We start from the raw sequence: 56,631 nt of genomic DNA, 5'->3' as shown, positions 1-56,631 counted from the left end.
ATGCAAGAAGGCGATCAAATTGTTGCGATTGATGGCGTAAAAATGAATGACTGGTACGATGTGGTGCAAGTTGTTCAAGCATCGCCAGAAAAATTACTGAAAGTAGATGTGCTGCGTAACAATCAAGTGCAACAACTGGAAGTAATGCCGCAAGGTAAACGTGACAATATGGGCAATGTTTCGGGTGTATTGGGTGTGCAAAGTGATCCTGGAAAAATTGTCATTCCAGAAGATTATAAGCAAACGATTCAATATAGCCCGAGTGAAGCTTTATTGATGGCAGTAGATAAAACAGGTCAGCTGTCTAGCATGATTCTGAACTCTATTGTCAAAATGGTACGTGGTTTAATTGGTTTAGATAATTTATCTGGCCCAATTACCATTGCTAAAGTCGCAGGACAAAGTGCGGAAATGGGGTGGCAAACTTTTATTTCCTTTATGGCACTCATGAGCGTAAGCTTAGGAATTCTAAATTTATTGCCAATTCCAATGTTGGATGGCGGGCATTTAGTTTATTATTTTATCGAGCTGATTCGTGGAAAACCTGTTTCTGAACAAATACAATTAGTTGGTTTAAAAATTGGTATGGTACTGCTTGGAAGTATGATGCTCCTTGCATTATTTAATGACATTATGCGTTTATAACAACGTAGATACGAAATAAATTTAACATTGGAAAAGACTGGCATGCAGCACACACATTTATTTATGCCCTTGGCACTCGTCAGTGCAATGGCGGCAACACAACAAGTATATGCAGCAGATGAATTCATTGTACGAGATATAAAAATAGATGGTCTTGTTCGTTTAACGCCAGCCAATGTCTATGGAATGATTCCAGTCAATAGTGGTGATCGTGTCAATGAGGCCGTTTTAGCCAATGCGATTCGCTCACTGTATGCCACCGGTTTGTTTGATGATATTCAGGCTACGCGTGAAGCAGATACGCTGGTTTTTAAAGTGGTTGAACGTCCAATCATTTCTAAAGTTGAATTTAAGGGCAATAAACTGATTCCAAAAGAAGCATTGGAAGATGGTTTAAAGAAAATGGGCGTGGCTGAAGGTGAAGTGCTGAAAAAATCTGCACTACAAACTTTAGAGTCTGAGCTTGAACAGCAATATATGCAGCAAGGTCGTTATGATGCTGATGTACGCGTCATCACCACGGCACGTCCAAATAACCGTGTAGATTTAACCGTGGAGTTTGTTGAAGGTAAAGCCGCTAAAGTGGTGGATATCAACATCATTGGCAATACGGTTTTCAAAGAAAGTGAAATTAAGCAGGCTTTTGCGGTAAAAGAAAGTAGCTGGAGTTCAATTGTTACCCGTAATGACCGCTATGCACGTGAAAAAATGGCGGCAAGTCTTGAAGCATTACGTGCTCTATACCTCAATAAAGGTTACATCAACTTCAATATTACCAATTCAAGTTTGAACTTGAGTGAAGACAAAAAGCATATTTTTGTTGAAGTTTCGGTGGATGAAGGCGAGCAATTCAAGTTTGGCGAAAGCAAGTTCTTGGGCGATGCTTTGTACAAACCAGAAGAACTTACAGCACTGCAAATTTATAAAGATGGTGAAACCTATTCACAAGAAAAAGTGAATGCGGTAAAACAATTGTTACTGCGTAAATATGGCAATGCAGGCTATTACTATGCCGAAGTGAATATTGTGCCACAAATTGATAAAGAAACGAAACTGGTCGATTTAAACTACTACATTAATCCAGGTCAGCAAGTTACAGTACGTCGTATTAACTTCTCAGGTAACAGTAAAACTGCCGATGAAGTGCTCCGTCGTGAAATGCGTCAAATGGAAGGCGCATTGGCAAGTAATGAAAAAATCGACTTATCTAAAGTCCGTTTAGAACGTACAGGTTTCTTTAAAACTGTTGATGTTAAGCCAGTGCGTATTCCCAACGTGCCTGACCAAATTGACTTAAATGTTAATGTAGAAGAACAGCACTCAGGTACCAGTACTTTGGCGGTAGGTTTCTCGCAAAGCGGTGGTGTGACATTCCAAGCAGGTTTAAGCCAAACCAACTTCTTGGGTACAGGTAACGCAGTTTCGATTGATTTATCACGTTCTGAAACACAAGACTATTATAACTTGAGTGTGACCGATCCATACTTCACGATTGATGGTGTGCGTCGTGGTTACAACATGTACTATCGTAAAACTAAACTAGATGATACCTATAACGTAAACAACTATGTGACAGATAGTTTCGGTGGTGGCATTAACTTCGGTTACCCAATTGATGAAAACCAAAGCATTAGTGCAGGTTTAAACATTGACCAGACTGAAGTTACAACGGGTAATCGAGTTTCAACGTATATTCGTGACTATTTATTGGAAAATGGTGGTAAAGAAATTGGTTCATCAAATTATTGTGTAGATAAGAATGATCCTTGTACAACAGAACTTAAAGCTGATCGTTTTTCTGGTGATTATTTAACTTACAATCTAAACTTGGGATGGTCGTATAACACCTTAAACCGTCCAATTTTCCCAACCAATGGTATGTCGCATCGTGTTAATGCTGAAATTGCTTTGCCTGGTAGTGATGTAGAATTCCAAAAAGTGACTTATGATGCACAGGCTTATTTCCCATTAGGCAAGGATTTTGTCTTACGTGGCTATGGTAAGTTAGGTTTTGGTAATGATTTACCGTTCTATAAGAACTTCTATGCAGGTGGCTACGGTTCGGTACGTGGTTATGACAACAGCACGCTTGGGCCTAAATATGACAGTGTTTATGCAGAACATAATTCATTGGAAAATTATGATTTGGAAGAAGTGGGCGGTAATGCTTTAGTCCAATTCGGTACAGAATTGGCGTTACCAGTGCCATTTAAAGGGGATTGGACACGTCAAGTCCGTCCAGTGATTTTTGCAGAAGGCGCACAAGTCTTTGATACTCAATGCGATATTTCTTCATCTGCTGACTTAAGAAAGTACTGTAAAGACAATTACGGCTTCGACTTTGGTGAAATGCGTTATAGCGTGGGTGTAGGCTTTACCTGGATTACCATGATTGGTCCATTGTCACTTAGCTATGCCTATCCATTGAATGATAAAGAAGGCGATGACACTAAAAATATCCAATTCGAAATTGGTCGTACTTTCTAAGTGCGACCCGTGTTGGATCGTTTAAACACAGGATGTAGCATATGAAAAAAACAATATTGAGTTTGGCATTGTTTGGTTTATCTACACTGGCTACAGTGACACATGCTGCAGGCTATGGTGTAGTAAGTTTAGAGCGTGTTGTCGAAAATAGCAGTTATCTCAAACAGCAAAATCTGGCTTTGCAACAGTCGGTCAAACCACAAACCACCAAGCTTGAGCAACTGACAAAAGAGTTAGAAACCATGCAGCAACGTGCGCAGCAGGCTACGAATTTATCAGACGCTGAAAAGCAAAGAATGAATACACAGTTTCAAGCGAAATTGAAAGAATTTAATAGTTTGCAACAAGCGGTACAAACCCGTGTCCAGTCAGAATTGCACAAAATTAACGATGGTTTTGAAACTCGTTTAAAGCAAGTTGCTGAACAATTGCGTAAAGAAAATGGTTTAGATGTGGTTTTGAATAAAAACTCAGCACTTGCCTATGACCCGAAGTATGATTTAACTGATAAAATGATCCAAAAGGTCAACGCACTTAAATAATCAATGAGTTCCCAATATTATCGCTTAGAAGAAATTGCTGGTTTAGTTCAAGGTCAATGTATTGGACAAGCCGATTTACGTTTGCAAGGTTTGGCAAGCCTTGAGTCTGCTCAGGCGCATCAACTTGCATTCGTGAATGGTGATAAATATTTAGCGGAAGCACGTAGCTCCCAAGCGGGGGCTTTAATTGTGACCGCTTCACTACAAGCTGAGTTAGACAATCATTACAACTTTATTGTGGTTGAGAATCCGTATCTGGCTTTTGCAATTCTGACTCATGTATTTGAGCGTAAACATACGCAACGCGGTATAGAAAGTACAGCACAAATCCATCCTTCAGCCATCATTGCGGAGAGTGCTTATATTGGTCATTATGTGGTGATTGGTGAAAATTGCGTGGTTGGTGACAATACGATTGTGCAATCGCACTGTAAAATTGATGACTTTGTCGAAATTGGTCAACAGTGTTTTATTGATTCGCACGTGACCTTAACAGGCGAAGCTAAACTTGGCAATCGGGTGCGTATACATGCCAATACTGTAATTGGTGGTGAAGGCTTTGGTTTTGCGCCTTATCAAGGTAAATGGCACAGAATTGCGCAATTGGGTTCTGTGATTATTGGTAATGATGTTCGTATTGGCTCGAATTGCAGCGTAGATCGTGGTGCGCTAAATGATACAATTTTGGAAGATGGTGTCATTATTGATAACCTTGTGCAAATCGCACATAACGTCAAATTAGGTGCTCATACGGCCATTGCAGCAAAAACTGCCGTGGCTGGAAGTGTGACAATTGGCAAAAACTGTATCATTGGTGGTGGAAGTGCAATTTCAGGGCACTTAAATATTACCGATAATGTGACTTTGACAGGAATGTCAATGGTCACAAATAATATTTCTGAATCAGGAAAATATTCGTCAGGTATAGGCTTGTTTGAAAATCAAAAGTGGAAACGTACTGTTGTGCGCCTCAGACAATTAGCAGATGTGCCATTGACCCAATTGGTGAAAAGACTTGATGATATGCAATCTCAAATTGAGTCCCTTGAATCAACTTTTAAATTGCGTAAATAATTATGATGACTGAGTCGAATTCTAGCACCTTCACTAAACCTGAATTGCCAATGCACATTCAAACCATTCGTGAATATTTACCCCATCGCTATCCGTTTTTATTGGTAGACCGCATTGTAGAAGTCACTGATAACGGTATCGTGGGTTATAAAAACGTATCTATCAATGAAGAATTCTTGCAAGGACACTTCCCGAATTATCCGATCATGCCAGGTGTTTTAATCGTTGAAGCGATGGCACAAGTGTCGGGTATTTTAGGTTTTATCATGAATAATGAGAAACCGAGCGCAGGTTCTTTGTTCCTTTTTGCAGGCGCAGAAAAAGTTCGATTTAAAAAACAAGTCGTTGCAGGCGATCAACTTGTATTAAAATCTGAATTAGTTATGCAAAAACGAGGCATTTACAAATATAATTGTATCGCCACCGTTGAAGGCGTCGTCGCAGCAACCGCGGAAATTATGGTTTCGCATCAGAAAACAGAGCAAGCATGAGCAATAACCCACTCATTCACCCAACCGCTATTATTGACTCATCTGCAGTAATCGCTTCAGATGTCACGATTGGTCCATACTGTATTATTGGCCCAAATGTAACGATTGGTGAGGGTACAAAACTTCATTCGCATGTGGTGATTGGTGGTTACACCCGTATTGGTCAGCACAATGAAATTTTCCAGTTCGCCAGCGTAGGTGAGGTCTGTCAGGACTTAAAATATGCAGGTGAGGAAACTTGGCTAGAAATTGGTGATCACAACAAAATTCGTGAACACTGCAGTTTGCATCGTGGTACGGTGCAAGACAATAGCCTGACCAAAATTGGTAGTCACAACTTACTTATGGTCAATACACATATCGCACATGACTGTATGGTGGGTGATCACAATATTTTTGCCAATAACGTGGGTGTGGCAGGTCATGTGCATGTTGGGGATTATGTGGTTGTCGGTGGAAACTCTGGTATTCACCAATTCTGTAAAATTGACTCTTATAGCATGATTGGTGGTGCATCGCTTATTCTTAAAGATGTGCCTGCGTATGTCATGGTTTCTGGTAATCCTGCACATGCATTTGCAATGAATGTGGAAGGAATGCGTCGTAAAGGCTGGTCGAAGGATGTGATTCAAGGTCTTCGTGAAGCCTTTAAACTCATTTACAAATCTGGATTAACCACTGAGCAAGCCATTCAGCAAATTCGCAGTGATATTTTGCCAAATGTGGCAGAAGCGCAGCGTTTAATTGATTCTTTAGAACAATCTGAACGTGGTATTGTGCGTTAAGGTTTGAGTTTACCGAATACGGCAAGCTTCAGAATATTAAAAGACATCCTCGGATGTCTTTTTTTATTGGCTTATTTTAAAAATCTTGCTTCTTCAGACTTTGGATATTGGCTCAGAATTTTACTTTTGTATTGCGCTGCTAAAGTAGGTTTGTGATCTACATCTTGCGCTATGCTATATAAGCGATATAAGGCACTTGATGCTTTTGCAGATTGGGGATACTTTGTTGCTACAATTTCAAAATTCTTTTTGGCTTCGGTGTAATTGGTTGGCTCAATTGCTAAATTAAATTCAGCTAACCAAAAATACGCATTGCTGATATACACACTGTTTGGGTGGTTTTTAATAAAGTTTTGCATAGGTGCAATCGCTTTTTTGGCACCACCTTGTTTATAGGCATCCAATGCAACAGTATAGGCTGCTTTTTCCAGCTCAATATTGGTATTTAAACCTTGAGCTGTTGGACTCACATGCGTTGTATTTTGCACAGATTGCGTGGCATTCTTGTTTAACTGGTTGTTGCTGGCGCTGGGTGCAGTATCTTTTTGGTTATCCTCCTCAGCGGCAGGAGCAGATTCAGGGTCTATTTTTTGTTGGAGCAGTTCTAGACGTTGATCTAAATCGGTATAGCGATTTTGCAATTCATGTTTGAGCTGCGCAATTTCATTGTCTTGTTCTTCAATTTTGCCACGTAACTGGCGGATGTCATTTTCAAGTTGCTGGTTTTTTTGCATCAACTGCCAATTGATATTGGTGGGTACATTGGCAGTTGCCATATTACTCGTTGCAATCGCAGGGCTATTGGCATACCTAGCACTGCTTTGGCTGAGATTGTGGCTTTCAATTGGAATATTGGCAAATATAGGCGTTGAGCACAGTAGGGCAAGAGCACAAAGTGCATGCTTTTTTAGCATAATTGAACATCCATCTTAATCTTGTGTAGGTGAGTCCTTGTAAGCATATTGGACTCAACCTGTTGATTTGGTCATTTTCCACATTTAAAACGTCCACGCGTGGAATTGCAATAAGCTTTTACAAACTTATCATCAATCTCAGCGCAATATGGGTAAATCTAGGATTTAAATCTCGAAATAATTTTATGATGGGTTAGTTAGACTAAATTTTAAATGACGTTATTCTATAAATGTCTTCAATTGTTTTTAAAATAATCAATTGGATAGCATTATAAAAGGAAATACAGAACAACGCTTGCAAGTTTGTTAAAAATCTCTATACTCTGTTTTTGCAATGGTAGCCCTGCTGGTTACTTCGCAATTGTACTCTACGAACCCCGTCAGGACCGGAAGGTAGCAGCGGTAGTGGAACTATGATGTGCCGAAGGCTTGCTGGTAGGGTTGCCACCAGTTTTGAAATAATAATTCTATTTATCTTCTACTTATTTTGATCTTATATCCACTATTTTAAAAATTCTGCTCTTTCCTACGAATTGCTTTCATAATCGCATCCATATCAAAGCCCCGATACTGTAAAAAACGAATTTGTTTGGCTTTAAGTTTTGGCTCGTTTGCGACTTCTGTGCCGAATTTTTTCACTTTCAGTTGATAGGCTTGTTCTGCCCAATCAGTTTCTTTAAGTTCTTCTGAAATTAAACTGCTATCCACTTTTTTGTTTTTAAGAGCCATTTTAATACGATTTGGCCCTTTACCTTGCCGCTTTTGGCTAGCCAGTAACATTTCTGCTAGGCGTTGATCACTCTGATAATTTTCACGTGCCAATTCATTGACTAACTCAATCACTTCATCACGGTTTTCTGCATATAAAGCCAGTTTTTCAATTAAGTCATTTTTAGAATATTCTTTACGCGTTAAGACAGCAAAGGCATAGCTGCGTAGACGAGAACCTGTTAGTCCTGGGCGTTTGTTTTGCTGTTCGTCTTGGTCTTCATTGTGATTGTGTTCTTGATCATCAATGGCTTCCGTATGAGCAGGGTATTGTTTATTAATGTTAGGCGCAGAATTTGAGGCAAAATGCAGGGCAGACGTTGTTTCGGAATATATCTGCTCAGTTCGGCTACATGATTGCTCATCTTCGCCAAATTGTTGTTTTAGCGCAGCGTAATCAATCAGTTTGGGGAATTTGTCTTCAGGCATGGTAATGCTTCCATATACAATAAAACGCTCCGTAGAGCGTTCTATTTAATTCAGTTTGTTGTGTTCATCTTAGCGCATGCTTTAAACATCAAGTAAGTCGAATTCTTCTTCGTCTTTATCTTCTACAGGTGCAGCTTGACCTGTCGTGAGTAGTTGTTCACGAATAATCGCTTCGATGCCTTTAGCAAGCTCTGGATGTTCTTCAAGATGGCGAATGGTGTTGTTTTTACCTTGACCAATTTTATCGCCCTGATAAGAATACCAAGCACCTGCTTTTTGCACGATATTTTGTTGAACGGCTAAATCGACCAGCTCACCTAAATGGTTAACACCTTTACCATAAAGAATCTGGAATAATGCTTCTTTAAATGGTGGTGCCATTTTGTTTTTCACAACTTTGACTTTGGTTTCAGAACCAATAATCTCGTCGCCTTCTTTCACTTGACCTACACGGCGGATATCTAAACGAACAGAAGCATAGAACTTCAATGCGTTACCACCTGTTGTAGTTTCTGGGCTACCAAACATTACACCAATTTTCATACGAATTTGGTTAATGAAGATCACCATACAGTTCGAGCGTTTGGCATTACCCGTGATTTTCCGCAAGGCTTGGCTCATTAAGCGTGCTTGTAAGCCCATGTGCGAGTCACCCATTTCGCCTTCAATTTCGGCACGAGGGGTTAAGGCTGCCACGGAGTCGACTACAATCATGTCAATTGCGCCAGAACGTACCAACATATCGGCAATTTCAAGGGCTTGTTCACCATTGTCTGGTTGCGATACCAAAAGATTGTCAATATCTACACCAAGTTTACGTGCATATTGAGGATCAAGCGCGTGTTCGGCATCAATAAAGGCACAGGTTCCACCAGCTTTCTGACATTCTGCAATGGCTTGCAAGGTCATTGTGGTTTTACCTGATGATTCAGGGCCGTAAATTTCAATGATACGACCTTTAGGTAAGCCACCAATACCCAATGCAATATCTAGGGTCAATGAACCTGTAGATACGGCTTCTACCGCTTGCACAGTGTTGTCGCCTAGACGCATGACAGTGTTCTTACCAAATTGTTTTTCAATTTGGCTAAGCGCCGCATTTAACGCCTTGCTTTTATTCTCATCCATCTTACAACCTCATTACGATGTCACGAAATAATATACTCAAGTGGATGCATTTACTTCAATCTTTTCCACATGCGATATAGTGACAGAATTTTTCCTGTAGTTCTATTTATATCATAGCCTTTGCGACAAACTATGACGCTCTATTTAATCATCATTATATGACCAAAATTGGTCAAATTGCTGATCATTTTCTTGTTTGAATTTGCTGATGTCACGACGGTCTTTTTTACTTGGTCGATGATCAGGTCGTGCTAGATTATGCAACTTTCTTTGGGTCGCAATCAATTCCCTGCGTGCAATACTCACTTCAGTTTCTTCATAAAGTTGCTGAGCGATGGGTGCCGGGCCACGTACACCCGATAATGCCTTGACCAATACGGTTTTTTTATCAAAACCCTGTTGAATGGTCAGTTCAGTTCCCACACGAATTTCTTTGGAAACTTTAACGCGCTCGCCATTGTGATGTACTTTGCCGCCTTCAATGGCAGCTTTTGCAATAGAGCGGGTCTTGAAAAAACGTGCAGCCCATAGCCATTTATCAATTCGAATCGTTTCAATGGCTTCGTGGGACGAAGTTTTAGGCATATTTTTGAGTGTCCTCAAATTGTTCTAAGACAGGAATTAAATCTGTTAATTGGTGCAACATAGGGTAATTACAAGTCTGACGCGCTGGTTTTGCTGAAGATGGCTGGGCAATACTATATAAGTGTCCAATCCCAAAGGCTTTAGCACCATTAAGCACCTTTTCGGTGTCATCAATAAAATAGCAATCTGCAGGATTAAACGCATGTTGTTGTTGCAATGTTTGCCAAAATTCAACGCGTTCTTTGGCATAACCAACGCTTTCAGAGCTAACAATCACTTCAAAGTATTTTGTCAAACCTGTATGTGCTAGTTTAAAGTCTAAACCTGCACAATCTGCATTGGTGGTGAGCCAAATACGATAGCCATTATTTTTTAAATATTCCAGTAACTCAATGGCTTGTGGACGCAAAGTGACTTGATCTTTATATTCAAGTTGCATGGCTAACATATCAACCCCGACTTTGGCTGTCCAAAAACGTGAGGAATACCATTCTAAAGTGTGGCTATGTTCTTGATAAAAAACGTATAAAATTTCTTTGCTGCGTGCTAAAGAGCAGGCATGTAATTCTGCATAGCGAATTGGCAATTGTTCATTCCAAATAAAATCATCATAAGCGAGATCTAACAACGTTCCGTCCATGTCAAACATGATGATATTTTTGCGCATTTAGACACCTTAAACCATAAAGCAATTGCCAAAAGGCAGAAAAAACAGACTCATTTAAACATGCTTGAGGCATAACTCAAAATACTGTCTTATTTTTAGCCAAATCATGTTAGGCTAAATAGATAAGTACTGTGTAGGTTTTTCATATAAACAACTGAGATGCGGCAGTTGTAGAAAGTTACTGTAGCGTTCACAAAAACATTTTTTTTGACATATTTCTGTATTTGTTTTTCTGTATAAGCATAGAATTGAAAGGTAAATTTTTTTAAATCAGGGAGCTAGTAATGGCTGAACAACAGTATTTAGATTTAAAACACTTAGATAAACAACTCGATGAGTTTGAGAAAAAGAAGAAGAAAATTAAGAAAATGCGTATCGGTTATAAATTATTTGCGCATTTAATGGGAGATGAGAAATTCGCCCATCATGTTTCAGAATCGGCATTAAATCCAGATAAACGCAGTTATCGTAAAGTGAAAATTAAAATTACCTCAGATGAGGGGGAGTTAACTTTTCTAGAAAAAGATTGATCGAATTTCGGTTTAAAATCTAAGTCGGTTTTTATTAAGTGTACAAACTTGTATACCTTTAAATTTAACCAGATTGATGCAGATCGGGTTTTTTTATGAATCAATGCTATGAATTTTTTGGAATGAATTGTAATTCTTTTAGAAAAAATTTGATCATCAATCATTTGTAAAACTTGGAATGAAAGCCCTTTCTCTTGCGCCATGTATGGTTCATCATGATGATTAATCCGCAAGTGGATAAGGCTGCTGAATGAGGGATTAAAAAATTATGAAAGAAGTCTATTACGGAGTAAGCATAGTTATTTCAGTTGTTTTAATCAAATGCATCAAGTTGTCATAATTTGCACTTAATCTATTCAGCAAGCTCAGTGAAATGAAATAGGATGTGATTAGTCTATTTTAGTATAAGTTCTGTATATAAATGCTGTAAAGTAAGATCAAATGTTACGCTTTGACTATCAAAAGATGCATGAATGTCACAGAGCGATCCCTGAGAATTGTCAATTTTTCATCATTAAGAAAATTTATAAGGAATTGTGATGTCCATTTTAGGAATTGCCATTACCACTATTTTGGGTTTATTGGGTATTGCTGCAATTATTTTTGGTTTTGTTGGTGGCGAAACTTATTTGGTTATTGTGGGAATTTTATTAATGGTCAGTGCTGCACTCACTTTTTCCATGTTCAAAAAAAGCTTATCTGATCCATTTAAGAATTAATTAACTTAGCACTGAATAAATAAAATTCATGTAAAAAATGAATTCCTTTGAAACTTAAAGTCTTGATTTAGCATATTAAGAGACTGAGTTTTTTGCTACGTATCAGCCGTAATTTTTATTACAATGTTTTTATGAAAGTAATGAAAAGTTAGACCTTTAGATACGGTCTAAAAAGGATAGTTATGTTTATAAAAACAACGGCGCCAACGCATACTTTAATTTTACAGTTGTTGTCAATCATGCAGCAGGCATGTGAAATTTTAAATCAGGAATTTCAAGATTACTGTTCAGGTGCTGCTTTTGATGTCGAAAAGAAAATTGATGATTCTCCTGTTACGCAAGCTGATTATCGGGTCAATTATTATTTAATGCAGGCTTTGGCAGAAATTTCAAATTTGCCTGTATTGTCAGAAGAAGGTGAACAAGATCAGCGCCACCAATGGCAGAAGTTTTGGTTGCTAGATCCTTTAGATGGCACCAAAGAGTTTTTACATCAACGTCCAGAATTTACCATTAATTTAAGTTTAATTTGTGGTGCGCTAACAACTTTTGCGGTGCTTGCTGTACCGGGCGAGCACACGATTTATTTTTGCCCAGAACAGGGTATGCCATTCAAATATGATATTTTAACTCAGCAATGGTATCTCTATCAGCCAGCACCAACGGTAACATCTTCAATTCTAAAAATTGGTTTAAGCCACAGCAGTCAAAAAAAGTCACACTATGCAGACTATTTAACAAGCTTGGCACAGTTGACCGATTTTGAAGAAATAAAAGCAGGGAGTGCGTATAAATTCTGCATGATTTTGGAAGATCGTGTCGATGTCTACCCACGTTTTCATCCGACCTCGGAATGGGACACTAGTGCAGGACAATGCTTGCTGGAACGAATTGGTGGTGGATTGGTCGATTTTCATGGGCGGCCATTTTTATACAATCAGCGCGATACATTGCTAAATGGTGGTTTTATCTCCTATAAAAATACACAGATGAAAAAGATTGCCTTACAAGCACTGGCACTTATGGCGAAGTCAGATTGAGCAAAGTGCTGAACATGGTATAGTGTCAAGTAACCAAGTAAAAAAATTTTGGCTAGATCATGGCATTAGAACTACTCCCTGCAAGTATGCTTAAAGCAATTGATTTATTGCCAGATGCTCAGACGCCTGTGACTTTATTTACCCGTCATTCTATTCGTGAAATTGTCGCGGGTCAGGGTTTGGCTGGCTATAATTTGCAGTTGACAGATCAAGGCCGTGATTTAGCCGAAGCATGGGGAGGCTACTTGGTTGGAAATACAGATCGAGTGATTCAACACTGTATTTCAAGTCCTATTCAGCGTTGTGTCGATACAGCTGCATTAATGATTCGTGGAGCGGATGGTATTACCCTTGAACCTAATACCCATCACATTGAAATTATAGAACAAGGATTGTTGGTTGAGCCTGGAAGCTTTGTACTTGATATCAAGCAGGCAGGTCCATATTTTCAGGAGCAGGGCGCGTTAGGCTTTATCAATAGTTTTGTAAACAAGGCCTTGCCTGGCATGAAACATCCGATTCATGGGGTGGTAGATGTTCTTGAGCTGATTTATAACACTCATCCGACCAACCCCTACGGACTCAGTTTGGCTGTAAGTCACGATACTATTCTGGCCGCAATTATTGCGGTAATTTCTGGACGCAAGGAAGTCACGCAAGCCGATTGGCCAGGCATGATGGAAGGTTTATTTGTTTGGTTTGAAGGCGATGAGTTTTTAGAATCTAAGTTAAAATGGATTTGGCGCGGTCAGATTCACACTTTAGATATTTCACAATTTCGTCAGAAAGTTTAAGTAGAACATTGAACGCATCAAGTGCATCAAGCCGAGAAGTTATTATCGACACGGAATATTTCGCAATAAAGCGATTGTATTCAACCTGCGGTAAAAATGCTCGTACTCATGGCTAAAAAAAGCTTTAAGTAAGTTGAAATGCCTAATTTTAAGTAACAGTTGGAAGCGCAAGCGAGTTAGCAGACACAAAAAAAGCCCTAACGGGCTTCTTTTGTTTAACACTTAGTTAGAAGCTAAAGCTTTAACTTGAGCGTTTAAACGGCTCTTATGACGAGCTGCTTTGTTCTTATGGATGATGCCTTTATCAGCCATACGGTCAATCACTGGAACAGCTTTTTTGTAAGCTTCAGATGCAACCGCATAATCGCCTGCAGCAATAGCAGCGATTGTGCGTTTTAAATAAGTACGAACCATAGAACGTAAGCTTGCGTTGTGTTTACGTGCTTTAACGTTTTGACGAGCACGTTTTCTAGCTTGAGCAGAGTTTGCCACTCGTACACTCCTTGAAATAGATTGGTCTGGGCGGGCTGCAATTACTTCCGAAAACCAACATCAGAAGAATTATCACCAGCCCGTAAACAAGTGCCATATTTTGATGAAACTAGACAGTTAAGTCAAGTCTTGACATGCTTTGACAACATTTTAGCTGCAGAAAAATCGGAAAGAAACAGGTAGATTAGCTTTAAGCCTCAGAGATTGTTTAAAAAATGATAAATTCTATTCAAAATGCAATTGTAATTGGTGCAAATGGTTTAGTTGGGCAGCAATTGGTTAAACGGCTGAATCAGCTATCTGAATGTAAAAACATCACCGTTGTTTTGCGCCGACCGTGTCCTGAATTGAATCACTTAGAAAAAGTCCACACGTTATTACTCGAAGACTTTTTATTGCTCAATGATGAAGATGTGAGTGGTTATAGCCATGCATTCAGTTGTTTAGGCACAACTTTAAAAAAGGCAGGCTCAAAAGAGGCATTTTATGCTGTGGATTATACCATCAATGCACATTTCGCCGAACTATTGCAGGCGAAGGGTACGCATTACATATTGGTCAGTGCTTTGGGTGCACAAGCTAAATCAGCCGTATTTTATAATCGTGTCAAAGGCGAGCTAGAACAATATATTGAAAGCTTAGATTTAGACAAAGTATCAATGTTGCGTCCATCTTTATTATTGGGTGAGCGCAATGAACAACGGCGTTTAGAAGATTTAGGGCAAAAGCTGTATCTTAAAATATCACGATTTATTCCCGATCATTTTAGATATAAGCCAGTAAGCGCTACACAAGTGGCTCATACTATGGTCGAGGCGGCGCAATCGCAAATTCATAAATTTCAAATTTATGATAATTTACAAATACAAAAAACCAAGTAAAAGGGGAACAACGTGTCTACAGTACCATTCGTAACTTGTGACTTATTAGATGACCATCCAAAACATGACCTTGAAGTGGTGATTCCATCTTTGGATGGTAAATTTTTCAAAAGTTACGGTGCACGTAAAACTTTTGGTGGTCAAATTGTGACTGTAAAGTGCTTTGAAGATAACTCGCGTGTAAAAGAGTTATTGGCAACCGATGGTACGGGCAAGGTTTTGGTAGTAGATGGTGGGGCATCTATGCGCTGTGCCTTGATGGGAGACTTGATTGCTGAATCTGCAGTGAAAAATCACTGGAATGGCGTGATTATTTACGGTTGTGTGCGCGATGTCGATGCAATTGCAGCACTTGATTTAGGCGTACATGCTTTGGCTTCAATTCCACAAAAAAGTAACCGCAAAGGCGTGGGTGAAGTAGATGTGAGTTTGCATTTCGGACAAGTCACTTTTAATTCTGGCGATTATGTCTATGCCGACAACAACGGTATTATTGTAGCAAAGGAAAAGCTGGTCGATTTATAAGCGGTTTGATGGCGCAGTCATCAAATTGCTAAGCACATCAAAAGGAAAACAAAATGGTGCATCATCAAATTAAAGTCATTCAGGCAATCGCATCTATGCTTACCGAGGGTGGGCGTGGCGTGAATGGGACTGCGTTTCCCAAGCAACCCGAAAAAGCCTTAAAGTTATATGAGTTTGAAGGTTCACCATTTTGCCGTCGTGTACGTGAAGTCATGACCTTGTTAAATTTGGATTATCAAGTTTATCCATGTCCCAAAGGCGGCACAAAATATCGTCCTTTAGTGAAACTACTCGGCGGTAAAACTCAGTTTCCATTTTTAATTGATGAAAATACAGGTGATCACCTCTATGAATCACAGCAGATCATTCATCATTTATTCAAACATTATGGTAAAAGTGGAAAAACGCCAAAAAAATATGCGCATTTTCCTAAAATTCCTTATGTGGCGCTTGCGGGCACATTATTGAATGGTGCACGTGGTGTGTGGATTAATCAGCAAATTGTAGAGCGCGCTGCACCTGAACAATTGATTGAACTGTGGGGTTTTGAGGCTAGTCCTTATACACGTGTAGTGCGTGGTGTATTGACTGAACTGGAGTTGCCATTCAAATTTCATAATGTAGCCAAAGAGCGTTGGCAAGATCAAGGCTTGGCAAAATTACGTTTAAAACCGGGTAAATATGTGCCACTGGCAGGTGGTAAGCGTGAGCAGGTATTAAAAGTCATGGGTGATAATATTCAAGTCCCATTTTTAATCGATCCAAATACCCAGACTCAGCTTTTTGAATCAGCTAAGATTGTGAAGTATTTACAGCAAACTTATGGCAAATAAGCGTTAAGTGGTTTTTGATTGTTATAAAAGCATCTTCAAGATGCTTTTTTGCATTTGGCAGGATGCAAAATATGCATCATTATAAATAGCCTAAGCAAAGTGGGGTTGAAACACTGACTTATAACATCAGGGGAGCATAAATCACCCTGATCAGTTGCATCTATTTTAGTGAAGCATTTAAACTCTGCAGCATTCACTTTGATTTCGCCAATTTATAGGTTCAAAATGTTCAGCAAACTTACAGGGTTGTTTAAAAATAAAGCCAATCTCGAAGAAATTGCCTATTTAGAAGCACATAAAATTCAATGGGATGCAGAACAAGGCTATATTGTCGATGGTATTGTGCTTAACAATGTTTTAGCAGCGCGTTTAAATTATTTATCCAACCGACGTATGCAAAAGTTTGATGATTTAGCGCAATTGTATTCTACTGCCATGATTATCAATGAAAAAATTGATCTTGAAATTGCGCAACAGCGTTTTAATACATTGCTTGGCAATACCGAAGAAAACCTACAGGAATTTAAAGCGATTGTAAAAAAATTGAATGATTATTATCGACAGTTTTTACGAGATCAAAAGTAAAGCGGAGCGTGTATCAAACTTTAAAGCACGCTGTTTTATAAAATGTTGCAATTAAAACGATGCAATTCAGGATGAAAAAATTACGCAAAACCGTCAATTCATCGTGCTAGTATAAGTCCCATGTTGTTAAGACCCTAAAGCTATATACATGTTCCAACACGAAATTTCCCAACTCAATTTAGCTCAACTGAAAGCTGGCGAAAAACGCTGGATTGGTAATCTACATGGTTCTGCCGCAGCATTATTATTTAAAGAAATTGGTCAGCAGAACCCGCATTTATTTGTGATTGTTGCGCGCAATCAACAACATTTGGCGCAGTTGGAAAGTGAATTAGAATTTTACGGGGTAAAACCGACCATTTTCCCCGATTGGGAAATTTTGCCTTATGACCGCTTATCACCACATCAAGACATTGTGTCGGAGCGTCTGGCGATTTTATCCAATATGCCACAGCAAGGCGTGTTATTGGTGTCGGCGACCACTTTAGCGCAACGTGTTGCACCAACCTCATGGGTGTTGGGTGAGCATTTTGATATTCGTGTTGGGCAAAAGTTTGCTTTGGAACAACAAAAACAGCGTTTAGTACAAGCAGGCTATCATCTGGTCGATTCTGTCTATGATCATGGCGAGTTCGCTGTGCGTGGCAGTATTATGGATATTTATGCTTCGGGACAAGAAGCACCCATCCGTATTGATTTATTTGATGATGAAGTTGAAACCTTAAAGTTTTTTGATCCAGAAACGCAGCGAACCACTGAAAGCTTGCAGAATTTTACGGTTTTACCTGCCAAAGAATTTCCTTTAAAAGAAGGTCGTGCGATTTTCCGTGACCGCTATGCAGAAAGTTTCCCAACAGCAAATCCGAAGAAAAACCCTGTATATCAGGATGTGCTAGAAGGCATTGCATCGCCTGGTTTAGAGTTTTATTCTCCCTTATTTTTCACTCAGGCTCAGCTTGAAGGCCAAAATACACTATTTTCATACTTACCAAAGCATTGCATTGTCATTACAGATAAGGCGATCGATGACGGTTTAACTCAATTTTGGAAAGATGTGCTGTATCGTTATGAGGACAGACGTCATAACATCGACCAACCAATTTTACCGCCTGAACAATTATTTCTACAACCGAATCAATTATTAGAACAACTGAATCAATTTGGACGTGTGATTGCATCCCCCGAAGCTTTTGAGCAAAAAGCAGGTGTGGTGAACTTAAGCACGCTTGCACCACCACGTTTAGCGGTTGATCCAAAACAAGAGCAACCCTTTCATGCCGTTAAGCAATATATTGATGCCGCCAATCATCCTGTTTTATTGGTGGCAGAAAGTGCAGGCCGCCGTGAAACATTAAAAGATGCATTACGTGCAGCTTTAGGTGAAATTCCACAAGTTGAGAGTTTTGAGGCCTTTCAGCAGTCTTTACAAGCTATTGCGATTACCCATGCACCTTTAGACCGCGGCTTGGTCATTCAAGACCAATTGAGTGTAATCTCAGAAAATCAGCTGTATGAACATCGCGTGGTGCAGCGCCGTCGTAAACGTCAGCAGGAAGTTTCAGAAGAGTTTTTAATTCGTAGTTTGACCGAGTTAAGCATAGGCGCACCTGTGGTACATATTGATTATGGTGTTGGTCGTTATGCAGGTTTAATTACTTTAAGCATTGATGAGCAAGAACATGAGTTTTTACAACTCGATTATGCCGATGCTGCAAAAGTGTATGTGCCTGTTACCAATTTGCATTTGATTAGCCGTTATAGCGGAGGTGACCCAGACCTTGCGCCTTTGCATAAATTAGGCACAGATGCGTGGAATAAAGCCAAACGCAAAGCTTTGGAACAAATTCATGATGTCGCAGCAGAATTACTGCATATTCAAGCACGCCGTCAATCTAAACCAGGTTTCGCTTTTGAATTGGATCATAGTCTTTATATGCAATTTGCCAGTGGCTTTGCTTATGAAGAAACCTTAGATCAAGCCAATGCAATTGAAGCGACCTTACATGATATGCAATTGGCAAAACCAATGGATCGTTTGGTCTGTGGTGATGTTGGTTTTGGTAAAACTGAAGTTGCCATGCGGGCTGCATTTGTCGCGGTACAGAACAACAAACAAGTTGCTGTATTGGTTCCAACAACATTGTTGGCACAACAGCATTATGAATCTTTTAAAGACCGTTTTGCCGACTGGCCTGTGCGTATTGAAGTCTTATCGCGTTTTGGTTCAAGCAAATCTCATCAAAAAACCATTGAAGATTTAGCTGAAGGCAAAGTCGATATTGTGATTGGGACGCACAAAATTCTGCAAGAAAATATTCAGTTCAAGCAGTTGGGTTTAATGATTGTCGATGAAGAACATCGTTTTGGTGTACGTGACAAAGAACGTATTAAAGCGTTGCGTGCCGATGTGGATATGCTGACTTTAACCGCAACGCCAATTCCACGTACCTTAAATATGGCATTTAGTGGTATGCGCGATTTATCTATTATTGCCACACCGCCTGCACGCCGTTTAGCGGTGAAAACCTTTGTACAGGAACATACTCGCGATACTGTGAAAGAAGCCATTCTACGTGAATTGTTACGTGGTGGTCAGGTGTATTACCTGCACAATGAAGTGGAAACTATTGAACGCAGTGCTGAAACCATTCGTGAATTGGTACCAGAAGCGCGCGTTGCAGTCGCACATGGGCAAATGCGAGAACGCGAATTAGAGCAAGTCATGCAGCAGTTTTATCATAAAGAATACAATGTCTTAGTTTGCTCGACCATTATTGAAACAGGAATTGACGTCCCAAATGCCAATACCATTTTAATTGAACGTGCAGATAAACTCGGATTAGCGCAGTTGCACCAACTACGTGGTCGTGTCGGGCGCTCGCATCACCAAGCTTATGCGTATTTGCTTGTACCATCTATTAAAGGCTTAAAAGGTGATGCTGAAAAACGCTTGGATGCCATTCAGCGTGCCTCAACTTTAGGGGCTGGTTTTATGTTAGCAACCGAAGACTTGGAAATTCGTGGTGCGGGAGAATTACTGGGTGAGCAACAAAGTGGGTCAATGCAAGCCATTGGTTATAGCTTGTATATTGAAATGCTAGAAAAAGCCACCAAAGCCATTCAAAAGGGTAAAACACCTAACTTCGATGCGCCATTGTCTTTAACTGCAGAAATCAACCTACACATGCCTGCTTTGATTCCAGATGATTATTTGGGCGATGTGCATCAGCGCTTATTATTCTACAAGCGCATTAGTAATACCGATACTCAAGAAAAGCTTGATCATATCCGTATGGAATTGATTGACCGTTTTGGTATTCCGCCACAAGCGGTGAAACAACTCTTTGCGGTGCATCAATTGCGTTTAAAAGCAGAGCAGTTGGGCATCACTAAAATTGATATTGGCACAAATGGTGGTCATATCGAATTTTCACCCGATACGCCTGTGCAAGCCATGAGCATCATTCAAATGATGCAAAAACAACCGACCTATTTCCGTATGGATGGTGGGCAGCGTTTAAAAGTAATGGTGATGTTGCAAGATGCTGAAAAGCGGATTCAATTTATTGCCGATCTATTAAACAACCTGCTTAAAACTTTGCACAGCTGAGTTGAAAAATGCAAATCTACCTAAATAACACATGAGTAAATTATGAAAAATTTCTAAGAAACCTCTGATTCTATGATGAAAATTATTTATGATGAATTTGGTTAAAATTGCACTTTATTTACATGGAAACATGATGGGAATGATACTCAGTGTACTGGGGATGTGATAGTATTAGTCATCATTACAATTTGCGTCATTTATAAAGATATGTTTAGTTTGCACCCACAACTTGCTCAAGATACTTTTTTTGTAGGCGACTTTCCTCTGTCAACATGTCGTTTAATGAATGATATGCAATTCCCTTGGTTAATTCTAATTCCACGTGTGCCAGGGGTTACAGAACTATACGAATTAAGTCAGGCAGACCAAGAACAATTTTTACGTGAATCCAGCTGGCTATCTAGCCAATTATCACGCGTATTTCGTGCCGATAAAATGAATGTGGCGGCTTTAGGTAATATGGTTCCACAATTGCATTTTCATCATGTCGTGCGTTATCAAAATGATGTAGCTTGGCCTAAACCTGTTTGGGGTACCCCAGCTGTACCATATAGCAATGAAGTTTTGGCTCACATGCGTCAAACCTTAATGCTTGCTCTGCGTGGGCAAGGCGATATGCCATTTGACTGGCGAATGGATTAATTGAATTAATTGCCACGCAGCATGCGTGGCTTTTTAATCCAAAAATCGAATTAGGCCGCGTTATTCATGTACAATTGGATGAAAAGAGATCCTCAACAATTCGAATTTCTGCATCGATTAGTCGGGTATGCAAGTTTATCCCTAATGATGGTGGTCTATCACTACACCTACGCCGATACCAATTATCAAATTTATCTTCCATTTTTTCTCACTTTTTTATTACTGATTATTCCTAAATTTTCCCGTTGGCTGCAATATAAATATAGTCGTCAAGTTAAGCGTAATATCCTGTTTATTATTGATACTGTAGTGGTTGCGGCATGTTTGTCTGCGGTACAACTGAATTTGGTACTTACTTTTGCTGCTTTATTTGCCCTGTTATATACCGCGATTTATATTAAAGTTTCTTCTTTTTGGGTGGCATTCGCTTCCTTATTGGGTGTCACAGTTTTTTATTTTTGTAATATTTTTATTTTTGGTTTTAACGAATATTTTCAACAAAGCAGTAGTGAGCTTACGATTTTAGCTTTTTTATGTATGATTTTTTATTTTGGAATGGGCAGTGCGTATCAAGCACGTCGTATTCGCTATACTATGGCAAAAAAAGATCATTACTATAGGCAAATGAATCGATATATAGAATTTGCCAATCAACTAAGTCGCTATGCACCTTTACAATTATGGCAATCCATTATGAAGGGCGAGTCGGAAGCGAAAATCGAATATAAACGAAAAAAATTGACAATTTTCTTTTCAGATATTCAAGGCTTTACTGAGCTTTCTGAAACACTGATTCCAGATGATTTAGCATTCTTACTCAATGATTATTTAAGCCACATGACCGAAATTGCCAAACAATATGAAGCGACGGTAGATAAATTCATGGGTGATGCGATTCTGATTTTCTTTGGCGATCCAAATTCGCAAGGCGTTGAGCAAGATGCTAAAACTTGTGTAGACATGGCAATCGCAATGCGTCAGCAAATGAAATTGTTACGCGAGCGTTGGGTCAAAATGGGTTATCCACCTTTACATATTCGTATGGGTATCAGTACAGGATATTGCCACGTTGGGAACTACGGTGCAGCACATCGTATGGCATATACCATTGTTGGACGTGATGCTAACTTAGCCGCACGTTTACAAAGTGCTGCAGAAGTCGATGAAATTTTACTTTCAGATGATACTTATAAACTGATTAAAAATGATTATTTGTGTGCGCCAAAAGCACCGATCTTTTTAAAGGGGATTCAAGGCCCTGTAAAAACTTGGCAAGTGATGGAAAAATATGCGGCCAGCAAGTCGGATTATCAGCGTTGGTTTGACTACGAGTATAAAGGCTTCCATTTGTTGCTAAATTTGGATGAAGTGCAGAATTTTGAATATCCTGAACTCATTACCGTATTAGAAAAAATGATTAAAAGAATTCAAACCCAGCAAAAATTGACCAACTCACAGGGGATTGTAAAACTCAATCTTGAGGATGAAGTTATTGAACATGCACCTGTTCAAGAAATTGCCAAAACGCATATTCCTGAAAAACACTAAAATTTCTTATCAGACTGATTTAGTTTAACTTTTAAATCCTCAAGCTTTTTAAAGCTGAAGTTGTGCAATAAAAAAACTGCGTAGTAACGCAGTTTTTTAGATTTAGAATCATTTTCTGATTAATGATTTTCTGAAGCATGGTTAATGGTGTACTTTGGAATTTCAACTTCCAAGTCTTCATTGACCACTTTCACCTGACAAGATAAGCGTGAATCAGGCTCTAAGCCCCAAGCACGGTCTAATAAATCTGCTTCCACGTCATCCATTTCTTCTAGGCTGTCAAAGCCTTTACGAACCACAACGTGACAGGTCGTGCATGCACAAGACATATCACAAGCATGTTCAATTTTAATGCCATTTTCAAGTAAGCTTTCGCATAAGTTGGCATTTTGTTCGACTTCAAACTCAGCACCTTCTGGGCAGAATTGCGCATGTGGAAGTACTTTAATACGTGGCATAATCTTTACCTTAAATTAGTTTGAGTTTGACCAGTCATCGAGTTTAGTGCCTTTGAGTGCTGCATCAATATGTTGATTCATGCGAAGCGCAGCAAAAGCATCACTGTGTATTTTAAGCTGTTCAACAGCATGTTCAATGGCTTTAATGTCTTGCCCAGTCAACTCGGCTTCTAACTGCGCTTTGGCATTATTTAAAGCTTGCAACTGTTCTGAGCTTAAAAGTTGTGCATCCACCTTTAAGGCTTGTTGTAAAGCTTCAAGTTCACGTTGTGCTTCAACTTTGGTTTCATGCAAATGGCGCAATAGCTTGTCTTCTTCTGCATATTTGAAACCATCTAGCAGCAAACGCTCGGTATCTGCTTCAGATAAACCATAAGATGGCTTGATATCGATATTCGCAGTTACACCAGAGGTGGTTTCTTTGGCTGAAACACTAAGTAAGCCATCTGCATCGACTTGAAAGGTAACTTCGATACGCGCCTGACCCGCAGTCATTGGTGGAATACCATGCAGCACAAAACGACCTAAGCTACGGCAATGTTCTACCAAATCACGTTCACCTTGTACCACATGAATGAGCATGGCAGTTTGACCGTCTTGATAAGTGGTAAATTCTTGGCGACGTGCTACAGGAATTGCAGTATTGCGTGAAATTAAACGTTCCACCAAACCGCCCATGGTTTCTAAACCTAAAGACAGTGGGGTAACATCTAAGAGTAATGAACCATCTTTACTGTTACCAATCAGTTGATTGGCGGTAATTGACGCGCCAATTGCAACCACTTCGTCTGGGTTAATCGTGCATAATGGTTCTTGATTAAACACTTCACGTACAGCTTTTTGTACAGCATAAGAACGTGTTGAACCACCGACTAAAACCACATTTTGAATGTCGTCTAGTTCAAGTTTGGCATCGCGCAATACGCGTTTGCAAACACTAATGGTTTTATCCAAAGCAACTTGAATAATACTTTCAAAGTTTGCACGGTCTAATTGCAGCGTATGTTCTAACAGTTTTAATTCAACATTTTCTGCATTGCTGAGCGCTTCTTTAGCTTTACGTGCAGACACAATAAAGTGTGCATATTCTGCATCATCCAAGCTTTCAATATTCAGCTGTTTTTTTGCCCATTTTACAATCAGACGATCTAAGTCGTCACCACCTAAAGCAGTGTGACCGCCTGTAGCTAAAACTTCAAAAACACCCTGAGAGAAACGTAAAATAGAAACGTCAAAAGTACCACCGCCCAAGTCGTAAATCACATAGTTACGGTCTTGTGCTAAGTTAGTGTCTTGATCTAAACCGTAAGCTACAGCAGCTGCTGTTGGTTCGTTCAATAAGCGTAATACGTTTAAACCTGCAAGCTCGGCAGCATCACGTGTAGCTTGACGTTGCGCTTCATCAAAATATGCAGGTACAGTAATCACGGCACCATTTACAGGGTTTTGTAAGCTGGCTTCTGCGCGGTCTTTGAGTTGTTTAAGCAATTCTGCAGAAATTTCAACAGGCGTTTTACGCCCTTGAGCTGTTTCAAACGCAGGCATTTGATTGTCTTCACCCACTAACGTGTATGGATGTTGAAATTTGATGTCAGCTTTAGAGCGACCCATAAAACGCTTGACTGAAACAATGGTGTTTTTAGGGTCTGTAGTAATAAATGGCGCAGCAGCATTGCCGTAATGTGTATTTTGCGCTGCATAATGGACGATAGAAGGCAGTAGCACGCGACCTTGCTCATCATGCAAGACTTTGGCTTTACCAGAAAGAACTGTGGCGACCAATGAATGAGTGGTGCCTAAGTCAATGCCAATTGCAATGCGATGTTCATGCGGTGCACTTGATTGACCTGGTTCTGCAATTTGCAAGAGCGCCATTATGTAAAATCCTTTGCCCGTTAAATATTAAAATACAAACTAAAATTAAAAATCATCGTCTAAATCAAAACTGTCATCATCTAGGAAACGATCTTCAGCTTTGTCTATGTCAGCCATGATTTTTGTGAAAAAGCGCAATTTACGCACAGTGTCACGTGCTTCTGCCCAATCTTCTTCGGCATAGTCAATTTTAAATTCACGGACTAAACCATCAACCCATTGTTGTACTTCAACTTTCAAAGACTGTAAGTCATCGGCACAACTGGCATCATCCAATTGCTCACGAATTTCCAAGGCGTCTTGTAAAAATTCAAAATCATGAATGGATTGATCGAGATGATAATCTTGCTTTTTCAATGAGAGTAAATATGCAGCACGACTATCTACAGCAGAAAGTTGTTTAAATGCCTGATTAATTTCACTAGATTTAATCAATGCCTGATCTTTGTCTTCGGCTTTGTCGGGGTGATATTGCTGCTGTAGCTTTAAAAATTCAGCTTTTAAAGTAGCAAAATCAATATCGAGTGCAACAGGAAGATTAAACAACTCAAAATGATTCATGGGAGATGGAATCCGCGATTAGTGTGCAAAATTGGCTGAATAAATACAATTAAAACAGTGTATTGTACACTGTTTTAAACTAAAAAGAGGGAAGCGGCTGTTATACCGTGAACGATTCACCGCAGCCACATTCACCTTTTTTATTGGGGTTGTTAAACTCGAAACCTTCGTTTAAACCATTTTTGACATAGTCCATTTCCATGCCATCAAGGTAAACTAGGCTTTTCGGATCAACGAAAACTTTAACACCAAACTGTTCAAACATTTGATCATGCGTATCGACTTCATCTACAAATTCGAGTACATAAGCCAAACCAGAACAGCCTGAAGTTTTCACACCAACGCGAATACCTTGACCCTTACCGCGATTCTTTAAGTAATTGCTGATATGAGTTGCAGCATTTTCAGTTAAATTGATCATGAAAACTCCGTTTATTTTTCCACAAAACTTAGTAAATTAAGCTTTGGTCTTTTTGCTGCGATAGTCTTCTACAGCAGCTTTAATAGCATCTTCTGCCAATACAGAACAGTGCACTTTCACAGGTGGGAGTGCAAGTTCGGTTGCAATATCAATATTTTTGATGGCTTGTGCTTCATCTAAAGTTTTACCTTTAAGCCATTCAGTAACCAAAGAACTTGAGGCAATGGCAGAACCACAACCATAAGTTTTGAAACGTGCTTCTTCAATTACGCCTTCGTCATTGACTTGAATTTGCAGACGCATTACATCGCCACATGCAGGTGCGCCCACCATACCTGTACCAACGTTTTCAGCATTTTTGTCTAAAACGCCAACATTACGAGGGTTTTCGTAATGATCAATTACTTTATCGCTATAAGCCATGTCGCTTCTCCAAACCTCGGGGTCAGCCTTAATATAAATATGGGGGTGAAATTACCTTTATCAATCTAATGGCTTCCTGTCAAAGCCATTAGATTTGGGATGAATTAGTGTTCAGTCCATTCTACTTTAGAAAGGTCAATCCCTTCTTTATACATATCCCAAAGCGGTGAAAGTTCACGTAACTTTTCAACAGCAGCTTTAGTCACAGTTAGGACATGATCAATATCTTCTTCAGTGGTGTATTTACCAAAACTGAAACGAATTGAGCTGTGTGCAAGTTCGTCTGAAAGACCTAGTGCACGTAATACATAAGATGGCTCTAAAGTCGCTGAAGTGCACGCAGAACCTGAAGATACCGCAGCATCTTTAAGAGACATCATTAAGGATTCACCTTCAACAAAGTTGAAGCTGACATTTAAGTAGTTAGCAACGTTTAGCGTTGGATGACCATTCAGGAATACTTGTTCCATGCTGTTCAAGCCATTCCAAAGTTTGTCACGTAATACACGTAAACGGGCTTGCTCAGAAGCCAAGTTTTTCCCTGCAAGTTCAAATGCTTCACCCATACCTACAATTTGGTGGGTTGCTAGTGTGCCTGAACGCATGCCACGCTCATGACCACCACCATGCATTTGTGCTTTCAAGCGTACACGTGGACTACGACGTACAAATAGCGCACCAACACCTTTAGGACCGTAGATTTTGTGTGCAGAGAAGCTCATTAAATCTACTTTTAAGGTGGATAAATCAATTTCTACTTTACCAGCAGCTTGGGCAGCATCGACATGGAAGAAGATTTTTTTAGCACGGGTGATTTCACCAATTGCAGCAACATCGGTAATCGTACCAATTTCGTTATTCACCATCATCAACGACACTAAAATGGTGTCTGGACGAATTGCCGCTTCGACCATTTCAGGTGTAATTAAACCTGTTTGTGGTTGTGGGTCTAAGTAGGTGATTTCAAAACCTTCAGATTCAAGCTCACGGCAGGTATCTAAAATGGCTTTGTGCTCAATTTTAGAAGTGATAATGTGTTTACCTTTAGACGCATAGAATTGTGCTACGCCTTTCAGTGCAAGGTTATCTGATTCTGTTGCACCAGAAGTCCATACGATTTCACGCGGGTCTGCTTTGATCAAGTTTGCAACTTGCTCACGAGCATATTCAACTTTTTCTTCTGCTTGCCAGCCATAAGCGTGCGAACGAGAAGCGGCATTACCGAAAGTCCCATCAAAAGTCAGGCACTCCATCATGCGTTCTGCAACTTGAGGATCTACAGGAGTGGTTGCTGCGTAGTCAAGATAAATTGGACGTTTCATGTCAAATACCTGTAACCGATAAAAGAGCTGAATCAAACGGTGCTGTGTTCTGGCGGATGGCAACAGTTTGTACGTTGTCACGCGCAACTAAGTCAGCAAGTGAGATTTTAGCGAGATAGTCGGCAATATGATGGGAGAGTTCCTGCCATAAGTCGTGAGTCAAGCACATTGCACCATTTTGACAGTTGCCTTTATGGTCGCAACGCGTTGCATCAACAGTTTCGTTTACGGCTTCAATGATTTCTAGCACAGTGATTTCATTTGCACTACGTGCTAAATGGTAGCCACCGTTAGCACCGCGAACACTAGACACTAAGCCGTGGCGCTTAAGTTTTGCGAATAACTGCTCAAGATAAGCAACAGAAATAGTTTGACGGGCTGCAATTTCAGCAAGCGTGATCGTTTGTTCAGTTGGCTGCAAAGCTAAATCAAGTAGAGCAGTCACTGCGTAGCGACCGCGAGTTGTTAAGCGCATGATTCGATACACATGATTAGACTAGATATGGGTATTCTATGAATCCCGACTAAAATAGTCAAGTATTTTATTGTGATATTGTGCGCGAGGATTTACGCTGTTTTTATTTTATATTTCAATGCGTTTAAACGACCCATAAATTATACACTAATAACGTAATTGATAATACCGTTATTACACCAAAGGCGATGTTAATGCGCTTTTGACGGCGTTCAATTCGACGAATGCGGTTTTTGTACTGTTTAAGCTCAACTTGTAAGGTGTTGATTTTAGAGCGTTGTTCATCAATTTTATCTAAAAGTGGGGCAATGCGCTTTTTAGAAGCGATCAACTCTTGTTCTTGAGGTGCTTCTTTCAGCCATTGTTTCCAGTCGGCTAAAACTTTGGGCGCACTAAAATGCAAAATCAGATCACGAAATTCATCTTTCAGAGTAATGTCACCATCTATACGCATGTGTTTAATACTGCGACGATTACCTAAAATAAAGATTTTGAATAAATCTATGAGGGTGGTGCGTACATCTAAATCGACAGCTTGTTCGGGTGCTTTGGTGTCAAAGAAGATGCCATTTGGATTGAATTCCACGTAAATATCGAAATAAGGAATATAGCTATTAATTTTAATGGTGACTTTATGGTTAACAAATTTTTTAGCCTGCAAAGCGACCACACGATCATGTTTCAGAATAAAGCTAAAAATTGTTTCTAACACAATCATGAGCATGGTCAGCAACAAATGTGGATTACTTTGTCTTTGTTGCGAATCACTCATAAAATCAAGTCCCTAAATCTAAAGTTGAATTCCTTGTTTTGCGCTTCATAGCGAATAAGTCTTATAGAAGCGCAGCGAATAATCATGCTTTGTAGAACAGTTTAGCAAAACGATCAAGTATTTAATTTGCTATTATGAAAGCATTTTGTAGGTTTATTACATTTATGTGCGCATAAAATAAGCAGGAGAGGTTCATGGAAAAAATGACGGATAGCGTAAAAGAGCATTTGGTTGAGCAAGAAATCACATTGAAAAATAAAGATAAATTACGTTCAGGACGTAAATCATCACTCGACTTTCGTAAATATACCAAGCAAATTTGGTTGGCGGGTTTAGGTGCATTTTCACGTGCAGAAGAAGAAGGCAATAAATTGTTTGACTCTCTGGTCAAAGTGGGTGAGGAATTAGAATCCAAAACTACAGAAATAGCCGATCAAACTGTTGAAAAGGTGTCTGAAAAAGCCAAAGAATCGGTGATTGATACTAAAGATAAAGTCGAACGTTTAATTGACCATAGTGTAAATCATTCTTTAAATAGAATTGGCTTAGTAACAGCAAAAGATCTTCAACATTTAGAGCATTTAGTATTACAATTACATGCCAAAGTTGATGCCTTGATTGAAGAAAATAAACAATTAAAAGAAGATGTTGCAAAAAGTAAACGTGTCTAGCCTAGATTTAGAAACATGCAGATGTGGATGAGAGGCGGGTTTTAGACTAATTGTCAATAGTATCTTATGCTCCATCGTTTTTTACCATTTATTTTGCATAAAAGCGTACAGGGAGTATTGCTTTTACCCTCAAAGCATTGCTATAAAGGCGTTACGGTAATTTAAATTAAATCTCTGGACCTTAAATAAACGATATTAAGAGGACGTAATCTTCATGAATAAATCAGAATTAATCGATGCAATTGCAGAGAAAGGGGGGTTGTCTAAGACTGATGCAGGTAAGGCCTTAGACGCAACAATTGCTTCTATTACTGAAGCGCTTAAAGCGGGTGATACTGTAACCCTCGTTGGTTTTGGTACATTTAATGTGAAAGAGCGTGCTGCTCGCACAGGTCGTAACCCACAAACAGGTGCTACACTTGAAATTAAAGCAAGCAAAGTACCAAGCTTTAAAGCGGGTAAAGGTTTAAAAGATTCAGTAGCATAATCTTTTAAAATGCCAAGAAAGCGCGCCAATTGGCGCGTTTTTTATTAATAATGTCAATAAAAGGCGTCAACGCATTCATTCGCTGAGGGTTTTCAGTTAAAATCTTCCGCAAATAAAATATTGGAATACTTATGGAATCTTTTCGTAAAGTTATTAAGGGTTGGTTGGGCAAAGTTTTGCTCGTTTTATTCTTGACCCCTTTAGCACTTGTAGGTATTGAAGGATATTTTAGTGGTGGTCAGTCTGAAGACACTGCACAAACCGTGAATGGTCAGCAAATTTCAAAACGAGAACTAGACAATCTGACCAACTCGCTGAAAGAACAATACTTGGCTTATACCAATGGTGACGAAACACTATTGAATCAAAATTATATTCAAAACAAAGCAAAAGATACTTTGGTTGCACGTACTTTGTTATTACAACAAGCAGAGAAATTAGGGGTTTCTTTGAGCGATGCGCAAATTGAACAAATGATTGCACAGCAACCGAATTTCCAACAAGATGGCAAGTTTTCTGAAAGCTTGTATGCGAACTATCTTCAATCTGTAGGCATGACCAATCAGGCGCTTGTGGCAAATTTACGTCAAGACCATGCGTTAAAAATGCTCAGTGCTAGCTTTACTGATTATGCTTTAGTTAGCCCATCTGATATTCAGCAAATTGCCAACTTACAAACCCAGCAACGTACTTTGCATTTATCTAGCATCAAGTTAGATAACTACAAGAAAAATATCACTACAAATGCGCAAGAAATTGCAGCCTATTACGAACAGCATGCGAATGACTTTAAACAGGTAGCCAGTGTTGATGTCGATTTTATTGTGGTGACTCCAGCGAATATTGCACCTGCAAATGCGACTGTCACTGAAGCAGAGTTACAACAGGCGTATCAAAAGTTTGTCGAAACTCAAAAAGGTGCTGCTGTACCTACAGTGAAACATATTTTAATCACCACGGATGCACGTGATGATGCCGCAGCAAAAAAACTTGCACAGCAAGCGGTTGCTGAAATTAAGCAAGGTACAAGATTTGCTGCATCTGCGCAAAAGTATTCGGACGATCCTGAGTCTAAAGCCAAAGGTGGTGTGGTTGCAGGTTATGAAATAGGTGTATTTGGTGATGCTTTTGATAAAGCCGTGGGTAGCTTAAAATCAGGAGAAGTATCACAGCCTATCAAAACTCAATATGGTTATCACGTAATTCAAACAGAAGGTGCTACGGTTCAGGTGCCTGCGTTTGAAACTCAAAAAGCACGTTTAACGGCGGAATTGCAAAAAACCAAAACTGAAAATGCGTATACCGATACCATCAACAGCTTAAATGAATTGGTGGTGAGTAGTGATGCTTTAGATGTGGTAGCGGAAGAAGTGAAAACAGCCAAAGTCGAATCTATCACTGGTTTAACTTTAGCGTCACAGCATCCTGTTTTAAGTCAGCCAACTGTTAAAGTTAAATTGTTTAATGATGATGTGAAAAATGGCGACCGTAACGCATCTAGTAATATTACTTTAGCGAATGGTGATGTGGTATGGGTTAAAGTGCGTAATTACCATGCTGCAGGTGTGCAAACTTTGGAAGAGGCAACACCACGCGTAAAAGCTAAATTGATTGAGAAAAAAGCCTTTGATGCAGCCAAAAAAGATATTCAAGCCACATTGGATGCCTTTAAAACTCAGCCTGCAGCGACCGTTTTGGCCAAAAACCAAATCCGTTTTGAAAATGCAGGCACATTCACCCGTGCAGATGGTTTGTTAAAGCGCGATATTGAACGTGCTGCTTTTAGTGTACTTGCACCTAAGCAAGGCATGTGGTCAGTGACTACAGCATCTTTACCGAATGAACTGGTTGTGGTTGCTGTATCGAATGTAAATGACACCACTTCGAATGCTTTAACGCCTGAACAGCTCAAAGAATTGGCGCAGTTATATCAACAACTTCGTGCTCAGCAAGAGTTGGATGACTACACTCAATATTTGAAGTCTCAAGCGAAAATCAAATAGTCATATTTATCATCAAAGAAAAAACCAGCAAATTTGCTGGTTTTTTTGTGCTTGTGAAAGCGTTGACTAAGAATATTTGTGGCTCATTCAGCGCGGATTTTTAATTCATAACCTGTGTATTTGCGAATGTTAATCACGCCAGTATCTAATATGAGATATTGTCCTTTAATACCTTGTAACTTACCGCGAATAATTGGGGTTTTATCCAAATTATGCGATTTGATCTTTTCAGGATATTGCTCTACAGGATAGACAAACTCACGTGGTGGCTCTTGATCTAACAATTCAACGGTTTCATTGAATTCTAAGTTTTGACTAAATTCATCACGAATAGTTTGAATTTTAGGTGCAAACTCTTCAATGAGCTGTTCGCGCACTTCAATTAAGTTCAAAGGTGCTGCTTCACCTTTAAGCAGTTTACGCCAGTCCGTTTTATCTGCCACTTGTGAACCAAACATGATTTCGAGTTGCCCAGATAAACGGCGTGAACCAACTTTCATAATTGGCAAGGCTTGGGTTGCACCTTGATCAAGCCAGCGTGTTGGCATTTGTCCTAGACGGGTAATTCCCACTTTTAAAGCGCTGGAGTTGGCTAAATAGACAATATGTGGTTGAAAGCAGACCTCATGTGCAAAACTATCTTCACGACAAGTCCCTAAATGATAATGACAGGTTTCAGGTTTCATAATGCACATATCACAAGATGCTTTAGTTTTAAAACACTTAAAGCAATGCCCTTGCGAATAGGATTTTGGGGTTTTTACGCCACAAGAAACACAATAAATCTTGCCAGTCCATTCCAGTTTAAGTTCTTGCCCAAGCTGAAAAGGCAGGTCAATTTCTGAACGGTCTAGAATAAATTTATATTCAACATTTGCCTTTTGTACCTGTTCATCAGTTACACTATGGTCCTTAAGACCTGCGTGCATTTTATGGCAAATGCCTTGTAGTTCCATAAGAATACTCTCTCAAAAATGAAGGAATGCAGTGATGGCTGAAATGCGTTTAATTCAAGCATTGATTGATGATTTATCTCAACAACAGCCAATTTCGACTGCATTGTGTATAGGGCAAAATATTGAAGCAAGCCCGAAGCATAACAATCAAGCGGCTGATGAGCAGCCAACTATCCAATGGCAGTATTTTAGCGCATTGGCATTTTTAAATCTGCCTTTTACCCAACGTTTTGATTTGGCAGTTGTATTTTTGGATGCTTCAGATTTTGCTTCGCAGACGTCGCAACACACCTCGCAAATTTTGGTGAAGCTACGTGACTTATTTGCAAAGCGTATTGTGGTGGTTGCTACGCGTCAAGATGAGAAATTGCTTAGAGCGCTTGGTTTTACGCAATTGATTGAACATCGCTTTGAGGAGCATCATTTATGCTTATGGCAATTTAATATTTTAACTTATAAGCACGTACCTGATTGGTTTAACTCAAAGTTTTGGGCAAATCCTGAAAATTGGGATAAATTCCGTTGGTAAGTGCAGGATTAAACTAACAAAAACATAATAATGTTAAATGCTTAACATAAATATAGGATATTGCAAAATTTAACAATTTCAAGCGCGCAATTCAGTCAAAACTTCGTATGCTGTCATAGAGCATGATGAGGAAAATAAAATGACCAATTTAAGCAATATTGTTGAAATATTGGCAAAGCAAGCATTGGGTGCAAATCAGCAATCTAATCAATCTCAGGGTGGATTGGGCGGTATTTTAGGCTCGGTTTTGGGGCAACTTGGTGGCAATAACCAACAATCTGCACAAGGCGGCTTGGGTGGTATTTTGGGTTCTGTATTAGGTCAGTTGGGTGGGCAACAACAGCGTTCTGCTACAGGTGCTTCAGGTACACAAAGTTTATTGATTGCAGTTTTGCCTTTGGTGTTGGCATGGATTCAAAAACAGGGTGGCTTGCAAGGCGCTTTGGATAAACTAAAAGGACAAGGCTTAACCAGTCAGGTGGATGACTGGGTGTCTACAGGCCCGGGTGAAAATGCGCAAGTGCAGCCTGATCAAGTACAAAACTTATTTGATGATGCGGATGTAGAACAGGTTGCACAGCAAACTCAGGCACCAAAGCAAGATATTTATAGTGCAATTTCTACAGTATTGCCGCAAATTATTGATTCATTGACACCCCAAGGTGAGCAAACCAGTAAACAAGAAGCCAACGACGATATTCAACAAGTCATGAATTTAGTGTCTGGGTTTTTAAAGCGTTAATGAAAGAAAGGCTTTGTTGTTAAAACTTGAGCTATAAAAAAACCAAGTCAGCAAATTTACTGGTTCGGTTTTTATTCAGATTTTTAAACATGCAATAAAAAACACGCCGAAGCGTGTTTTTTATGTTTTAAGTTCGGTTAAGACTTAGAAGTCGTAACGGAAACCTAAAGAAAGACCTAAAGCATCTTCGTCATTCACGCCACCAACGTTGTTTGAACGACCTTGTGACCATGGTGTTAAGTTTGATTTGGTGTCATTAAGCATAGTTGCAAGGTTTGCGTATACACGTACTGCTTTGTCTAAACGGTGCTCAACACCTACTGCCAATAATGTTGCATTTGCATCATCAGCATCTACGTCACGATGGAATACTTGACCACGTACATAAGTCTTCGGCGCAACTTTATAGTCTGCTGCTACGCCAAAGACTTGTGCATCTGGGTTTGCTTTATCATCATCATGTGTTAACAATTGATATAGCGCACCTAAATTAAACTCAGGTGTGATTTTGTATGCAGCGGCAATACGGAAGCCATCACGCTCACCACCTCTTGCTTCTTCTTCATAGCGCTCATACGCAGCAGCAAAATCAACCGGACCTTCTTTATAAGTTAAAGCTAAGTCGTAAGCTTTATCTTTTTTAGAGTCACCTTTTTCAGCAATTGTTGTTGTAGTGTCTGGTACTGTAATAACTTGTTCTTTACCGTTTGCATCTACAATACGGATTGTTTTTGTTGAGGTTTTAGTTACTTTAGAAGGATAACCAGCACTATTACCTTCATGTAAAGAAAGTGCAGCTAGAACATTAAAACCACCGCCAAATTTAGGGGTTTGATATTCAATTGTATTCGCATTACGCTCATCAAAACGTAAGTTACCAGCACGAGTTACGTTACGGATGTCACCAACTTGGGCACCAAAGAAGTTGACTGGACCACGTGCAGCTTTAAATGGGCTGTCAAAACGACCTACACGCGCTTGACCGAAGTCACCTTTTAAACCTACAAAAGTATCACGAGTAGCAAACTCTAAATCATCATTTGCAGAACCGCTAGCAAAGTTAATTTCTTGTTCAATTTGACCAAAAACAGTCATGCCATTTTCTAATTTTTGTTCAGCTTTGAAGCCTAAACGTGATGAGTTAGAAGAAAGACCAACTTCGTTGTAGTCTTTACCATCATCAAGATAGTCTAAAGATACGTGTGCACGACCATAAACTTTAACATCAGCAGCCATAGCTAGTGCTGGTGTAAATAAGGTTGCCCCAACTGCTAATGCGCAAAGCGTTTTTTTCATGTGTAGCTCCAATACAGACTATTGTTTTTTAGTCCTAAACATTGTTCAGAAGTAGAGTTGATCTACCGCTGTTCTCTATTGGTGCTAAGTATTCCTTACAAATGCGACAGTAATATTAAGGAGATATTTCAAAATTATTAAAAAGAACAAATTAGATCAAAAACTTACTTTTATTCGCATTTTTTTAGTGACTGAGTTTTTAAATTTAGAAAAAATATATGTAATGAATAACTTAATTGCAAAAAGATTGACATGCTATTGTCATAAACTGCTATAAAAAATGCAGGGTTAAAGCTTGAGATGAAAAAATGGAGCAGCTGCTCCATTCATTTTGTATGACATTTTTGAAATTTTTAAAGCGCTGCTTTAATTTTTTTTGCTTGGGCTTTAATTTTTTCTTGGTCGCCCATTTGTGCAGCATGTTTTCCAAGTTCGTGAACTGAAGTTGGAATTAAATGGAAATGTACATGAGGGACAGTTTGACCTGCACTTGCACCTGACAATTGCATTAATACAATACCATCTACACCCAAAGCTTGCTGCATAGCTTTCGCAATTTTTTGAACAATTTGAATAGTATAAGCTGCTGCATCTGCAGGTAAATCCAATAAAGTTACTGCAGGTGTCTTGGGAATCACGAGAGTGTGACCATCGGCTTGCGGCATGATGTCCATAAACGCAAGAACTTGGTCATCTTCATACACTTTAATTGCAGGAAGCTCGTCACGTAGAATTCTTGCAAAAATATTTTGATCATCGTAAGCCATTATGATTCCTTAAATTCAGCCTATGCTATTTTAGAACGGTTATTTACAGTTCAGTTCTTTTTGACGTGCTTTGATTGTGTCAAGACGTTGTTGTTCTTTTTCAGAGAACTTTGGCTTTGTTGTATAGCAGTTGTCATTACCAAAACGGGCTTTAGCTTCAGGATCTTTAAAACAGAAGCCTTTTGATGCGTAAATCACATCATGGTCATTTTTAAGTTTTTGACATTCTTGTTCAGATGCAAAAGCAGTTGAACTTGCCCCAATTAAAGTTGCAAGGCTTGCAAATACGGCAATGCTAAACTTGTTCATAAGAGTTTCCTCTATTTAATGATGATGTGACTAGTCACTTAATACACATTATTGGGATTATAGCTGTATATTCAATGGCGAGTTCTTACTCTAGGGTAATCTTACTCCATAATTCATACATTTTCACGACAGTGGAAAAGTCACTGTCTTTTTCTGAGTTTAAATTTGCTGCTTGAATTAGACTTTGGGTTAAAGCCAGTACAGGTGCAGGCAAAGCTGCTTCACGTACTAAATCTAATGCAATGCCTGTATCTTTAGCTAGTAAAGGTAAAGCAAAAGTATTTGGAAAAGCACGGTTCAGTACTCGCTGGGGCAAAATCATTTCCGTTACTGCACTTTTGCCGCTCGAAGCATTAATACATTGCAAGGCCTGATTTAAGTTTACGCCATGTGCTTTTAAGGCGGTAAAACCTTCAGCTGCAGCACATAAACTCACAGCCATTAACATATTGTTGACTGCTTTTACTGCAAAGCCTGCACCAGGTTCACCTACATGTTGAATCACTTTACCAAAAGACTGAATTGCAGGTAGCGCTTTTTCAAAAGCAGTTGCTTTACCACCAATCATAACTGTTAATGTTGCATTTTCTGCCCCAATGGTTTGCCCACTCACAGGTGCATCTAAAAAGTCGACCTGTTGTGCTTCAAGTTTTTGTACTAGTTTTTTAGCACTTTCGGGTACGCCACTGGTGCAATCGACCCAAACTGAACCTGCTTTATGTTGGACTTGTGCAATCAGGTTTTCAACTTCGGTACTGGTAGGCAAGCAAGAAAAAATAATATCAGCCTGTACCGCTTGGGCCAATTCAACCGCGTGAGTGCCATATTCTGCAGCATGTTGCTCGGCTTTGGCAAAGTTACGATTCCAAACATAGACCGTGTCAAAATGTTTGGGTAAATGTGCTGCCATGCGGTAGCCCATTGCGCCTAAGCCAATAAATGCAACAGATTGAATCATGTTCGTGCTCTCTTTATGCGATTTTGCTGGATCGTTGTTCTAACCATGTGGTCAATTTAGGCCAAAATTCATTAGCACTTTTTTGACTGGACATTAAACCTAAATGTCCCCCTGGAATGAGAGTAAACGTGACATCGCTACTACTTGTCAATTCACATAAAGGTTGGGCAGCTTCGGCCGTGACAATTTGATCGCTATCACCTGCACCAACCAAAAGTGAACAATTAATATTTTCAAGCTTAATGGTATGTTGATTCAGTTGAATAGCGCCTTGTTTGAGCGGATTTTGCAGCCACACATTTAACATCATGTCTTGATTAATGCCGCCCGGATAATCAATCATATTATTTAAAAAATTGGCTAAAGTGGCATTTTCATGCAAGGTTTGTAAGTCGTGCAGATTCGAGAGCATCTGTTTATTGCTTTCAAGCCATGCTCTAGGGTCTAAAATCTTAAAACCAATCGCATTGATTAAACCTGGTGTATGAATAAAATGCTTGGGAATTTTTCCTGAATAAAAGGCATGTTGCAGTTTCGGGTATTTAGAAATCAGCTTATTGGTCGATTGAAAGAGTTTACCAACCCGCCCAGAAGCATAACTATCTACGGGGCTACCCAAAACCATCAAGTTTTTAATATGTGCGGATTGTTGGTCTGCGGTATAAAGCATGGCAAAAACACCCGCCATACTCCAACCATGTAGTGAAATTTGTTCGACTTTGGCGTGTTGTAAAATGAGTTGAATACAATTAGGGATTGCATCCTGAATAAAAGCCATAAAATTTAAATGACAATGTTGATAGGTCAATTGTCCCCAATCAACCAAATACACATCAAAACCGCTATGCTGAAAATGTTTCACTAAAGAGCGATAAGGATATAAGTCATAAATCGACATGGTAATTGCTAAAGGCGCAACAAAAACCAGCGGCTCTTTATATTGCTTATCTGGCGAAGCGTAATAGCGAATCTGCGCATACTTATAACGTGCCACGATGTCGTATGGCGTGGTCTGAGATAATATCAAATCACGGCTTTTAAATAAGCGAGTGCTGAGGTTTTTAAGCTTTTTTCGGTGCAGATTAAATTTTCTTTGTAGCTGATTCATGAGGTGTTCCATCACACGTGGCGCCGATTTGAATGAAGTCTAAGCGATATTTATACATTTTACCTTGACCTTAAATGCGCTTGGCGCTCAAAATGTTGGCAATTATTTAACAAACAGGTCTTAGGACTAAGTTTAGGGCTGAGCAGTAAAGATGAGTCAACACGACGACATTGAATATCAATTAGATACTTTGGCAATTCGTACTGGACACAACCGTACAATTGAAGGCGAGCACAGTGAGCCAATTTTCCTGACTTCATCATTTGTTTGTGAAAATGCTGCCGATGCAGCTGCAAAATTCTCAGGTGAAATTGAAGGCAATACCTATTCACGTTATACCAATCCAACTGTACAGGCTTTTGAAAAACGCTTGGCAGTATTAGATGGTGCAGAACGTGCGGTTGCGACAAGTTCGGGTATGGCGGCCGTTCATGCGATCACTTTGGCTTATCTTAAAGCGGGTGATCATGTAGTCTGTTCACGTGCTGTATTTGGCTCGATCATTTCACTATTTGAAAAATATGTGATGAAGTTTGGTGTCGATGTCACTTTTGTTGATTTAGAAGATTTAGAGAGCTGGAAACAAGCCATTCGTCCTAACACACGTCTTTTATTTATTGAAACGCCATCGAATCCATTGGCACAAGTGGGCGATTTACAAGCTATTGCCGATATTGCCCATGCAAATAATGCATTATTTGCAGTCGATAACACTTTCTGCACTCCAGTTTTACAACAACCGATTAAATTTGGTGCAGACCTGATTATCTACTCATCGACCAAATATATTGATGGGCAGGGACGTGCTTTAGGTGGCGCTGTGGTAGGTAAAAACAAATTGGTTGAAGAAATCAATGGTGTGATTCGTACTTTGGGTAACTCATTAAGTCCATTTAACGCATGGATTTTCTTAAAAGGCTTAGAAACTTTAAGCCTGCGGATGAAAGCACATTGCGCCAGTGCGCAAACACTTGCCGAGTGGCTAGATGCACATCCAAAAGTTGAAAAAGTGTATTATGCAGGCTTGCCGCATCACACAGGGCACGAGTTGGCGAAAAAGCAACAGTCTGGCTTTGGTGGTGTTGTATCGTTTGTGGTGAAAGGTGAGCGTCAAGGCGCGTGGACCGTGATTGACAACACACGCTTCCTGTCCATCACCAGTAACTTGGGGGATGTAAAGTCAACCATTACCCATCCTGCAACAACATCTCATGGCAGAATGACCGCAGAAGCCAAACAAGCAGCAGGCATCAGTGAAGGTTTAATTCGTGTTTCTGTTGGCTTGGAAGATATTGATGATATTATTCGCGACATCGAGCGCGGTTTAGACCTCATTTAAAACTAAATAGATCAATTGTTCGGAGATTTTTTATGAACATTAATATGTTGATGCAGCAAGCGCAGCGTATGCAAAAAGAAGTGGAAAACAACATTAAAAAAGCCAAAGAAGAACTTGCGCAAACTGAAGTGCATGCAGAAGCGGGTGGTGGTTTAGTGAAAGTGACCATGACTTGCCGTAATGTGGTAAAACGCATTGAAATTAATCCTGAATTATTGCAAGACGATGCAGACATGATTGAAGATTTGATTGCCGCTGCAATGAATGATGCCGTTCGTCAAGCCGAAGAGATTTCTGAAGAAAAAATGAAGTCTGCGAATTCAGGTATGGGCTTGCCACCGGGCTTGGCAGGTTTATTCTAAGGAACGGCGTATGTTTAGTGATCGTTTTGATCAACTGGTACAAGCGCTACGCATTTTGCCAAGTGTTGGGCCAAAATCGGCTCAACGCATGGCATTGCACCTGATCATGAAAAATAGAGAGGGTGCAGTMGGTTTGGCTCACGCTTTGAACGAAGCCACGAGTTATATTCACGAATGTTCAATTTGTCATTCATTAACCGAAGATGAAGTTTGCAATATTTGCGCCTCACATGACCGTGATCCACACTTGCTTTGCGTGGTAGAATCTCCAGCCGATGTCATGGCAATTGAGCAAAGTGGAAGTTTCCGTGGTAAATACCATGTTTTAGGTGGGCACTTATCACCTTTAGATGGCATTGGGCCTGATGAAATTGGTATTCCGTATTTGGTTCAGCGTTTAAGCGATGGCAACATTACTGAAGTCATTTTGGCGACTAATGCCACTGTAGAAGGTCAGGCGACAGCACACTATTTGGTCGAAGCGACCAAACATTTGCCTGTACAGATGACTCGTATTGCACAAGGTGTGCCTCAAGGGGGCGAACTTGAATATGTCGATAGTCATACTTTAAGTCAGGCGGTGCATAATCGGATGCGAATGAAATAAGCATTTAGGTGCTTATTTCCTATGATTTATGTGAGCATTATGTTGATGGCCATCTAATCAATCATTCATAGAAATTAAGACCTGCATTCAAAGGCGAAAAAATCAAATTAAGATAAAAAACGATAAAAATTTAACTTTTAATGGTATCGACATCCCAAATAAGATAAACAATGAAAATACTGGACATATTTTTATAGCTAAATACTATTTAATGTTTAAAATGAAGCCCTAGCGAATCCTGTTTTACCTGCTCACTATGTTCCAATTTATTCATCAACAAAAAGACTTTGAAAATGTCTTGGCATTAATGAGCCAAAACAGCATTTATGGTTTAGACACCGAATTTATTAAGGTTGATACTTTATGGCCGAAATTAGGCGTATTCCAGATTAATATTAATGATCAGGTTTATTTATTAGATGGGGCTGCTTTAAATTTAAGTGCATTTTGGGAAAAATTGTTTCAGGCGCAGCAAAATATTTTTCATGCCTGCGGCGAAGATATTGATTTAATTTATCATTATGCGCAGAAAAAAAACTTGAATAACGTGTTTGATACCCAAGTAGGGATGTCATTTTTAGGGCATGGTTTACAAGTCAGCTATCAAAATGCTTTAAAAACCATGCTCAATGTCGATATTGATAAAGGGCAAACCCGCTCAGACTGGCTTGCACGTCCGTTGTCCGATGAGCAGTTAAATTATGCTGCCAATGACGTGCTGTATTTAATGCAATTGGCAGATAAGGTACAAACAGACTTAAAACAACATTATTTACTGGATTTTGCACATGAAGATTGCCGCAATTTAACTCAGGAAATTGGTGAAGAAACACCTTTAGAGTTGTTGTATCAGGATGTGGGCAACTATCGTCATTCACGCCGTCAACTCATGCAATTACAACAGTTATCTGTTTGGCGTGAGCAAATGGTGAAAGCCTTAAACCAACCACGAAGTTTTATTTTGCGCAATTCAACCATGTTGGATTTAGTCGAAAAAAATCCTAAAAATAAGTTCCAGCTCAGCAACATTAAAGATTTACGCCCGCATATTGTGCGTGAACATGGCAAAACCATTTTAGATTTAATTAAATATCTGCCTGATCAATCACAATGGCCATTGCGTATGGCGCGCCCAATTCGCCATTCTTCAAAAGAAGTGGGTGAAAATGTAGAACAGGTCATTCAGCGTGCAGTACAGGAAACTCAAATTCCAAAAGAAGTTTTATTGCGAAAAAAATGGCTGAATGCACTTTATCAACATGTGGTTTTTCATAACGATGAGCAAGATTTACCCAACTATTTGTTAGGTTGGCGATATGAATTATTAACCCGTCCTTTAATTGAAGTTTTGCATGCCGATCAGTCTTATTTGTCTGGTCAGATGAGAGTTGCTGAATAACCCAGACTGATCTTCGTTTAAATACAGCAGTTTTTACATCAAAATGGATGAATTTTCACGTCATTCTTTGTTTGAGAATAAACATAGACCAATGCGTTAATAATGGTTAATGTATCTCGGTTTTTTTTGTTGTATCCTTTGCCTGAGTTTTTAGAGTTTTGTTGTTTATGCACTGTTCAATTTATAAGTCGAGCAAAAAAGATGAGATGTATTTATACATCGCCCGTCCTGAGCAAACTGAAGATCAAGCAGAAGCGTTTGACCCGCTTGAAGTATTACCTGAGCCAATGCGAGTTGCATTTGGTCGTGCGACATTTGTAATGGATTTGGAATTATCTGAAAGCCGCAAGTTGGCACGTGTGAATGTTTTGCACGTTATAGATTCTATTCAAACACGTGGTTTCTTTATTCAAGTACCGCCAGAAGGTTTAATTAATCCAAACGCTGTGGAACCAGAAGGCTTACGCGGTGCATAACCTTTGTTCAGGAGTTGAGAAATGAATAGCGTGATGACTGGATTGGATTCAATTCCTGAAACTGCAATTGCTGTTTCTATTTACTTATTGGGAAGTGCCATTATTTTGTGGTGTTGGTATCAAATTGCCAAACGCTTGCCAAACCCATTAGGTGGTATCACTTGGATTGTGCTGTTTGCAATTTTACTTACCCCCACAGTATCTGAAGGCAGCAATGCAGCACTTGCCCCAGCCATCTTTGGACTTCTTTTTGGTGTTTTAACCAAAGAAATGCCATTGGTTTGGTCTAATTTATCTGCCATTTTATTTGTGATCGGTCTTGGCTTGTTGGTCGGCTATTTCTGGTCAAGATACCGTCTTAAACAAACCACTTATACAGCCAACAAAAACACCTCACCACTGTAACTAAAACAATTAAGGTAAAATCATGTCTGTTGATACGCAACAATTTTCAGGTACAGATCAGTACATTGCGACTGATAGTTTAAAACTTGCGGTGAAAGCCGCACGTGCTTTGCAAAAACCACTTTTGGTGAAAGGTGAGCCAGGTACAGGTAAAACCTTATTGGCTGAGCAGGTGGCTCAAAGTTTGGGTTTAAAGTTGATTACATGGCACATTAAATCGACCACCAAAGCGCAGCAAGGTTTATATGAATATGATGCAGTGTCGCGTTTGCGTGACAGCCAACTGGGCGATGACCGTGTGTATGACGTTAAAAACTATATTAAACCTGGAAAATTGTGGGAAGCATTTACTAGCACAGAACGCTGTGTGTTGTTGATTGATGAAATTGACAAGGCAGATATTGAATTCCCAAATGACCTGTTGCATGAACTTGATAAAATGTCGTTTTATGTTTATGAAACAGGCGAAACCATTACCGCAACACAACGTCCAATCGTGATCATCACTTCTAATAATGAAAAAGAACTGCCAGACGCTTTTTTACGTCGCTGTTTCTTCCATTATATTGATTTCCCAGATGAAGCGACCATGCGCGATATTATCGATGTGCATTTCCCGAATATTTCAAGCAGCTTGGTTTCAGAAGCTTTACAAGTTTTCTTTAAATTACGCCAAGTTCCCGGCTTAAAAAAACCACCATCTACGTCTGAACTCATTGATTGGTTAAGCCTATTGATGGCAGATGACATGCCTGAAGATATTTTGCGTCATAGTGATAAAAGCAAAGCCATTCCGCCTTTATACGGCGCATTAATCAAAAATGAACAAGATGTGCAATTGCTTGAGCGTTTAGCCTTTATGTCGCGCCGTTAAGGGAGGACAACGCCATGTTTGTGCGCTTGTTTTATACCTTGCGACGCTACGGTGTACCTGTCACCACACGTGAATTGATCGACTTAAATCAGGCAGTGGCATCGGGTTTGGTTTTTGCAGACCAAGATGAATTCTATCAACTTGTTAAAACTGTCATGGTTAAAGATGAGCGTTTTTTTGACAAGTTTGACCGTGCCATGAAAGACTATTTTGATGGCATTTCTACTTTCGATCTAGATGATTTGCTGAACCAAGTTCATCAATTACCCAAAGACTGGTTTGATTTAGAGTTGCTTGAAAAGCATCTTACGCCAGAGCAGCGTGAAGAACTGAAAAAAGCAGGATCATTAGAAGAACTGATGAAAATGCTAGAAGAGCGCTTGCGTGAACAGCATAAAAAGCATCAGGGTGGCAACCGTATGATTGGTACGGGTGGCACATCACCTTTTGGGGCTTATGGTGATCATCCAGAAGGTGTGCGTATTGGTGGGCCAGGACGTAAGCGTTCTGCAGTTAAAGTCTGGGAGCAGCGTCAATACCGCAATTTGGATGATGAGCAGATTTTAGGTACACGGCAAATGCAATTGGCTTTGCGCCGTTTACGCAAGTTTGCCCGTCAAGGTGCAGCGGAAGAGCTAGATATAGATGGCACCATCCGTGAAACAGCAAAGCAGGGCATTTTAGATGTGCAACTGGTTCCCGAACGCCGCAATCGTGTCAAAGTATTGATGCTATTTGATGTAGGCGGCTCTATGGATGCTCACATTGCCCAATGTGAAAAACTGTTTAGCGCAGCTAAAACTGAATTTAAAACCCTCGAATATTTTTATTTCCATAACTGCTTATATGACTATGTTTGGAAAGACAATTTGCGTCGTAGCAGTACCCGTATGAACACGTGGGATTTATTTAATACCTATGGACGCGACTATCGGGTAATTGTGGTTGGTGATGCGAGTATGGCACCTTATGAGCTAAATTCGATTGGTGGTTCGGTGGAATATATGAATGATGAAGCGGGGCAAGTTTGGCTACAACGTCTGCGTCAGCATTTTGAAAAAACCGCATGGCTGAATCCTGAACAGGAAGGCTATTGGCATTACACACATACTATTGGTTTAATTCGACAAATTTTTGAAAATCATATGTATCCAATGACTTTAAAAGGCATTGAAGATATGACGAAATATTTGGCGCGATAAGCGCCATTTTTTCCATTAATTTTTTATCAATATCAGTTATTGCATGCATATTGATGAAATACTAATACGATAAGCAACGTGAATTTCAATTTGAGGGGATCGAGATGGAACATCAAATCAATGGCATCGCATTACCGAATGAAGAAGGTTTTTTCGGACAATATGGCGGGCAGTTTATTCCACCGCATTTAAAAGCAGCCATGGATGAAATTAACCTTGCTTATGAAGAAATTCGTCATACAGCAGAATTTCAAAATGAATTAAAGGATTTATTTGCCAATTATGTAGGACGTCCGAGTCCTTTGTTTCATGCAAAACGTTTATCTGAGCAGTTGGGTGGTGCACAAATTTATTTAAAGCGTGAAGATTTAAATCATACGGGTGCACATAAAATCAATCACTGTATAGGTGAAGCATTGCTCGCCAAATATATGGGTAAAACCAAAGTGATTGCGGAAACAGGTGCGGGACAGCATGGTGTCGCGTTGGCAACGGCATGTGCGCTTGTGGGCATTCCGTGTGAAATTCACATGGGACAGGTCGATATTGAAAAAGAACATCCAAATGTTGTGAAAATGAAAATTTTAGGTGCTAAGCTGATATCCGTCACACGTGGCACAGCGACTTTAAAGGATGCCGTAGACAGCGCATTTGAAGAATATTTAAAAGACCCGAAAAATTACATTTATGCAATTGGTTCGGTGGTTGGTCCACATCCATTTCCAAAAATGGTACGTGATTTCCAAGCAATTATTGGCGATGAAATTAAAATGCAAAGCCAAGAACGCTTTGGGGTAAATCCAGATTATATCGTGGCATGTGTGGGTGGTGGTTCAAACGCAGTGGGTGCATTTACTGCCTTCTTAAATGATCCTGAAGTTAAGCTTGTGGGTATAGAACCTGCAGGACATGGTTTAGATACAGATCAACACTCTGCAACCTTAACTTTGGGTAAACCTGGTCAGTTACACGGCATGGCGTGTTATGTGCTTGAAGATGAGCAGGGTGAGCCATTGCCAGTCCATTCAATTGCTTCGGGTTTGGATTATCCAGGTGTGGGGCCTCAACATAGCTTTTTAAAAGATATTGGTCGCGTGGAATATTCAACAGCAACAGACCAAGAGTGTTTAGATGCCTTTATGACCTTGTCACGCGTAGAGGGGATTGTACCTGCTTTGGAAAGCTCACATGCGGTGGCTTGGGCCTTGCGTGAAGCACCAAAAATGGCAAGAGACTTGAAAATTGTGGTCAATCTTTCAGGTCGTGGTGATAAAGATGCTGACTATGTAGCAGAAAAATTAGGTTTGAACTAATTTTACTGAATATGAAAAAACGCCTAAATGTGTAAGTTTAGGCGTTTTTTATTTATCTTTATTTATATTTTGCAGGTTGAAAAAACAGTTACTTAGCTTGCAATATATTGTTGTAATTGCTCGATCAGTTTGCGTTGATCATCCATAGTCGCTTTCACTAAATCACCAATCGACACCAAACCTACCAGCTGTTCATCTTCAAGTACAGGCAAGTGACGTAAATGATGGTCAGTAATTAAGTTCAAGCATTCTTTAACACTGGTGTTTTTGGTTACGGTCAGTACTTTAGCAGTCATAATTTCACTGACTGTCGTGCTTTTAGAGGTTCGTTCCATCAAAATAACTTTACGGGTGTAGTCACGCTCAGACAGAATACCAACCACATGATTGTTTTGATCGGTAACCACCAACGCACCAATGCCTTTTTCAGCCATTAAACTAATAGCTTCTAAAACCGTTGCTTCTGGGCGAATTGTGTAAATTTCGTGATGTGCTTTATCTTGTAAAACGTGAATTACCTTGGTCATATTCTGTGTCCTGATTGTTGTTTATTGTTTGACTTTTAAAGTAACGTGAATTGTAAAAATTGCAAATACTTTAGCGTCAAGATTGTATTTTTACGTCAATTCTATTCTGGTTCTATTTATGCAATATTTAACGCAGGTTCATTAAAAAAGAAATGCTTCATTTGTGAAGTGGTCAGTTTAATTTTTTGACTTGATGAACCATACAAGGTTGGTATGACATTTAAACGAGTGAGCGTTGGTAGCAAAGAAGTCTCGAAATCCTGCGCGGAAATTTTACGAGGACTGTATTGTGGCCAGTGTTTTGCCGCATATTTATGCGCCTGTACTGCATTTAACCAAAAAGGGAAAATATAATCATCGTGATCTGAACTCATTGCCCACCCTTGATGATATAAACCCCAAAGTACACCGCAGTACATCATTGATTTTAATAGTGTAACTTTAAGCAGGAAATCCCTTGGTAAAGGGTGGAGTTGGTTAATCTGATTCATAATCAAGCAAGGTTGTAAAATTTGGCTATATTGTAAAAAGAATAGATGAATATACCGTTTAAGCTTTGCTTAAAATCGTAAATAAATATGTATTTATGGTTTAAATATCTAAATTAAGGGTCAAAAAAACGCCACCTAAGTGACGTTTTATTATGCTTGCATGATGGCCATGTTTTGCCAGTATTGCGCTTTCAATGAATCACGTTCAACACGGAAACCTTGATAATACAGTTCTGCCAAGAACATTGCTGCTTTACCATGTCCTGCACGTGCAGCTTCTTCGAGTTGTTTTACCGCATCTTGGAAGTTCATTTGTGAATGAATTGTGTTTACTGCATTTGCATAAACATGCTCTAAGTCATGGTGAGAGATCGTTTGAATCATATTAAACTCCTTATTGTAATTATGATTACTAATTTAAGCCTACCTTTTAGGCTTCATACAAATTTAATGCTTTATTGTTAAACTAATATTACAATTTGATTGAATTGTCAAATAATTATCGGGGTTAATGAGCATATTTCAAGTTTACATGATTAAACATTGAACAAGTTTAATTTTGATTAAACTAAAGCTCTAAGCATGATAAAAAAGGAGAATAACATGACAAGATTCGTAGACGGATGTGCTTTTGATGTACCTCCATTGACTTCTCAAATTATTGAGTTGGCACATCATCACCGAAAAAAACTAGATGAGGCAATTTTACGTCGAGATGTTCATTTAGGTGAATACTGCTTGGCGCAACGTAAACGTGTGGCTGATTTTGCAAAGACTTTAGAGCGAAGCGATCGTATAGAATTTTACCGTAATTATGATGGTGAATTACTCCGTATCGCAGATGAAGACGAACTGCATCCTGCCGAAGCAGAGGGCGGTGTCAGTATATTTGCTATTTTTTTGGTGCTTGCAGTCATTGCATTGGTTTTATACTTTGCCGTAATTCGTGGCACCATTGGCTAAAGCTGAATGCTTTGTAGAATTTGTAAAAAAGCTCAATTTTTACCGTGACGATACAGTAAAAATTGAGCTGTTTAACTTGTACAACTCACAAGGGCATCCTACACTAAGGCGATTAGAGGTAGGTCATGCACAACGCAATTCAAAAAACGATTCAATTTATTTCTCAACTGAAACTCGAGCAAATTTATAATATTGTTGTGTTGAGTATCATTTTTATTATTTTAACTTTAGCAAGTGTTGCGCTTTATCGCCCAGTTGGGGTGCAACAATTTCAAAATGTTGAGCGTTTGTCGCAACAATCTATGTATGCTAATACCCAAGACATGGCAGTGCGTTTACTCAATCAACGTCCAATTCGTTATGTGTATTATTTAAAATTGATGCAGGCACATCAGATGGAACAAGATCGGGCTCAACAACTTCCTGCCTTGGTGCAAGAGTAATTTTATCTATTGGCGTCGTTTTCATATTGCGCAGTGTCGGTGTTAAAGATATTGGCGCAAGTAAATTATCCTGTAGCATTTTTTCCAATGCCGCTTTATCTAAATGTTCGCTCACAATCACCAAAGTTAAACGATCAGGCTGTAAATGTTTGCGAATCGCACGTTGCACATCTTCAGCGGTAATTTTTTCCACTCGTTCTGCATAATCACTTAAATAATTTACAGGAAGTCGATAAAAACCGATGTGTCCAAGCTGGGCATTAATACTGGCATTGCTGCTGTATTGATTCGGAAAAGCACGAATTAAACCTGCTTTGGTTTCTTTTAATTGCTCCAAATTGATGGGTTGTTGTACAAATTGAATCAAGCTTTGGTGAGCGACTTGAATACTATCAAGTAACTGATCTTGGCGCGTAGAATAGCCTAAGCTAAATAAACCCGCTGCTTGGGTAAAACGAAACGAACTGCTGACGCCGTAAGTGTAGCCACGTTTTACTCGTAATTCTTTCATCAAAATAGAATTGAAACTGCTGCCACCCAGTATTTTATTGGCAATTTCCAAAGCCAAATAATCAGGATCATCGCGTGTGGTCGCAAGTTGCGCAATACTCACATGCGCTTGTTGTGAGCGATAAGGAATATGCTGGATGTTGAACCGTGTTGCAGGTGTAGGCCGTGGCAAAGCTGTTGCTGCAGTACCTTGGACAATATGTGTGCTTATAGTGTTGGCAAGTTTTTCTGCTTCTTTTAAGGTTAATTTGCCTGTAATGGCAATATTCATATTTTGCGCGACCAGAAACTGATCTCTAAATTGTTGTAAGTGCGTTGGTTGAATCCGTTTGATACTGCCATTGGTGCCTGTAATGGGTTCTGCATAGGCATGTTGTCCGTAAATTGCGCGATATAAGCGAATATTCATTAAACGGCTTGGATTTTCTTGCAGTTGTTTTTGTCCGATTTGTGTATTGCTTTGCATCCGCTGGATATTGGAGCGCTCAAAAGTCGAGTTTTTTAGTATTTCCAACATCATTTTGACGGCAGTTTGCATTTTCTGCGGATCAGAGAGTGTTCTTAGCCGTACCACAAACATATCGCGGTACGCCGTGGCACTAAAACGTGCGCCTGTGGTTTCAAAGGCTGCGGCAATTTCCTCTGCCTTATAACGCTTGGTGCCTTCATCCATCAGTTGAGCTGCCATATTGGCAATGCCAAATAAACCTTTTTCAATTTCTGCATCGCGGGCAGAACCTGCATTAAAAGTCAGTTGGATATCAACCATTGGCAAAGCAGGATTTTCGACAAATAAAGTGCGTACGTTTCGATGATTTTTTAATTCATGCACCTGTGGAGCGCGAACATCACCCAATTCATTTACAGCATTTAAACTGTGCAGTAAGTTCAGAGATTGCAAAGGCGTGCTTACGTCTGTTTCAGCAAAATCATGCGCTGCTGTAGTGGCAGTTTCCATCGCAAAGCTAGCAGAACATAGACCAAAACTCGTGCTTAAAATAAGCGTGTAAAATAAATGCTTTTTCATGGAAGTCACAGTTTAAGGTGTTGCGCTTTGAGGCAATAAATACAAGGTGCTGAGTCTGTCTTTATTAAAGTAATTTTGCGCAACGCGTTGAAGCTCTTGAGCAGTAATGGCTTGGAAGTGTTGTGGTAAAACATCAATTAAACGGTGACTAAATCCATTGACTTCTAAGTTGCCAATGGTTCGGGCTTGTCCAGCCAAATCATCCTGACTATAAATCCAATTGGCCACAAACTGGGTCACCACGCGCTCAATTTCACTTGCATTGACCAAATCCTGTTTCAGCGTATCTACTTCGTTTTGAATCGCGGCCTGCGCTTCGCTTAACGTTACACCTGCTGCAGGCAATGCCGAAATACTAAACAAACTGTCCCCACGTTGATACGGATCATAACTGACACTGATGGAGCTAAGTATCTTATTATTTCTGACCAAGCGCTGTTCTAAACGTGAAGTAATTCCACTGTCTAATAGTTGTTTGATGATGGTGAGCGCAAAGGCATCTTGAGGATTTTTGGCTGTTGCTAGTGAGCCGACATTCCAAGCCATATATAAATTAGGAACTTGTATAGCCGCAGACAATTCCATGTGCCGATAACCTAATTGTTCAAACTCCAACACATCATTACGTGGTGGCGTAGGTGCTTTCGGAATATCTCCAAAATACTTTTGGACTTGCAACAATGCGGTTTGATGATCTACATCGCCCACAATCACTAAAATAGCATTATTGGGGCGATACCATTTTTTGTACCACGCCTGTACATCTTGTAGCTGAATGCTTTGCAAGTTTTTCATGTGACCAATAATGGGTTGGCGATAATGACTGGTTGGGTAGGCAATCCATTTAAAGCGTTCAAAAGCCAAAGCCCGTGGATTATCATCGGTACGTTGCCGCCGTTCTTCCATAACCACCTTAATTTCAGGCTCAAAATCTTGTTGGCGAAGCAACAAATTACTCATTCTGTCGGCTTCCAACTCTAAAGCCAGTGGGAAATAAGTTTTGGGATAAAGCTGATAATAATTGGTGTAATTAGTAAAGGTTGCTGCATTGACAGTGCCACCATAAATACGACTTAAACGGGTAAATTCATCATTCGGTACTTTGGCTGTACCTTTGAACATCATGTGTTCAAGTACGTGCGAAATACCCAGTGTATTTCCCGACTCATCGCTACTGCCTACTTTGTACCAAATTTGTGTCATCACCATAGGAGAACGATGGTCTTCACGAATAATGACTTTTAAACCATTGTTGAGTGTGGTTTCAAAAGTGTTATTCGCAGTTAAAACTTCTGCATGGCAAATTGAAGCTGTTAAACCTAAAACCAACGCACAAACAGACTTCATCGAAAATTGGAACATAAGCAAGTGGAGATCAATCGTTATCGGCTTATCTTTCAAAAATTAAAGCGGAAAGGCAAGGATTGCTTTAGGTATTTTTTGTATGCAGCTATGTGATTGGAATACGAGGTAAAAGCAATTGGTTTATGTTAGAATCCGATTTTTTAACGCAATGCTTTTCAAGGATTCGGCATGCAACAGCAATCTAATGGGCAAAATAAATTTTTGATTGATGCTGATATCGGAGATGATGATGTCACATTACCGAATTTACCAGCGGTAAATGTTCCGATTGTTGAAACAACACCTCTACAACAAGCAGCAACGTCTGAACCTGCTGCAGAAACATCATCAGACACGGAAGCACCTGCGAAAGGTGGTTTCTTTAGTCGCATGAAAGAAGGGTTAACCAAAACCCGTAAAAACTTTGCCGATGGCATGGTGAATATTCTGATTGGCGGTAAAGAAATTGATGATGAATTATTAGAAGAAGTCGAAGAACAATTGTTGGTTGCAGATATTGGTGTAGATGCAACCAAAACCATTATTGCCAATTTGACCGAGCGTACTGCGCGTGGTGACTTAATTTATTCGCATTCTTTATACAAGGCTTTGCAAGAAGAATTGGTGGCTTTGCTCGCACCACGGGTAAAACCTTTACATATTGATGCCAATAAAACCCCTTATGTGATTTTAGTCGTGGGTGTGAATGGTGTAGGTAAAACTACAACCATTGGTAAGTTAGCAAAACGCTTACAGGGTGAAGGTAAAAAAGTCATGTTGGCCGCAGGGGATACTTTCCGTGCCGCAGCGACTGAACAATTGCAAATCTGGGGTGAGCGTAACGACGTTGCCGTTGTTGCACAAGGTCACGGTGCAGACAGTGCTTCTGTTATTTTCGATGCTTTTGAAAGTGCGCGTGCCAAAGGCATTGATGTGTTAATTGCAGATACAGCAGGGCGTTTGCATAACAAAAGCAACCTGATGCAAGAATTGACTAAAGTTAAGCGTGTAATGCAAAAAATTGATGCGACTGCACCGCATGAAGTAATGTTGGTGGTAGATGCAGGCACAGGTCAAAATGCCATTAATCAAGTTGAAATGTTTGATGAGGCTGTTGGCTTAACCGGTATCACCATTACCAAATTAGATGGTACTGCAAAAGGTGGCGTGTTATTTAACATTGCAAGCCGTACCCACGTGCCAATTCGCTTTATCGGTGTGGGTGAAAAAATTGATGATTTACGTCCATTCTCGGCAAAGTCTTTTGTTGCGGCACTGTTTGAAACTGAGAAATAAGTTTTAAAGCTTAAAAATATAAAATGCTGTAAGTTTCATACAAACTCCGCAAAATGCGGAGTTTGTTGTTTTTAGCCGGTTTGAGTGTTGTATAAAGCAGCAGCTAAAAATACGAATGTGAATAAAAGCACATCCGTCTAGATAGAATAAGAAAAATATTAGATTGATTTTTTTGGGCAGTCAAAATGAGTATGTGCTTACAGCAGATATCACGAAAGACTTTAAGCTTAAGAAAAAGCTGAACCATGACGGTAATGAACTGACTTTCATCGATCAATTTAAAAAGTGCCGTAGTATTTATGCTTTAGGTAAACGCATCCATTTTAGCCAAACGTATAGGGCCGAGCTGATTCAGGAAGCTGTGCTTAGCTGACCATCGGCACATCATTCACAAAGTAGGTTTGTTTTCTGAATCACATAAAAAGTTTTGGAATTTAGTGCAGGACTTGCAACGCCAATTTGTACCCAAGCAGGTTTTAGCAGGTACTAAAATGAAAATTGAACAATGTGCAGCAGCTTTTGGCTCGGTATTGTTCTATGAAGATCAACAAGTTATTCGTCAATTGCAAAAGAAAATTCTATTTCATGCTGCAGAATTTCCAATTTGGTCGGAGCAAACTTCAGGCATGGCACAATTTGTGGTGTGGACAGCACTGGCAGATTCAGGTGTGGGTGCATCTTTACAACATTTTAATCAAAGCATAGACCACGCTGTGGCAGAGCATTTTGATATTCCAAATACATGGCTATTACGCTCACAACTTGTTTTTGGATCAATTGAAGAAGAAGCAACCGAGAGGTGTCATGCAAACTATCAAAATCAATTTAAACTTTATGCCTAAATGACAGCATTTGATTAAGATTGGTCAAATCAGCTTCTTATTATGCGCCACAAAGAGCCAACCGCAGTATATTATGTTGCAAAAGGCTGTATCTGTAGAATAGGTATATAGATGCAGTCACATACATTTGTCACTTTATAAAACTATAATCGTTCTATACATAAAACACACTGTCGTATTTTATGTAATGTTTATGCTGAATAAAAGACTTAATATCGCTGTAATAAACCAATTTCTACAAAATACTGCAGAGGAATCAAAAATGTCTTTTTTGAATCAATTAGAAAAACGTCGCTCAATCTATGCACTTGGTAAAAACGTTCCTGTAGATCAGGCAATTATTGAAAGCACCATTAAACAAGCGGTTCGTTTAAGCCCGTCTTCATTTAACTCGCAAACTTCACGTGTTGTGACTTTATACGGTGCTTCGCATACGCAATTCTGGAATATCGTTTTAGAAACTTTACGTAAAATAGTTCCTGCAGACGCATTTGAAAATACAGAAGCAAAAATTAACAGCTTTAGTGCAGGTTTTGGCACAGCATTATTTTTCGAAGATCAGGATGTTGTAAAAGGTCTACAAGAACAATTTCCCCTATATGCAGACAACTTCCCAGTATGGTCAGAGCATTCAACAGGGATTGCACAATTCGCAGTGTGGACAGCGTTATCTGAAATCAATGTGGGTGCATCATTACAGCACTACAACCCAATCGTAGATGAAGAAGTTGCTCAAACTTATGACATTCCAGCAAATTGGAAACTGCGTGCTCAATTGGTGTTTGGTTCAATTGAAGCACCTGCGGGTGAAAAAACATTTATGGATGATGCAGAACGTTTCAAAAGCTTTAACTAAGCTCTAGCAATACATACTGCACAGACTAAAAAGTAGGGTGATGATTCATCCTACTTTTTTTTGTTTCGAGGGAGGGGAGTGTTAATGATGTGTCTTAGCAACTTCCTTATTCATGTGAAAATGCCTGAAACCATTAGTTGTCATAAAACTGTCATTTATACATTGCATAGTGCAATCAAACTTTAATAAATGATACAGAGTGAAATATGGCATTTAAATTAGGCGTAGCAAGTATTGCATTGATAGCTTGTAGTTCAGCATTTTCAGCAGTAACCATTGCAGTACCAGAAGAAATTAAGTTACTCGCTGTAAATGATCAAGAAATTCGTTCAGGTTTATTCAGTTCTGCACAGCAAGTCAAAGTTAATGCGGGTGAAAATGTCATTAATTTGCGTTATCAACAATATTTTGAACATCATAATGGTGCGCACGATATTTTAAAATCGGGTGTTATTACGCTCAAAACTCCAATTCTTCAAGATGGTGAAAACTATCGACTTGCTTTGGTGAATCCACCTAAAGATTTCGATGCTGCAAAAGAATTTAAAGATCAACCTAGCGTTGGCTTATATAATCAAAAGAATCAATTGTTAGTACAACAAACAGGTGCCAAAGCAAGTTCAACTGGTTGGTTAAGCGGTAGCTTACGCAATAAAACAGTAGATGCAACTCAAAACACTACGGCTGTGAATCAGCCAGCAGCAGTTTATACCGCGGCAGCAGTATTCCCATCTGAGAAAACTACCCCAGCCACATTGCCTACACAAAAACAAGCACAGGGCAAAGAGCAACAATTGATTCAATTGTGGCAACAAGCCAGTAAAGCAGAGCGACAAAAGTTCATGTCATGGCTTGCAGAACAAGCCAATTAATATAGATTTGCAACCAGCTCAATTGAGCTGGTTGTTTTTTGTTATCGCTTTAAAAGGATTTATTTAAAAAACCAATCTAGTAACGTGCGAAAAAAAGAAAATTATAAGAAAAACGTGATAAAAATATAAAATACGCTTAAAACTTGGGCGGATGATACTTTTTTTGAAAAAAAACCTAAAAACATATTGCGTCTATTCGAAAACTGTATAGAATACGCAGCACACGAACGCAGTGTTGATTGAGTTGGTGCTGTTATTGACGAAATAACAGAAGATCATTAAGAGATTATGAAGAACAACTTGTGTGGATTTTTACTGATTGATTAATCGAAATTATTTTCATTGATTGATTGGTTTAAATTACTCGAAGTTTATTTGAGCGAAATTTAAGTCAGAAAATTGATGAGCCAAGTTTAAGAGTTTTACTTATAAAACTCGAAATGATTTTAACTGAAGAGTTTGATCATGGCTCAGATTGAACGCTGGCGGCAGGCTTAACACATGCAAGTCGAGCGGGCGAGGTTGCTTCGGTAACTGAGCTAGCGGCGGACGGGTGAGTAAAGCTTAGGAATCTGCCTATTAGTGGGGGACAACATTCCGAAAGGGATGCTAATACCGCATACGTCCTACGGGAGA

At 39.5% G+C, this 56,631-nt stretch carries 61 protein-coding genes, 1 rRNA gene, 1 other RNA gene and 1 pseudogene (1 of these 64 only partly in view); 39 read left to right on the top strand and 25 right to left on the bottom strand.

Annotated elements, in window-relative coordinates:
* The 6 genes in view from rseP to lpxA are tightly spaced (at most 42 nt apart) and all read left to right on the top strand, a layout consistent with a single transcriptional unit that may run on beyond the window.
* A protein-coding gene (rseP, locus tag BJN41_RS08435) for an RIP metalloprotease RseP (RefSeq protein ID WP_070154547.1) crosses the window boundary here: on the top strand, nt 1-645 show its final stretch. The gene continues 711 nt to the left of window position 1, outside the view; only the last 645 of its 1,356 coding nucleotides appear in the window; the start codon falls outside the window, past its left edge; its stop codon occupies nt 643-645.
* A 42-nt stretch (nt 646-687) separates the two neighbouring features.
* The gene (gene bamA / locus BJN41_RS08430; RefSeq protein ID WP_070154545.1) at nt 688-3,132 is read left to right on the top strand and encodes an outer membrane protein assembly factor BamA; all 2,445 of its coding nucleotides are present in this window, start codon (nt 688-690) and stop codon (nt 3,130-3,132) included.
* 41 nt (nt 3,133-3,173) lie between these two features.
* Entirely contained in the window at nt 3,174-3,674 is a 501-nt protein-coding gene (locus tag BJN41_RS08425) for an OmpH family outer membrane protein (protein ID WP_070154543.1), read from the top strand.
* Between the two features lie 3 nt (nt 3,675-3,677).
* Entirely contained in the window at nt 3,678-4,748 is a 1,071-nt protein-coding gene (lpxD, locus tag BJN41_RS08420; protein WP_070154542.1) for a UDP-3-O-(3-hydroxymyristoyl)glucosamine N-acyltransferase, read from the top strand.
* Between the two features lie 2 nt (nt 4,749-4,750).
* A complete protein-coding gene (fabZ, locus tag BJN41_RS08415) occupies nt 4,751-5,239 on the top strand; it encodes a 3-hydroxyacyl-ACP dehydratase FabZ (protein WP_070154539.1) in 489 nt (162 codons plus the stop codon).
* Nucleotides 5,236-6,024 carry an acyl-ACP--UDP-N-acetylglucosamine O-acyltransferase gene (gene lpxA, locus BJN41_RS08410; RefSeq protein ID WP_019836491.1) on the top strand — a complete coding sequence of 263 codons (789 nt, stop codon included), beginning with the start codon at nt 5,236-5,238 and terminating at the stop codon, nt 6,022-6,024. Before fabZ ends, lpxA begins: the two co-directional genes overlap by 4 nt.
* 71 nt (nt 6,025-6,095) lie before the next feature.
* Here the strand turns inward: lpxA and BJN41_RS08405 are convergent, their stop codons facing one another.
* Nucleotides 6,096-6,941: a YbgF trimerization domain-containing protein gene (locus BJN41_RS08405; protein WP_070154532.1), complete on the bottom strand. Its 846-nt coding sequence runs from the start codon at nt 6,939-6,941 to the stop codon at nt 6,096-6,098.
* 341 nt (nt 6,942-7,282) lie between these two features.
* Here BJN41_RS08405 and ffs point away from each other — a divergent pair.
* Nucleotides 7,283-7,379: signal recognition particle sRNA small type (gene ffs, locus BJN41_RS08400), an RNA gene on the top strand.
* A 66-nt stretch (nt 7,380-7,445) separates the two neighbouring features.
* On the opposite strand, the gene BJN41_RS08395 is transcribed toward ffs, so the two are convergent.
* From BJN41_RS08395 to BJN41_RS08380, 4 genes are all read right to left on the bottom strand, one after another.
* Complete coding sequence (locus tag BJN41_RS08395) at nt 7,446-8,135, bottom strand: regulatory protein RecX (RefSeq protein ID WP_019836489.1); 690 nt, start codon at nt 8,133-8,135, stop codon at nt 7,446-7,448.
* A gap of 81 nt (nt 8,136-8,216) precedes the next feature.
* Nucleotides 8,217-9,263: a recombinase RecA gene (recA, locus tag BJN41_RS08390; protein WP_004976691.1), complete on the bottom strand. Its 1,047-nt coding sequence runs from the start codon at nt 9,261-9,263 to the stop codon at nt 8,217-8,219.
* A 144-nt stretch (nt 9,264-9,407) separates the two neighbouring features.
* Nucleotides 9,408-9,848 (bottom strand): RNA-binding S4 domain-containing protein, encoded by a 441-nt coding sequence (locus tag BJN41_RS08385; RefSeq protein ID WP_019836488.1) that lies wholly within the window; start codon nt 9,846-9,848, stop codon nt 9,408-9,410.
* Nucleotides 9,841-10,515 carry an HAD-IA family hydrolase gene (locus BJN41_RS08380; protein WP_070154530.1) on the bottom strand — a complete coding sequence of 225 codons (675 nt, stop codon included), beginning with the start codon at nt 10,513-10,515 and terminating at the stop codon, nt 9,841-9,843. The genes BJN41_RS08385 and BJN41_RS08380 overlap by 8 nt, the downstream gene beginning before the upstream one ends.
* A gap of 284 nt (nt 10,516-10,799) precedes the next feature.
* Between BJN41_RS08380 and BJN41_RS08375 the strand changes: the two genes are divergently transcribed.
* The 4 genes from BJN41_RS08375 (at nt 10,800) to BJN41_RS08360 (ending at nt 13,598) form a co-directional block, all read left to right on the top strand.
* The gene (locus tag BJN41_RS08375; RefSeq protein WP_004976684.1) at nt 10,800-11,045 is read left to right on the top strand and encodes a hypothetical protein; all 246 of its coding nucleotides are present in this window, start codon (nt 10,800-10,802) and stop codon (nt 11,043-11,045) included.
* Nucleotides 11,046-11,584: 539 nt separating this feature from the next.
* Entirely contained in the window at nt 11,585-11,764 is a 180-nt protein-coding gene (locus tag BJN41_RS08370; protein ID WP_019836486.1) for a hypothetical protein, read from the top strand.
* Between the two features lie 182 nt (nt 11,765-11,946).
* Nucleotides 11,947-12,804, top strand: coding sequence for a 3'(2'),5'-bisphosphate nucleotidase CysQ (locus BJN41_RS08365; protein WP_070154528.1), 858 nt, complete (start codon nt 11,947-11,949; stop codon nt 12,802-12,804).
* A gap of 59 nt (nt 12,805-12,863) precedes the next feature.
* Complete coding sequence (locus BJN41_RS08360) at nt 12,864-13,598, top strand: histidine phosphatase family protein (RefSeq protein ID WP_070154526.1); 735 nt, start codon at nt 12,864-12,866, stop codon at nt 13,596-13,598.
* 222 nt (nt 13,599-13,820) lie between these two features.
* Here the strand turns inward: BJN41_RS08360 and rpsT are convergent, their stop codons facing one another.
* Nucleotides 13,821-14,090 carry a 30S ribosomal protein S20 gene (rpsT, locus tag BJN41_RS08355; protein ID WP_019836483.1) on the bottom strand — a complete coding sequence of 90 codons (270 nt, stop codon included), beginning with the start codon at nt 14,088-14,090 and terminating at the stop codon, nt 13,821-13,823.
* Nucleotides 14,091-14,305: 215 nt separating this feature from the next.
* Between rpsT and BJN41_RS08350 the strand changes: the two genes are divergently transcribed.
* From BJN41_RS08350 to BJN41_RS08320, 7 genes are all read left to right on the top strand, one after another.
* On the top strand, nt 14,306-14,971 hold the full coding sequence (locus BJN41_RS08350; protein ID WP_070154524.1) for a nucleoside-diphosphate sugar epimerase: 666 nt from the start codon (nt 14,306-14,308) through the stop codon (nt 14,969-14,971).
* Between the two features lie 12 nt (nt 14,972-14,983).
* Nucleotides 14,984-15,496: a ribonuclease E activity regulator RraA gene (gene rraA, locus BJN41_RS08345; protein WP_070154522.1), complete on the top strand. Its 513-nt coding sequence runs from the start codon at nt 14,984-14,986 to the stop codon at nt 15,494-15,496.
* A gap of 53 nt (nt 15,497-15,549) precedes the next feature.
* Entirely contained in the window at nt 15,550-16,329 is a 780-nt protein-coding gene (locus BJN41_RS08340; RefSeq protein WP_070154520.1) for a glutathione S-transferase N-terminal domain-containing protein, read from the top strand.
* Nucleotides 16,330-16,554: 225 nt separating this feature from the next.
* Nucleotides 16,555-16,914 (top strand): hypothetical protein, encoded by a 360-nt coding sequence (locus tag BJN41_RS08335; RefSeq protein WP_070154516.1) that lies wholly within the window; start codon nt 16,555-16,557, stop codon nt 16,912-16,914.
* A gap of 148 nt (nt 16,915-17,062) precedes the next feature.
* Nucleotides 17,063-20,524, top strand: coding sequence for a transcription-repair coupling factor (mfd, locus tag BJN41_RS08330; RefSeq protein WP_070154514.1), 3,462 nt, complete (start codon nt 17,063-17,065; stop codon nt 20,522-20,524).
* 207 nt (nt 20,525-20,731) lie between these two features.
* Entirely contained in the window at nt 20,732-21,166 is a 435-nt protein-coding gene (locus BJN41_RS08325; RefSeq protein WP_004976660.1) for an HIT domain-containing protein, read from the top strand.
* 66 nt (nt 21,167-21,232) lie between these two features.
* Nucleotides 21,233-22,714 (top strand): adenylate/guanylate cyclase domain-containing protein, encoded by a 1,482-nt coding sequence (locus BJN41_RS08320; RefSeq protein WP_070154512.1) that lies wholly within the window; start codon nt 21,233-21,235, stop codon nt 22,712-22,714.
* A gap of 119 nt (nt 22,715-22,833) precedes the next feature.
* On the opposite strand, the gene fdx is transcribed toward BJN41_RS08320, so the two are convergent.
* The 8 genes from fdx to BJN41_RS08280 all read right to left on the bottom strand — a co-directional run bounded on the left by fdx (nt 22,834) and on the right by BJN41_RS08280 (nt 29,021).
* Nucleotides 22,834-23,172 carry an ISC system 2Fe-2S type ferredoxin gene (fdx, locus tag BJN41_RS08315; RefSeq protein ID WP_004976656.1) on the bottom strand — a complete coding sequence of 113 codons (339 nt, stop codon included), beginning with the start codon at nt 23,170-23,172 and terminating at the stop codon, nt 22,834-22,836.
* Nucleotides 23,173-23,187: 15 nt separating this feature from the next.
* Nucleotides 23,188-25,047, bottom strand: coding sequence for a Fe-S protein assembly chaperone HscA (gene hscA / locus BJN41_RS08310; RefSeq protein WP_019836477.1), 1,860 nt, complete (start codon nt 25,045-25,047; stop codon nt 23,188-23,190).
* A 45-nt stretch (nt 25,048-25,092) separates the two neighbouring features.
* Nucleotides 25,093-25,608 carry a Fe-S protein assembly co-chaperone HscB gene (gene hscB / locus BJN41_RS08305; protein WP_070154510.1) on the bottom strand — a complete coding sequence of 172 codons (516 nt, stop codon included), beginning with the start codon at nt 25,606-25,608 and terminating at the stop codon, nt 25,093-25,095.
* A gap of 100 nt (nt 25,609-25,708) precedes the next feature.
* Entirely contained in the window at nt 25,709-26,029 is a 321-nt protein-coding gene (iscA, locus tag BJN41_RS08300) for an iron-sulfur cluster assembly protein IscA (protein WP_004976650.1), read from the bottom strand.
* A 36-nt stretch (nt 26,030-26,065) separates the two neighbouring features.
* On the bottom strand, nt 26,066-26,452 hold the full coding sequence (gene iscU, locus BJN41_RS08295; protein ID WP_004976649.1) for a Fe-S cluster assembly scaffold IscU: 387 nt from the start codon (nt 26,450-26,452) through the stop codon (nt 26,066-26,068).
* Nucleotides 26,453-26,556: 104 nt separating this feature from the next.
* Nucleotides 26,557-27,774 carry an IscS subfamily cysteine desulfurase gene (locus tag BJN41_RS08290; protein WP_019837928.1) on the bottom strand — a complete coding sequence of 406 codons (1,218 nt, stop codon included), beginning with the start codon at nt 27,772-27,774 and terminating at the stop codon, nt 26,557-26,559.
* 1 nt (nt 27,775) lies between these two features.
* Nucleotides 27,776-28,249, bottom strand: coding sequence for an Rrf2 family transcriptional regulator (locus BJN41_RS08285; protein WP_004976645.1), 474 nt, complete (start codon nt 28,247-28,249; stop codon nt 27,776-27,778).
* A gap of 124 nt (nt 28,250-28,373) precedes the next feature.
* Nucleotides 28,374-29,021, bottom strand: coding sequence for a hypothetical protein (locus BJN41_RS08280; RefSeq protein WP_019837927.1), 648 nt, complete (start codon nt 29,019-29,021; stop codon nt 28,374-28,376).
* Between the two features lie 203 nt (nt 29,022-29,224).
* Here BJN41_RS08280 and BJN41_RS08275 point away from each other — a divergent pair, with 203 nt between their 5' ends.
* From BJN41_RS08275 to BJN41_RS08265, 3 genes are all read left to right on the top strand, one after another.
* On the top strand, nt 29,225-29,692 hold the full coding sequence (locus BJN41_RS08275; RefSeq protein ID WP_167562402.1) for a phasin family protein: 468 nt from the start codon (nt 29,225-29,227) through the stop codon (nt 29,690-29,692).
* A 214-nt stretch (nt 29,693-29,906) separates the two neighbouring features.
* A complete protein-coding gene (locus tag BJN41_RS08270) occupies nt 29,907-30,179 on the top strand; it encodes an HU family DNA-binding protein (RefSeq protein WP_004976639.1) in 273 nt (90 codons plus the stop codon).
* A gap of 131 nt (nt 30,180-30,310) precedes the next feature.
* Nucleotides 30,311-32,182, top strand: coding sequence for a SurA N-terminal domain-containing protein (locus tag BJN41_RS08265; RefSeq protein WP_070154508.1), 1,872 nt, complete (start codon nt 30,311-30,313; stop codon nt 32,180-32,182).
* 83 nt (nt 32,183-32,265) lie between these two features.
* On the opposite strand, the gene BJN41_RS08260 is transcribed toward BJN41_RS08265, so the two are convergent.
* Nucleotides 32,266-33,138 carry a DUF2797 domain-containing protein gene (locus BJN41_RS08260; protein WP_070154506.1) on the bottom strand — a complete coding sequence of 291 codons (873 nt, stop codon included), beginning with the start codon at nt 33,136-33,138 and terminating at the stop codon, nt 32,266-32,268.
* A 34-nt stretch (nt 33,139-33,172) separates the two neighbouring features.
* On the opposite strand from BJN41_RS08260, the gene BJN41_RS08255 reads away from it, so the two are divergent.
* The gene (locus BJN41_RS08255; RefSeq protein ID WP_070154504.1) at nt 33,173-33,667 is read left to right on the top strand and encodes a DUF6231 family protein; all 495 of its coding nucleotides are present in this window, start codon (nt 33,173-33,175) and stop codon (nt 33,665-33,667) included.
* A 139-nt stretch (nt 33,668-33,806) separates the two neighbouring features.
* Nucleotides 33,807-34,409, top strand: coding sequence for a YidB family protein (locus tag BJN41_RS08250; protein WP_070154502.1), 603 nt, complete (start codon nt 33,807-33,809; stop codon nt 34,407-34,409).
* A 144-nt stretch (nt 34,410-34,553) separates the two neighbouring features.
* On the opposite strand, the gene BJN41_RS08245 is transcribed toward BJN41_RS08250, so the two are convergent.
* The 5 genes from BJN41_RS08245 to BJN41_RS08225 form a co-directional block, all read right to left on the bottom strand.
* The gene (locus BJN41_RS08245; RefSeq protein ID WP_070154500.1) at nt 34,554-35,705 is read right to left on the bottom strand and encodes a porin; all 1,152 of its coding nucleotides are present in this window, start codon (nt 35,703-35,705) and stop codon (nt 34,554-34,556) included.
* A 353-nt stretch (nt 35,706-36,058) separates the two neighbouring features.
* On the bottom strand, nt 36,059-36,472 hold the full coding sequence (locus tag BJN41_RS08240; RefSeq protein WP_070154498.1) for an HIT family protein: 414 nt from the start codon (nt 36,470-36,472) through the stop codon (nt 36,059-36,061).
* A 39-nt stretch (nt 36,473-36,511) separates the two neighbouring features.
* On the bottom strand, nt 36,512-36,781 hold the full coding sequence (locus BJN41_RS08235; RefSeq protein WP_070154496.1) for a YARHG domain-containing protein: 270 nt from the start codon (nt 36,779-36,781) through the stop codon (nt 36,512-36,514).
* A gap of 85 nt (nt 36,782-36,866) precedes the next feature.
* Nucleotides 36,867-37,739: an NAD(P)-dependent oxidoreductase gene (locus BJN41_RS08230; RefSeq protein ID WP_070154494.1), complete on the bottom strand. Its 873-nt coding sequence runs from the start codon at nt 37,737-37,739 to the stop codon at nt 36,867-36,869.
* A 13-nt stretch (nt 37,740-37,752) separates the two neighbouring features.
* Complete coding sequence (locus tag BJN41_RS08225; protein ID WP_070154492.1) at nt 37,753-38,847, bottom strand: alpha/beta fold hydrolase; 1,095 nt, start codon at nt 38,845-38,847, stop codon at nt 37,753-37,755.
* Between the two features lie 151 nt (nt 38,848-38,998).
* On the opposite strand from BJN41_RS08225, the gene BJN41_RS08220 reads away from it, so the two are divergent.
* The 9 genes from BJN41_RS08220 to trpB all read left to right on the top strand — a co-directional run bounded on the left by BJN41_RS08220 (nt 38,999) and on the right by trpB (nt 46,824).
* Nucleotides 38,999-40,186 (top strand): O-succinylhomoserine sulfhydrylase, encoded by a 1,188-nt coding sequence (locus tag BJN41_RS08220; protein ID WP_070154490.1) that lies wholly within the window; start codon nt 38,999-39,001, stop codon nt 40,184-40,186.
* A gap of 32 nt (nt 40,187-40,218) precedes the next feature.
* Nucleotides 40,219-40,548 carry a YbaB/EbfC family nucleoid-associated protein gene (locus tag BJN41_RS08215; RefSeq protein ID WP_070154488.1) on the top strand — a complete coding sequence of 110 codons (330 nt, stop codon included), beginning with the start codon at nt 40,219-40,221 and terminating at the stop codon, nt 40,546-40,548.
* A gap of 10 nt (nt 40,549-40,558) precedes the next feature.
* A complete protein-coding gene (recR, locus tag BJN41_RS08210; protein WP_070154486.1) occupies nt 40,559-41,155 on the top strand; it encodes a recombination mediator RecR in 597 nt (198 codons plus the stop codon).
* 256 nt (nt 41,156-41,411) lie between these two features.
* Complete coding sequence (locus BJN41_RS08205; protein ID WP_070154484.1) at nt 41,412-42,554, top strand: ribonuclease D; 1,143 nt, start codon at nt 41,412-41,414, stop codon at nt 42,552-42,554.
* Between the two features lie 167 nt (nt 42,555-42,721).
* The gene (locus BJN41_RS08200; protein ID WP_019837912.1) at nt 42,722-43,030 is read left to right on the top strand and encodes a YcgL domain-containing protein; all 309 of its coding nucleotides are present in this window, start codon (nt 42,722-42,724) and stop codon (nt 43,028-43,030) included.
* Between the two features lie 21 nt (nt 43,031-43,051).
* Complete coding sequence (locus BJN41_RS08195; RefSeq protein ID WP_019837911.1) at nt 43,052-43,435, top strand: hypothetical protein; 384 nt, start codon at nt 43,052-43,054, stop codon at nt 43,433-43,435.
* A 22-nt stretch (nt 43,436-43,457) separates the two neighbouring features.
* Nucleotides 43,458-44,309, top strand: a complete 852-nt coding sequence (locus BJN41_RS08190; RefSeq protein WP_019837910.1) for an AAA family ATPase — start codon at nt 43,458-43,460, stop codon at nt 44,307-44,309.
* Nucleotides 44,310-44,323: 14 nt separating this feature from the next.
* Complete coding sequence (locus BJN41_RS08185) at nt 44,324-45,511, top strand: vWA domain-containing protein (RefSeq protein ID WP_070154482.1); 1,188 nt, start codon at nt 44,324-44,326, stop codon at nt 45,509-45,511.
* 104 nt (nt 45,512-45,615) lie between these two features.
* A complete protein-coding gene (gene trpB, locus BJN41_RS08180) occupies nt 45,616-46,824 on the top strand; it encodes a tryptophan synthase subunit beta (RefSeq protein WP_070154480.1) in 1,209 nt (402 codons plus the stop codon).
* A gap of 92 nt (nt 46,825-46,916) precedes the next feature.
* Here trpB and BJN41_RS08175 read toward each other — a convergent pair whose 3' ends face one another.
* The 3 genes from BJN41_RS08175 to BJN41_RS08165 form a co-directional block, all read right to left on the bottom strand.
* On the bottom strand, nt 46,917-47,351 hold the full coding sequence (locus BJN41_RS08175; protein ID WP_070154478.1) for a CBS domain-containing protein: 435 nt from the start codon (nt 47,349-47,351) through the stop codon (nt 46,917-46,919).
* 116 nt (nt 47,352-47,467) lie between these two features.
* Entirely contained in the window at nt 47,468-47,842 is a 375-nt protein-coding gene (locus BJN41_RS08170) for a DUF2750 domain-containing protein (RefSeq protein ID WP_070154476.1), read from the bottom strand.
* A gap of 150 nt (nt 47,843-47,992) precedes the next feature.
* Entirely contained in the window at nt 47,993-48,226 is a 234-nt protein-coding gene (locus BJN41_RS08165; RefSeq protein ID WP_070154473.1) for a hypothetical protein, read from the bottom strand.
* A gap of 219 nt (nt 48,227-48,445) precedes the next feature.
* On the opposite strand from BJN41_RS08165, the gene BJN41_RS08160 reads away from it, so the two are divergent.
* Both BJN41_RS08160 and BJN41_RS14790 read left to right on the top strand, forming a co-directional pair.
* Entirely contained in the window at nt 48,446-48,805 is a 360-nt protein-coding gene (locus BJN41_RS08160) for a hypothetical protein (RefSeq protein WP_070154471.1), read from the top strand.
* Nucleotides 48,806-48,930: 125 nt separating this feature from the next.
* Nucleotides 48,931-49,248 (top strand): hypothetical protein, encoded by a 318-nt coding sequence (locus tag BJN41_RS14790; protein WP_074964460.1) that lies wholly within the window; start codon nt 48,931-48,933, stop codon nt 49,246-49,248.
* On the opposite strand, the gene BJN41_RS08155 is transcribed toward BJN41_RS14790, so the two are convergent.
* Both BJN41_RS08155 and BJN41_RS08150 read right to left on the bottom strand, forming a co-directional pair.
* A complete protein-coding gene (locus BJN41_RS08155; protein WP_070154469.1) occupies nt 49,145-50,785 on the bottom strand; it encodes a M16 family metallopeptidase in 1,641 nt (546 codons plus the stop codon). The genes BJN41_RS14790 and BJN41_RS08155 overlap by 104 nt on opposite strands.
* A 12-nt stretch (nt 50,786-50,797) precedes the next feature.
* Complete coding sequence (locus BJN41_RS08150; protein ID WP_034607431.1) at nt 50,798-52,147, bottom strand: M16 family metallopeptidase; 1,350 nt, start codon at nt 52,145-52,147, stop codon at nt 50,798-50,800.
* 171 nt (nt 52,148-52,318) lie between these two features.
* Between BJN41_RS08150 and ftsY the strand changes: the two genes are divergently transcribed.
* From ftsY to BJN41_RS08125, 5 genes and pseudogenes are all read left to right on the top strand, one after another.
* Nucleotides 52,319-53,425: a signal recognition particle-docking protein FtsY gene (ftsY, locus tag BJN41_RS08145; protein ID WP_019837903.1), complete on the top strand. Its 1,107-nt coding sequence runs from the start codon at nt 52,319-52,321 to the stop codon at nt 53,423-53,425.
* A gap of 166 nt (nt 53,426-53,591) precedes the next feature.
* Nucleotides 53,592-54,267: pseudogene (locus BJN41_RS08140) on the top strand (hypothetical protein).
* Between the two features lie 262 nt (nt 54,268-54,529).
* Nucleotides 54,530-55,123 carry a nitroreductase family protein gene (locus BJN41_RS08135; protein ID WP_070154467.1) on the top strand — a complete coding sequence of 198 codons (594 nt, stop codon included), beginning with the start codon at nt 54,530-54,532 and terminating at the stop codon, nt 55,121-55,123.
* Between the two features lie 206 nt (nt 55,124-55,329).
* A complete protein-coding gene (locus BJN41_RS08130; protein ID WP_070154465.1) occupies nt 55,330-55,995 on the top strand; it encodes a DUF2057 domain-containing protein in 666 nt (221 codons plus the stop codon).
* Nucleotides 55,996-56,442: 447 nt separating this feature from the next.
* A 16S ribosomal RNA gene (locus tag BJN41_RS08125) occupies nt 56,443-56,631 on the top strand; the annotation flags it as partial.

Source organism: Acinetobacter towneri, from assembly GCF_001758345.1.
GTDB lineage: Bacteria > Pseudomonadota > Gammaproteobacteria > Pseudomonadales > Moraxellaceae > Acinetobacter > Acinetobacter towneri_A.
This window is presented reverse-complemented; position numbering and strand designations above follow the sequence as displayed.

Excerpts from the sequence above, each read along its gene's own strand:
- bamA (WP_070154545.1), top strand. The coding sequence starts at position 688 with ATGCAGCACACACATTTATTTATGCCCTTGGCACTCGTCAGTGCAATG.
- BJN41_RS08425 (WP_070154543.1), top strand. The coding sequence starts at position 3,174 with ATGAAAAAAACAATATTGAGTTTGGCATTGTTTGGTTTATCTACACTG.
- lpxD (WP_070154542.1), top strand. The coding sequence starts at position 3,678 with ATGAGTTCCCAATATTATCGCTTAGAAGAAATTGCTGGTTTAGTTCAA.
- fabZ (WP_070154539.1), top strand. The coding sequence starts at position 4,751 with ATGATGACTGAGTCGAATTCTAGCACCTTCACTAAACCTGAATTGCCA.
- lpxA (WP_019836491.1), top strand. The coding sequence starts at position 5,236 with ATGAGCAATAACCCACTCATTCACCCAACCGCTATTATTGACTCATCT.
- BJN41_RS08395 (WP_019836489.1), bottom strand. The coding sequence starts at position 8,135 with ATGCCTGAAGACAAATTCCCCAAACTGATTGATTACGCTGCGCTAAAA.
- recA (WP_004976691.1), bottom strand. The coding sequence starts at position 9,263 with ATGGATGAGAATAAAAGCAAGGCGTTAAATGCGGCGCTTAGCCAAATT.
- BJN41_RS08385 (WP_019836488.1), bottom strand. The coding sequence starts at position 9,848 with ATGCCTAAAACTTCGTCCCACGAAGCCATTGAAACGATTCGAATTGAT.
- BJN41_RS08380 (WP_070154530.1), bottom strand. The coding sequence starts at position 10,515 with ATGCGCAAAAATATCATCATGTTTGACATGGACGGAACGTTGTTAGAT.
- BJN41_RS08375 (WP_004976684.1), top strand. The coding sequence starts at position 10,800 with ATGGCTGAACAACAGTATTTAGATTTAAAACACTTAGATAAACAACTC.
- BJN41_RS08370 (WP_019836486.1), top strand. The coding sequence starts at position 11,585 with ATGTCCATTTTAGGAATTGCCATTACCACTATTTTGGGTTTATTGGGT.
- BJN41_RS08365 (WP_070154528.1), top strand. The coding sequence starts at position 11,947 with ATGTTTATAAAAACAACGGCGCCAACGCATACTTTAATTTTACAGTTG.
- BJN41_RS08360 (WP_070154526.1), top strand. The coding sequence starts at position 12,864 with ATGGCATTAGAACTACTCCCTGCAAGTATGCTTAAAGCAATTGATTTA.
- BJN41_RS08350 (WP_070154524.1), top strand. The coding sequence starts at position 14,306 with ATGATAAATTCTATTCAAAATGCAATTGTAATTGGTGCAAATGGTTTA.
- BJN41_RS08340 (WP_070154520.1), top strand. The coding sequence starts at position 15,550 with ATGGTGCATCATCAAATTAAAGTCATTCAGGCAATCGCATCTATGCTT.
- BJN41_RS08335 (WP_070154516.1), top strand. The coding sequence starts at position 16,555 with ATGTTCAGCAAACTTACAGGGTTGTTTAAAAATAAAGCCAATCTCGAA.
- mfd (WP_070154514.1), top strand. The coding sequence starts at position 17,063 with ATGTTCCAACACGAAATTTCCCAACTCAATTTAGCTCAACTGAAAGCT.
- BJN41_RS08325 (WP_004976660.1), top strand. The coding sequence starts at position 20,732 with ATGTTTAGTTTGCACCCACAACTTGCTCAAGATACTTTTTTTGTAGGC.
- BJN41_RS08320 (WP_070154512.1), top strand. The coding sequence starts at position 21,233 with ATGTACAATTGGATGAAAAGAGATCCTCAACAATTCGAATTTCTGCAT.
- fdx (WP_004976656.1), bottom strand. The coding sequence starts at position 23,172 with ATGCCACGTATTAAAGTACTTCCACATGCGCAATTCTGCCCAGAAGGT.
- hscA (WP_019836477.1), bottom strand. The coding sequence starts at position 25,047 with ATGGCGCTCTTGCAAATTGCAGAACCAGGTCAATCAAGTGCACCGCAT.
- hscB (WP_070154510.1), bottom strand. The coding sequence starts at position 25,608 with ATGAATCATTTTGAGTTGTTTAATCTTCCTGTTGCACTCGATATTGAT.
- iscA (WP_004976650.1), bottom strand. The coding sequence starts at position 26,029 with ATGATCAATTTAACTGAAAATGCTGCAACTCATATCAGCAATTACTTA.
- iscU (WP_004976649.1), bottom strand. The coding sequence starts at position 26,452 with ATGGCTTATAGCGATAAAGTAATTGATCATTACGAAAACCCTCGTAAT.
- BJN41_RS08290 (WP_019837928.1), bottom strand. The coding sequence starts at position 27,774 with ATGAAACGTCCAATTTATCTTGACTACGCAGCAACCACTCCTGTAGAT.
- BJN41_RS08285 (WP_004976645.1), bottom strand. The coding sequence starts at position 28,249 with ATGCGCTTAACAACTCGCGGTCGCTACGCAGTGACTGCTCTACTTGAT.
- BJN41_RS08280 (WP_019837927.1), bottom strand. The coding sequence starts at position 29,021 with ATGAGTGATTCGCAACAAAGACAAAGTAATCCACATTTGTTGCTGACC.
- BJN41_RS08275 (WP_167562402.1), top strand. The coding sequence starts at position 29,225 with ATGACGGATAGCGTAAAAGAGCATTTGGTTGAGCAAGAAATCACATTG.
- BJN41_RS08270 (WP_004976639.1), top strand. The coding sequence starts at position 29,907 with ATGAATAAATCAGAATTAATCGATGCAATTGCAGAGAAAGGGGGGTTG.
- BJN41_RS08265 (WP_070154508.1), top strand. The coding sequence starts at position 30,311 with ATGGAATCTTTTCGTAAAGTTATTAAGGGTTGGTTGGGCAAAGTTTTG.
- BJN41_RS08260 (WP_070154506.1), bottom strand. The coding sequence starts at position 33,138 with ATGGAACTACAAGGCATTTGCCATAAAATGCACGCAGGTCTTAAGGAC.
- BJN41_RS08255 (WP_070154504.1), top strand. The coding sequence starts at position 33,173 with ATGGCTGAAATGCGTTTAATTCAAGCATTGATTGATGATTTATCTCAA.
- BJN41_RS08250 (WP_070154502.1), top strand. The coding sequence starts at position 33,807 with ATGACCAATTTAAGCAATATTGTTGAAATATTGGCAAAGCAAGCATTG.
- BJN41_RS08245 (WP_070154500.1), bottom strand. The coding sequence starts at position 35,705 with ATGAAAAAAACGCTTTGCGCATTAGCAGTTGGGGCAACCTTATTTACA.
- BJN41_RS08240 (WP_070154498.1), bottom strand. The coding sequence starts at position 36,472 with ATGGCTTACGATGATCAAAATATTTTTGCAAGAATTCTACGTGACGAG.
- BJN41_RS08235 (WP_070154496.1), bottom strand. The coding sequence starts at position 36,781 with ATGAACAAGTTTAGCATTGCCGTATTTGCAAGCCTTGCAACTTTAATT.
- BJN41_RS08230 (WP_070154494.1), bottom strand. The coding sequence starts at position 37,739 with ATGATTCAATCTGTTGCATTTATTGGCTTAGGCGCAATGGGCTACCGC.
- BJN41_RS08225 (WP_070154492.1), bottom strand. The coding sequence starts at position 38,847 with ATGAATCAGCTACAAAGAAAATTTAATCTGCACCGAAAAAAGCTTAAA.
- BJN41_RS08220 (WP_070154490.1), top strand. The coding sequence starts at position 38,999 with ATGAGTCAACACGACGACATTGAATATCAATTAGATACTTTGGCAATT.
- BJN41_RS08215 (WP_070154488.1), top strand. The coding sequence starts at position 40,219 with ATGAACATTAATATGTTGATGCAGCAAGCGCAGCGTATGCAAAAAGAA.
- BJN41_RS08205 (WP_070154484.1), top strand. The coding sequence starts at position 41,412 with ATGTTCCAATTTATTCATCAACAAAAAGACTTTGAAAATGTCTTGGCA.
- BJN41_RS08200 (WP_019837912.1), top strand. The coding sequence starts at position 42,722 with ATGCACTGTTCAATTTATAAGTCGAGCAAAAAAGATGAGATGTATTTA.
- BJN41_RS08195 (WP_019837911.1), top strand. The coding sequence starts at position 43,052 with ATGAATAGCGTGATGACTGGATTGGATTCAATTCCTGAAACTGCAATT.
- BJN41_RS08190 (WP_019837910.1), top strand. The coding sequence starts at position 43,458 with ATGTCTGTTGATACGCAACAATTTTCAGGTACAGATCAGTACATTGCG.
- BJN41_RS08185 (WP_070154482.1), top strand. The coding sequence starts at position 44,324 with ATGTTTGTGCGCTTGTTTTATACCTTGCGACGCTACGGTGTACCTGTC.
- trpB (WP_070154480.1), top strand. The coding sequence starts at position 45,616 with ATGGAACATCAAATCAATGGCATCGCATTACCGAATGAAGAAGGTTTT.
- BJN41_RS08175 (WP_070154478.1), bottom strand. The coding sequence starts at position 47,351 with ATGACCAAGGTAATTCACGTTTTACAAGATAAAGCACATCACGAAATT.
- BJN41_RS08170 (WP_070154476.1), bottom strand. The coding sequence starts at position 47,842 with ATGAATCAGATTAACCAACTCCACCCTTTACCAAGGGATTTCCTGCTT.
- BJN41_RS08165 (WP_070154473.1), bottom strand. The coding sequence starts at position 48,226 with ATGATTCAAACGATCTCTCACCATGACTTAGAGCATGTTTATGCAAAT.
- BJN41_RS08160 (WP_070154471.1), top strand. The coding sequence starts at position 48,446 with ATGACAAGATTCGTAGACGGATGTGCTTTTGATGTACCTCCATTGACT.
- BJN41_RS14790 (WP_074964460.1), top strand. The coding sequence starts at position 48,931 with ATGCACAACGCAATTCAAAAAACGATTCAATTTATTTCTCAACTGAAA.
- BJN41_RS08155 (WP_070154469.1), bottom strand. The coding sequence starts at position 50,785 with ATGAAAAAGCATTTATTTTACACGCTTATTTTAAGCACGAGTTTTGGT.
- BJN41_RS08150 (WP_034607431.1), bottom strand. The coding sequence starts at position 52,147 with ATGTTCCAATTTTCGATGAAGTCTGTTTGTGCGTTGGTTTTAGGTTTA.
- ftsY (WP_019837903.1), top strand. The coding sequence starts at position 52,319 with ATGCAACAGCAATCTAATGGGCAAAATAAATTTTTGATTGATGCTGAT.
- BJN41_RS08135 (WP_070154467.1), top strand. The coding sequence starts at position 54,530 with ATGTCTTTTTTGAATCAATTAGAAAAACGTCGCTCAATCTATGCACTT.
- BJN41_RS08130 (WP_070154465.1), top strand. The coding sequence starts at position 55,330 with ATGGCATTTAAATTAGGCGTAGCAAGTATTGCATTGATAGCTTGTAGT.